Here is a 54,923-nt window from a genome sequence, read left to right as displayed (position 1 = left end):
CGCCGCGCCGAGAAAGCACGCGACCGGCGCAATAAGATCATCGCGATCACGGCCTCGACGGCGATCGTCGCCGGCCTCGTGGGCTTCGGCTCCTGGGTGCTGATCAACCAGAAGCAGGAGGAGAAGGACGCCGCCGCCGCCCGCAAGGCGCCGGTCAGCGGCGAGCAGAGCTGGGACGCCAAGACGCTGGGCCGCAACCACGTCGAGACGCCCGTGAAGTACGAGATGAACCCGCCGGTCGGCGGCGACCACCACCCCCGCTGGACGAACTGCAACGGCGACGTCTACCAGAACCCGCTGCCCGAGGTGAACGCCGTGCACTCGCTGGAGCACGGCGCGGTCTGGGTGACGTACAACGAGAAGGCCGCCAAGGCCGACGTGGACACGCTCGCCGCGAAGGTCTCCAAGACGCCGTACACGCTGATGAGCCCGGACAAGGAGCAGGCCGGCGCGATCATGCTGAGCGCGTGGGGCAAGCAGCTGACGGTGGAGAAGGCCGACGACCCGCGGGTGGCGCAGTTCTTCACCAAGTACGTGCAGGGCCCGCAGACCCCCGAGCCGGGCGCGGCCTGCACCAACGGGCTGGCCGACAAGTGACCCGTACGAACGGCGTGCACCGGACGTACTGGGCCGCGGGCGCGGCCGTCGTCCTGGCCGTGCTGTTCGCGGTGGGCGCCACGGTGGCCACCGCGAGCGGCGGCGGCAGCGGTTCCGGTACGTCGTCCCGCGCCCCGGCGCTGTACTCGCCGGACGCGGGCTTCGCCCGGGACATGGCGGTGCACCACCAGCAGGCGGTGGAGATGTCCTTCGTCGTCCGCGACCGCACCAAGGACGAGGCGGTGCGCAGTCTCGCGTACGACATCGCCAACACCCAGGCCAACCAGCGCGGCATGCTGCTGGGCTGGCTGGACCTGTGGGGGCTGCCGAAGGTGCTGGCGGACGAGCCGCCGATGTCCTGGATGGGCACGGGCGACGGGTCCACGGGCGACGGGCACGGCGGTGACGGGCACGGCGGCCACGAGGGCACGGCGGGCCACGACATGGGCGGCGCCACGGCCAAGCCCGGTGCGCTGATGGCGGGCATGGCCACCAAGGAGGAGCTCGCGCGGCTCGGCTCCCTGGAGGGCCGGGACGCGGAGGTGCTCTACCTCCAGCTGATGACCGACCACCACAAGGGCGGGGTCGCGATGGCCCGGGGCTGCGCCGACCGGTGCGGGACCGCGGCGGAGCGGAAGCTGGCCGAGGGCATGGTCGAGGCGCAGCAGTCGGAGCTCACCCTGATGGCGGACATGCTCAAGCAGCGCGGGGCCGCGCCGCGCGGCTGACGGGGCACGCCCGTACCGTGGTGGGAGGCGTCTTCTCACCCGTACGGGCGTGTGCTGCGCCGGGTGCGGTCGCGTACTCCGAACAGCCGAATGACGATGGGGACGAGGGCGTCGAAGCGGACGCATCCGCGCCCGCCGCAACGGCGCGCTCAGGAGGTTGACGCGATGACCACCGCCGGAGAGATCATGCACCCCGGGGCCCAGTGGATCCCCGCCACCGAGACCCTGGACCGGGCCGCACAGCTGATGGCACGGCTCAATGTGGGTGCGCTGCCCATCAGTGATGCCGAGCAACGGCTCTGCGGCATCCTGACCGACCGCGACATCGTGGTGGGCTGCGTGGCCAAGGGGCACGACCCCGCCCAGGTCACGGCGGGCGACATGGCGAAGGGGACTCCGCGCTGGATCGACGCGGGCGCGGACGTCTCCGAAGTACTCGACGAGATGCAGAGCCACCAGATCAAGCGGCTGCCGGTGATCAAGGACAAGAAGCTGGTCGGCATGATCAGCGAGGCCGACCTGGCCAAGCACCTCTCCGACGGGCAGATCGCCACCTGGGCCGAGCGGGTGTACGCGGGCCGCTAGACGAGGCTGACGGGCGAGCGCGGACCCTCGCGCTCGGCCGCCGCCAGGACCGCCCGCGCCACCTGGTGCGGGCGGTCCAGCATGACCAGGTGCCCGGACGGCTCCGCGACCTCGAAGCGCGCGCCGAGCCGGTCGGCCAGCGCCGCCTGCCGCCCGAGCCAGCGCAGCGCCCCGCGCCCGGTGGTGCCGTCGTGGCCGACGAGCACGGTGGCGGGCGCCGCCAGCGGACGCAGCGCGCGCAGGGCGAGCACCTCGGCGGCCGCGTCCGGGTAGCGGGAGTTCTCCAGCAGGGCCCCGCGCCAGACCCGGCTCGTGCGGTAGCAGCGGCGTACGAGGTCCCGCGCGGCCGGGTCGCCCCCGGCCGCCCGCGACGCCCGGACGGTGGCCCTGCGGGCCGCCGGGCCCAGTGCGGCCGGCAGCCCGGCGGCGGCCACCGCGCGGCCGAGCACGCGGGCGGCGCCGGTGCGCAGCGCGGCGGGCAGAGCCGTACGCGGGTCCTCCTCCACGCTGGAGTCGACCAGCACCACGGCGGCGGTCCGCTCCGGGTACAGGCGGGCGAAGGCCTCGGCGTGGAACCCGGCGATCGAGTGCCCGACGACGGTGACCGGGTCCGCGCCCAGGCCCAGCGCGTCCAGCAGTGCGGCGATCCGGCGGGCCTCCCCGGCTGCGGTCGGCGGCCGCACGGCGGGGGCGCTGAGCCCGTGCCCGGGGCGGTCGAAGCGGACGACGGTCCGGCCCCCGGCGGCGAGCAGCCGGGCGACGGGGTCCCAGTCGAACCAGGCCATGGCCAGCCCGGCGCTGAGCACGACGACGGGCCCGCCGCCCTCGACGACGGCGTGGAGGACGACGCCGTCGCCTCCGGCCGGGCGGACGAACCGCGCTTGTTCGGGGCTCACGTACGGCGCTCCTTGTGCACGGAGCAGGCCAGCAGCCCCAGCCAGAGCGCCACGAACAGCACCTGGAGCCGCTGCCCGGCGCCCAGGGCCCAGGTCCCGCGACCGGCGGTGAACAGGGCGATGGCGGACAGGGTCCAGACGGTGGCGAGCAGTTCCAGCGCGACCAGCGCGGGGCCGTAGCGGGCGAGCGGCGCGAACCAGCCATAGCGGCGGGCGGCGACGGTCAGGGCCACGATCCCGACGAGGGCGCCGGTCATGGCGAGGCTGCTGCTGACGGCGTGGGCCTGATGGGTGGCCGGGACGAGGCCGGCGGTCTCCCGGGAGGCGCATACGGGGTCCACCGTGGGCGCGCAGCTGAGCGGCAGCCAGGCGTCGGCGGCGGTCGCCGCGCCGAAGAGGGTGACGCCGGCCCAGCCGGTCACCGCCCAGGGGCGCCGCGAGCCGGGGTTCCCGGCCAGCCGGAACAGCGCGAGCAGGCCGCCGGCGAAGACGAGCAGGCCGGCGGTGAAGTCGGTGGCCCGGAAGAGGCCGCCGAGGGGCTGGTCCTGCGCGGCGAGTTCGCTGACGTAGGTCTCGATGGGGTTGAGACCGGTGGAGAGGACGACTTCGAGCACCCAGGCGGTGTAGGCGGCGGCGCCCAGCCCGACGAGGGCGGCGACCGGCCACGCGTTCCGTACGGGCGAGCCGTTCGTGTCCATGGTGCAACTGATCCTAAGCAGGTCCGGGGCCACGGGGCCCGCCGCTCGGCCGTCCGGGCGACTCCCGTGCCCGGGAAGACGCACCTGCGGCCGAGTCCGTTGCCCGCGCTCAGGAAATCCCGGCAGATCTGCTCAATTCGGCACCTGCCGCTCGGGGGGCGGGAATCGGCTTGGAGGGGGTCGGGGGGCGTGGCAGGGTGGGTGATCGCCGCCGCAGCCCGCCAGGACGCTTCGGGCGGACCACCCAGCCCGCTGCGGCAGACCGCCGCCACGCTCCAGAGGACACCCCAGGCATGAGTACGCCGCCCAACCCGCCCAGCAGCCCGACCGGTCCGCCGACGGAGCCGGCGGGCACGCCCGTACCCGGGGCGCCGATACCCGGGCCGGCCGAACCCGCGCGGGGCCCGTCGCTGAAGAAGACCCCGGCCCCCGCCGACACCCCGCCCGCCGCACCCGCCGAAGCCGGGCCCGCCGCACCCGCGGACACCCCGGCCCCGGCTCCGGCGCCCGCCGACGCCCCGCCCGCCCCGCCCGCCGACGCGTCGGCCCCGACCCTCGTCGACGCCCCGGCCGCCGCGCAGCCCCCGGCACCGGCACCGCAGCCCGCCCCCGCCGCGCCCGAGGTCCCGGCCGCGCCCGCCCCGTCCCCGTTCGCCCCGCTCACCCCGGGACCCGCGGCGCCCCCCGCTCCACCGGCCGGCCCCTTCGGCGCCCCGGGCGCCCCGGGCGCCCCCGCCAACCCCTGGGCCCAGCCCATGGGCGGCGGGTACGGCGGCGCGCAGCCCCCGGCCTACCCCGGCCACCCGGGACATCCCGGATTCGCGGGCTACCCCGGCTACCCGGGCTACCCCCAGGCCGCGCCCCCGTCCGCCAACGGCATGGCGGTGGGCTCCCTGGTCCTCGGCCTCATCGCCATCCCGACGGCCCTGATCCCGTTCGTGTTCTGGGGCGGCACCCTCCTCGGCCTGATCGGCCTCGGCGTCGGTATCGGCGCCATGGTCGCCGCCTCCCGGGGCGCGCCGCGCAAGACGATGGCGCTGGCCGGCACGATCCTCGGCGTGGTCAGCCTGCTCGCCTCGGTCGGCGGCTGGTTCATCAGCATGGAGGTCGCCCACGACCTCACCCAGCGCCTCGAAGACCGCATCGAGCGGGAGCAGGACGAGCTGGACGACCTGGACGCCGATCCCACCCCGTACCCGATGCCGTCCTACTCCTCGCCGTACGACCTGCCCGACATGGGCCCCACCTCCGGCCCGGGCATCAGCACCCCGATCGCGTTCGGCGAGACGTTCACGTACCCGAACGGCATCAAGGTGACCCTGTCGCAGCCGAAGAAGTACGTCACGAAGAGCAAGTACCTGGAGGTCGGCAACGCGGTGAGCGTCGACATCACGATCACCAACACCTCGGACAAGCCGCACAAGGTCATCTACGCCCAGCCCAGCGTGAAGGACGAGCAGGGCGAGCGGGGCAAGCTCGTCTTCGACGGCACCGTCCCGAAGTCGGTCTCCGGCACCATCGAGCCGGGCGCCTCGGCGAGCGGCACCTCGGCGTTCGAGGTCCCGGAGGGCACCAGGAACATCACCGCGGAGATCTCCCCGGGGACCCTGCTGAACCCGGTGAAGTTCAGCGGACCGGTCCGCTGATCCGTCTCCCGCCCGCGGAATCACGGCGAATTCGGGGCGGGCCCAGGACATTGCGTCAGAAAGACGATTAGACTGGGCCCGTGCCTCAACTACGCCTCGCTCTGAATCAGATCGACTCGCATGTCGGCAACATCGCCGCCAACGCCGACTCGGTCGTCCACTGGACCCGGCACTCCGCCGAGCAGGGCGCCCACCTGGTGGCGTTCCCGGAAATGGTGCTGACCGGGTACCCCGTCGAGGACCTGGCCCTGCGCGGCTCCTTCGTCGAAGCGTCGCGTGCGGCGCTGCGCGAACTCGCGGAGCGGCTGGCCGCCGAGGGCCTCGGAGGCCTCCCGGTCGTCGTCGGCTACCTCGACCGCACCGAGAGGGCCACGCCCCGGCTCGGCCGCCCGGCCGGCTCCCCGGAGAACGCGGCCGCCGTGCTGTACGGCGGGGAGGTCGTCCTCCGCTTCGCCAAGCACCACCTCCCCAACTACGGCGTGTTCGACGAGTTCCGGTACTTCGTGCCGGGCGACACCCAGCCGGTGATCCGGGTGCGGGGCGTGGACGTCGCCCTCGCGATCTGCGAGGACCTCTGGCAGGAGGGCGGCCGGGTCCCGGCCACCCGCTCCGCCGGTGCCGGGCTGCTGGTCTCCATCAACGCCTCCCCCTACGAGCGCAACAAGGACGACCTGCGCCTGGAGCTGGTCCGCAAGCGGGCCCAGGAGGCCGGCTGCACCCTCGCCTACCTGGCGATGATCGGCGGCCAGGACGAGCTGGTCTTCGACGGGGACTCGATCGTCGTCGGCGGCGACGGCGAGGTCATCGCCCGCGCGCCGCAGTTCTCCGAGGGCTGCGTACTGGTCGACCTCGAACTGCCGGCCGCCCGCGCCGACGCCCCCGAGGGCATCGTCGACGACGGTCTGCGCATCGACCGCGTGATCCTGTCCGAGGAGCCGGTGGAGGCGTACGAGCCGGTCGTGCCCGGCGGCTACGCCGAACGCCTCGACGACGACGAGGAGATCTACGACGCGCTGGTCGTGGGCCTGCGCGCGTACGTCAAGAAGAACGGGTTCCGCTCCGTCCTGATCGGGCTGTCCGGCGGCATCGACTCCGCGCTCGTCGCCGCCGTCGCCTGCGACGCGATCGGCGCGCAGAACGTGTACGGCGTCTCGATGCCCTCGAAGTACTCCTCGGAGCACTCCAAGGGCGACGCCGCGGACCTGGCCGGGCGGACCGGCCTGAACTTCCGGACCGTTTCGATCGAGCCGATGTTCGACGCGTACATGGCCTCGCTGGGCCTGACCGGCCTGGCGGAGGAGAACCTCCAGTCCCGGCTGCGCGGCACCCTGCTGATGGCGGTCTCCAACCAGGAGGGCCACCTCGTGCTGGCCCCGGGCAACAAGTCCGAGCTGGCCGTGGGCTACTCCACGCTCTACGGGGACTCGGTCGGGGCCTACGGCCCGATCAAGGACGTCTACAAGACGGACGTCTTCCGCCTCGCCCGGTACCGCAACCGGGCCGCCGCCGAACGCGGGGAGGCCCCGCCGATCCCGGAGAACTCGATCGTCAAGCCGCCGAGCGCCGAGCTGCGCCCGGGCCAGGTGGACACGGACTCGCTGCCCGACTACCCGGTGCTCGACGCGATCCTGGCGATGTACGTGGACGGCGACCAGGGCATCGACGCGATCGTCGGGGCCGGCTTCGACCGCGAGCTGGTCGCCCGGACCCTGCGGCTGGTGGACACGGCGGAGTACAAGCGCCGCCAGTACCCGCCGGGCACCAAGATCTCCGCGAAGGGCTTCGGCAAGGACCGCCGGCTGCCCATCACGAACGGCTGGCGCGAGCACGCGTAGCGCCGTACGCACGCAGACCGGGGCCCCGGCCGCTTCGGAAGCGGCCGGGGCCCCGGCGTGCGCGTACGGCGCTACTTCTTCACGGTCACCCGCGCCGCGACCGGGAGGTGGTCGCTGCCGGTGCGCGGGAGGGTCCAGGAGGCGTCCGGCTTGATCCCGCGGACCATGATCTGGTCGATGCGGGCCATCGGGAACTGGGCCGGCCAGCTGAATCCGAACCCGTCTCCCGCCGCGCCCTGGGTGGAGCGCATCTGGGACGTGACCTCGGACAGGGCCCGGTCGTTCATGGTGCCGTTGAGGTCGCCGAGCAGGATGACCTTCTTCAGCGGTTCGGAGGCCAGTGCGGCGCCGAGCGCGTTGGCGCTGTTGTCGCGCTGATTGGCGGTGAACCCGGCGTTGAGCTTCACCCGGACCGAGGGCAGGTGGGCGACGAAGACGGCGACCGGGCCGTTCGTGGTGGCCACGGTGGTGCGCATGGCCCGGGTCCAGCCCATCTTGATGTCGACGGGCGCGCTGGAGGTCAGCGGGAACTTGCTCCAGACGCCGACCGTGCCCTCGACCGAGTGGTACTTGTACGTCCCGGCGAGTGCCTTCTCGTAGACGGGGACGACGCCCGACTTCAGCTCGGTCAGGGCCAGCACGTCGGCCCCGGACCGGCCGACGGATTCGGCGGTGCCGCGCGGGTCGGCGTTGTCGGCGTCGACGTTGTGGGTGGCGACCATGAGGTTGCCGCCGGAGCCGGACTTGTCGGTGACCAGCCCGCCGAAGAGGTTCGCCCACACGGCGGCGGTCAGCAGTATCGCGATCAGTGCGGTCGCGGACTTCCGGACCACCGCGCCGACCAGCAGCACCGGCACGGCCAGGCCCAGCCAGGGCAGGAAGGTCTCGGTGAGGCTGGCGAGGTTGCCGACGTCGTTCGGCAGCACGGCGTGGAAGATCATCACCAGTGAGATCAGCACCGCGAACGCGGCGATGACGATCCCGCGCCGCCAGATCCCCCGGTCGTGGCGCAGGGCGGCCAGTCGGCGCCGGAGGCCGGATCCGGAGGGCTCGGGGTCCGAGCCGCCGTTCCCCGTCTCCGTCATGTACGCCTGTGCCATGCCACTGCCCTCGCTGCCGTGCTCGCGCTCCGTCCCCGCCCCTTGACCCTAGGCGATGTACGGAGCCATCGGTGCCGTCCGTTCCGGCCGTACCTCCGGGAGGACGAACGGCCGTACGGTCCGGGTTCCGCTTGTCACGAAACGCGCACATTGGGCGTGGCGCGGCCGGAGGGGGGCCGGGAGTGTGACGGAGCGGTCATCGTGGCACTTCCGTCCCGGGCCCGGCAGGTGCCACCATGGTGGGTGAGTCCGGGGACGCCGTGAGGGCGCCTCGAGATGACACAAGGAGCAGTTGCAATGACGCCTGCCGTTTCGCCTGCCCGCGAGACCTCCGGCCCCACCCTGTACGGGGGCACGGGAACGCGCCGCATCACCATCCGCGACCTGGCCCTGGCCAAGGAGCGCGGCGAGAAGTGGCCCATGCTCACCGCGTACGACGCGATGACCGCGTCCGTGTTCGACGAGGCGGGCATTCCGGTCATCCTCGTCGGCGACTCGATGGGCAACTGTCACCTCGGCTACGAGACCACCGTCCCGGTGACGATGGACGAGATGACCCTGCTGTCCGCCGCCGTCGTCCGCGGCACCGGCCGGGCCCTGGTCATCGGCGACCTGCCCTTCGGCTCCTACCAGGAGGGTCCCGTGCAGGCGCTGCGCAGCGCGACCCGGCTGGTCAAGGAGGCCGGTGTCGGGGCGGTGAAGCTGGAGGGCGGCGAGCGCTCGCTGGCCCAGACCGAGCTGATCGTGCAGTCCGGCATCCCCGTCATGTCCCACCTGGGCCTGACCCCGCAGTCCGTGAACGCCATGGGCTACCGGGTGCAGGGCCGCGGCGACGAGGCCGCGCACCAGCTGCTGCGCGACGCGAAGGCCGCGCAGGACGCGGGCGCCTTCGCGGTGGTCCTGGAGCTGGTCCCGGCCGAACTGGCCGCCGAGGTCACCCGGTCCCTGCACATCCCGACGGTCGGCATCGGTGCCGGGTCGGAGTGCGACGCGCAGGTGCTGGTGTGGACGGACATGATGGGCCTGACCGGCGGGAAGATGCCGAAGTTCGTCAAGCAGTACGCGAACCTGCGGCAGACCATGAACGACGCGGCGAAGGCCTTCGCCGAGGACGTGGTCGGCGGAACGTTCCCGCAGGCCGAGCACGCCTTCCACTGATCGCGGGAGGGGCACCGGGACTTCCCCGGGAGCTCCACGGACGGCCCGTCGGCTCCCTCGCCGACGGGCCGTCGCCGTCCGTCCCGCCGGCCGTCGTCTGCCCGTCCGGCGGCCGTCGTCTGCCCGTCGGTCGCGTGTCGGTGGGCTGTCGGTCGGCTGTCGGTGCTTTGTCAGTGGCGGATGGTCCCATGGTGGACATGACGCGAAACGACAACAATCCCCTGAACGGCTCGCACGCCGTAGAGGTACGGGGGCTGGTCAAGCACTACGGCGAGACCAAGGCCCTCGACGGCGTGGACCTCGATGTCCGCGAGGGAACCGTCCTGGGGGTCCTCGGGCCCAACGGCGCCGGCAAGACCACCCTGGTCCGCATCCTCTCCACCCTGATCACCCCGGACGCCGGGACCGCGACGGTCGCGGGCTTCGACGTGGTCCGCCAGCCGCGGCAGCTGCGCCGCACCATCGGCCTGACCGGTCAGTACGCCTCGGTCGACGAGAAGCTCTCCGGCTGGGAGAACCTCTACATGATCGGCCGGCTGCTGGACCTGTCCCGCAAGGACTCCCGGTCCCGCGCCGACGAGCTGCTGGAGCGGTTCTCGCTCACCGAGGCCGCCAAGAAGGCCGTGATGAACTACTCCGGCGGCATGCGCCGCCGGCTCGACCTGGCCGCCTCGATGATCGGCAGCCCGGCCGTGCTGTACCTGGACGAGCCGACCACCGGCCTCGACCCCCGTACCCGCAACGAGGTGTGGGACGAGGTGCAGCGGATGGTCGCCGAGGGGGCCACCGTCCTGCTGACCACCCAGTACATGGAGGAGGCCGAGCAGCTCGCCAACGAGCTGACGGTCATCGACAAGGGCAAGGTCATCGCCAACGGCAAGGTCGACGAGCTGAAGGCCCGTGTCGGCGGCCGCACCCTGAGGATCCGTCCCGTCGCCGGCGCCGATCTGCCGGGCATGGCCCGCGCGCTCTCGGAGGCCGGGCTCGACGGGGTGGCCGGCTCGCAGGCCGTCCCGGACGAGGGCGTGCTCCTCGTCCCGATCCTGAGCGACGAGCAGCTGACCGCGGTGGTCGGGCTGCTGGCCGCCCGCGGCTACCCCATCGCCGACCTCGGCACGTACCTGCCCAGCCTCGACGAGGTCTTCCTGTCCATCACCGGGCAGAAGCCCTCCGCCGAGGACTCCGTTCCCGCCCAGCAGACCGAGGAGGTCGCGGCATGAGCACCGTAACCACGTCCAAGCCCAGCAGCTCCGCGGCCGCCCCGGCGGCCGCGGCGCAGGCCCTGCCCGACGAGGGCCGGATCGGCCTGCGGGCCAACCTGCGGCACATCGGCGCGCTGGTGCGCCGCAACGCGCTCCAGATCAAGCAGGACCCCGAGTCGATGTTCGACGTCCTGTTCATGCCGATCATCTTCACGCTGCTGTTCGTGTTCGTCTTCGGCGGTGCGATCTCCGGCAAGGGCAACCAGGGCGAGTACGTCAACTACGTCGTCCCGGGTCTGATGGCCATGATGGGCATGAACATCGCCATGGGTGTCGGCACCGGCGTCAACGACGACTTCAAGAAGGGCGTGATGGACCGCTTCCGGTCCATGCCGATCGCCCGGTCCTCGGTCCTGATCGCCAAGATCGTCGTCGAGCTCGGCCGCATGATGGTCGCCATCGCGATCCTGCTGACGGTCGGCTTCATCCTCGGCCTGTCGATCAAGACCTCGGTGGTCGAACTGCTCCTGTCCATCGGCCTGTCGGCGGTCTTCGGCGCCTCGCTGATGTGGATCTTCATCCTGCTCGGCCTCACCATGAAGACCGCGCAGGCCGTCCAGGGCATGGCCATGCTGGTCCTGATGCCGCTCCAGTTCGGCAGCTCGATCTTCGCCCCGCCCTCCACGATGCCGGGCTGGCTCCAGACCTTCACCGACGTCAACCCGCTGTCCAACCTGGCCGACGCGGCGCGCGGTCTGATCAACGGCGGCCCGGTGGCCCATTCGGTGTGGATCACCCTCGCCTGGTCGGCGGGCATCACCCTGGTCACCATGCCGCTCGCGGTACGGAAGTTCCGCCAGAAGACCTGACCCGCGGACCGGTCCGTTCCGGATCGCGTCCCGGGACGGGCCCCGTTCGGGGGACCGGGTCAGAAGAGGGCGGTGGCCTCCTCCAGGGTGAGGCCGCCGCCTTCGGCGTACGCGTCCTCGTAGGCGGCGTCGCCCAGCGCCGCCCTCGCCAGTTTCTCGGCCAGGGCGGCGTCCGCGCGTTCGACGGCGACGGAGAAGTGGCCGGGCGGCAGCAGGGCCCGGTAGGCGCCCAGCAGGCGGGCGGCGTCCAGGGCGCAGGAGCGACCGCCCAGCCCGGCCAGCGCGACGGCCGCCGTCATCAGGTACACGGCCGGGAGCTGGGGGGCGACCATCAGGGCGAGCGGGTCCCGCGTGATGGCCATGGCCTCCCGGAGCAGGGCGAGGGCCGGCTCGTACTTGCCCTCCTGGTTGTCCAGCCACGCGAGCGTGCCCAGCAGGAACCCGTCGAAGATGGCGAACGCGCCGACAGCGAAGTCCTCGCGCAGCGCCAGGAGTTCGGCGCGCGCCAGCTCGACACGGCCGGTGCGCCCGTACCATCCGGCGAGGAAGATCCGGGCGGCCGGCATGGCCTCGCTGCCGTGGATCCGGGGGCTGGCGAGGATCTCGGTCAGGAGCGCCTCGCCCTCGTCGCCCTGTCCGTCCTCCATGAGGACCCCCGCCATCCGGACGCGCAGCGCCGTCACCTGGGACGGGGCGCCGAGCCGCTGGGCGTGCTCGATCGCGGACCGGTAGTCCTCGGCGGCCAGCGCGAACTCGCCCCGCTTCTCACGGGATTCGGCGCGGGCCGACAGGGCCTCCGCGCAGCCCCAGCGGTCACCCAGCGACAGGAAGACGGCCAGGCTCTCCTCGGCGTCGCGTGCCGCGTCCCCGGCCCAGTCGGCACGGTTGGCCAGGACGTTGGCGCGCATCTGGAGGGCGGCGGCCAGCTCCCAGCGGTAGTCGAGCTTGCGGGCCGTGTCGACCGTGACGTCGATGACGTGCTTGAGCAGGCCCGGGTCCCCGGCGATCATGACGGCGTAGATCCACAGTCCCGCGGGGGTCCGGCAGGTCTGGGGCAGGCCGGGACGGTAGGCGGCGACGACCCCCTCGACCTGGGCGCGGATCTCCGGGGAGTTCCAGCCCTCGTTGGTGTGGTCGCGGGTGGCGATCTCGATCAGCCGGATGCCGCGCCAGGCCTCGGTGAGCAGTTCCCCGCTGTACGGCGGGGGCGAGTCCACGAGCTGTTCGTGGACCGGCTCGGCGGGGGTCACGGGCGGCAGGAAGGGGTTCGGGCCGAGGGCGCCCGCGGCGGTCGCCCAGTGCCGGGACTCGGCGCGCAGGTCGTGCATCTGCCAGTACCAGGCCAGGGAGTGGACCAGGCACAGCACCTCGTCCGTCTCGCGGGCGGCGATCGCCCGGCGCAGCGCGGTGCGGAGGTTCTCGTACTCGGTGGCCAGCCGCTCGGCGGCCGCGCGCTGGCCGTGGCCGCGCAGCAGGGGACTGGTGGTGCGGGCGAGTTCGCGGTAGTGCGTGAGGTGGCGGCGTTCGGTGGCCGCGCGGTCGCCGGGAACCTCGTCGATGCGCTCGGCGGTGTACTCGACGACGGTCTCCAGGAGCCGGTAGCGCATGTCGCCGTCGGGGCCCGGGGCGGCGACGACGAGGGACTTGTCGACGAGGGAGCCGAGGAAGTCGAGGACGTCCACGGCGGCGACGTCCTGCGGGCCGGGACCGGCGCAGACGGCTTCGGCGGCGGCGAGGTCGCAGCCGCCCGCGAAGACGGAGAGCCTGCGCAGGACGGCCCGTTCGGGCTCGTCGAGGAGGTCCCAGGACCAGTCGACGACGGCGCGCAGGGTCTGCTGGCGGGGCAGCAGGGTGCGGGCGCCGCCGGTGAGCAGGCGGAACCGGTCGTCGAGGCGGTCGGCGATCTGACGGGGGGTCAGCAGCCGCAGCCGGGCGGCGGCCAGCTCGATGGCGAGCGGCAGCCCGTCGAGGCGGCGGCAGATCTCCGCGGCCGCGGCCGGGTCGTCGTCGACGCTGAACCCGGGCCGGGCGGCGGCCCCGCGGTCCGCGAGGAGCCGCAGCGCCACGGGGTCGGGCAGCGGCTCCACCGGGCGCAGGGACTCCCCCGGCACACCGAGGGGTTCACGGCTGGTGGCCAGGATCTGCACGCCGGGGCAGCGGGTGAGGAGTCGTTCCGCCAGCTCGGCGGCGGCGCCGATGACGTGCTCGCAGTTGTCGAGGAGCAGCAGGAGGCGCCGGCGCGAGCAGTGTTCCGCTAGGCGGTCGAGCGGATCGTCCCCGGCGCGGTCGGTCAGTGCCCGCAACTCCTCGGCGGCGGCGCCGCGCAGCTTGGTCTCGCGGGCGCCGAGCGCGGCCAGGGCCGCTTCGGCCACGTCCTCCGGGTCGTCCACGGGGGCCAGTTCGACGAACCACACCCCGTCGGGCCAGCCGCCTGCGGCGTGCGCCTCGGCGGCCTCCTGCGACAGCCGGGTCTTGCCGGCGCCGCCGGGGCCGAGCAGGGTGACGAGGCGGGCGCGGGCGAGGTCGGCGCCGATGACGCGGATGTCGTCCTCGCGGCCGACGAAGGTGGTGAGCCGCGCCCGCAGGTTCCCCCGGCCGGGGGGAACGGGGGCGTCGGTGCCGATGCCCTGGCCGGGCGGGACGGGGACGGCCGGGTCCCGGCGCGGGACCAGGGCGCTGGCGCCCTGGCCAGGCCGAACTGGCGCGTCCGGGCCGGCGCCCTGGTACGTCGGGAGCGAGCCGGCCGCGCCCTGGCCGGGCTGGGCGGTACCGACCTGCGGCGGCTCCGGCGGGGACTGCCCGTACCCGGCACGGCGGGGCGGGACGGTACCGGCCGCGCCCTGGCCGGGCGGGGCGGGGGCGAGCTGCGGCGGCTCCGGCGGGGACTGCCCGTACCCGGCACGGCGGGGCGGGACGGTACCGGCCGCGCCCTGGCCGGGCGGGACGGGGGCGGGGTACGGGTGGGCTTCGCGGCCCGGCGACGGGTGCGGGGCGAGCAGGGCCGCGTGGAGGGCGCGCAGCTCCGGGCCCGGGTCGGCGCCCAGGCGGTCCGCGAGGTCCCGCCGGACCTCGTCGTAGGCGGCCAGCGCCTCCGCGGGGCGCCCCGCCGCGCCGAGGGCGCGGATCCGCAGGACGTGCAACGGCTCGTCCAGCGGCTGCTCCGCGCACAGGACGGCCAGCTCGGGCAGCACCCGCTCCGCCTCGCCCAGCGCCAGGGCCGCGGCGATACGGCCCCGGCGCGCGTCCATCCGTACGGCATCCCAGCGCGCGGACTCCCCCGCCGGACCGGCCAGCGAGGCCAGCGCCGGCCCCCGCCACAGCGCGAGGGCCTCGTCGTACAGCGCCGCCGCCCGGGCCGGGTCCGGCTCGGCCGCGGCGGCGCGCGCCAGGCGTTCGAAGCGGTACAGGTCGATGTCCTCGCGGTCGGCGGCCAGCTGGTAGCCGCCCTCCGCGGAGCGCACGGCGGCGTGCCCGATCGTCCGGCGCAGCCGCGCCACCAGCGCCTGGAGCGCGGCCGGGGCGTCGGCCGGCTGGTCCCCGTCCCAAACCTCGGCGACCAGCAGCCCGGCCGGCACGGTGCGGCCCGGCCGCAGCGCGAGCGCCGTCAGCAGCGCCCGCAGGCGCGCTCCGCCGACGGCGACGGGGGTCCCGTCGTCGCTGAAGGCCTGGGCAGTGCCGAGAATCGCGTAGCGCACCGGCCCATTGTCGCTGCCCCCGGCCCCCGCACCGCGCCGCGCCCGGGATAGGTTTCGCCGCATGGGTCACCAGGGCAGCCGCGGCGAGCGGCAGATCAGTTCCGTCTTCCTCGGGATCGTCGCGGTCATGGCGGTGACCGGCTGGGCCGTGTGGACGGGGTTCTCGACGAACACCGGCCTCGCCGTCTTCCTGTTCGTCACGTCGGCGTGGATCGTCTCGCTCTGCCTGCACGAGTACGCGCACGCCCGCACCGCCCTGCACGGCGGCGACATCACGGTCGGCGCCAAGGGCTACCTCACGCTGAACCCGCTGAAGTACACGCACGCCCTGCTCAGCATCGTGCTGCCGGTGGTCTTCGTGATCCTGGGCGGCCTGGGCCTGCCGGGCGGCGCGGTGTACATCGAGCGGAGCCGGATCCGCGGCCGCTGGAAGCACAGCCTGATATCGGCCGCGGGCCCGCTGACCAACGTGGCCTTCGCCATCGTGTGCACGGCGCCGTTCTGGCTGGACGCCCTCGACGGGGTGCCGGGGCCGTTCCGCCTCGCGCTCGCGTTCCTGGCGCTGCTCCAGGTCTCGGCGGCGATCTTGAACTTCCTGCCGGTGCCGGGCCTGGACGGGTACGGGGTGATCGAGCCCTGGCTGTCGTACGGCGTCCGCCGGCAGGTGGAGCCGCTCGCGCCGTTCGGACTGATCGCCGTCTTCGCGCTGCTGTGGATCCCCGAGGTCAACCGGTTCTTCTTCGACGTGGTCTACGGCCTGCTGGGCTCCCTCGGCGTGACCGAGCCGGAGGCCTACTGCGGCCGCGAGCTGTACAGCTTCTGGCGCGGCACCGAGGGCGGCGGCTTCTTCTGCACGACCCTGGTGGGATGAGCCGGCAGCAGGGCCGGTAGCCGCAGCCCGGCGGCGGTTCAGCTGCCGGCGCGGGCCGTCTTGTCGGCCTTGGCCTTGCGTACGTAGTACCAGGCCATGTTGGACGTCAGCCCGGCCAGCAGCACCCACACGATCCCCAGGAAGCTGCCCTCCACGAAGGCGACCACGGCCGCGGCCACGGACAGGGCACAGACGACAACGGCGAACACGGCAAGGCGGGGCATGCGGCACGGCTCCTCGGCGACACGGAACGGGTTGAGCCCCTCCAGTGTCCCCCATCCCGCCCCGGCCGCGGTCGCCCGATGCCGCAACCGGGCATCCAGCTCATTTCCCACTTCAGCTGATCTTCCGCGCGGCTGCTGGATACGGTTCGCGGGGCTCTGTCCGCACGGACGAAGCCGGGCGAGTGGGGGGAAGGTATGCAGGAGATCTCAAAGGGTGCGAACGTCAGTCTGACCGCCCTCAGCGAGGACGCCGGTGCGGTGGTGGTGAGCCTCGGCTGGACCAGCGCTTCGGGAGCCGGAGACGCCGACGTCTCCGTTCTGCTGCTGAACGAAAACGGCAAGATCCGCAGTGAGAACGACTTCTACTTCTACAACAATCCGGCGGCCGCGGACGGCAGCGTGCAGCTGCTCGGCAAGACACCGACCGACAGCGGCGACGAGGACCGCATCAGTGTGGACCTCACGGCTGTCCCCAACGGCGTCGCACGGATCGTGGTGGCGGCCAGTCAGTACGGTGGGGCTCGTTTCGGGGACCTCGACGATCTGCGGATGACGGTCGCGGACCGGTCCGGTGAACCGCTGGTCGGGTTCTCCATCGACGACGCGAGCGTGGAGACGGCGTTCATCTTCGGTGAGCTGTACCGGCGCAACGAGGAGTGGAAGTTCCGCGCGGTGGGCCAGGGGTACGAGACCGGCCTGGCCGGCCTGGCGACGGATTTCGGCATCGTCGTGCTCGAAGAGACGGAAGAGGCCGCCGCAGCCGAAGAACCGCAGGAGTCCGGTGACACCGGAAGCGGTGTGGAACCCCAGAGCACCGAAAGCCTCGCGGTCGTACCCGAGGGCGCCCCTGCCGAGTCGGCCGGGTCCACCGACCCGTCCGTGCCCGTCGGGGACCAGACCGTACCGGCGCCCGCCGCCCCATCGCTCCCCGCCGTCCCCGCCCAGTCCCGCGGCCGGGGTCCCCGTACGACCAGGAAGAAGGTCACGCTCCCCAAGGTGGCCAAGAAGTCCCTCGCCGAGAACGACTCCTGGCAGGTGGCCCGCCTCTTCCCGGTGCCTTCCCTCAAGAGCGACCGGGAGCGGGAGGTGCGCGCGACCTCGGTGTTGCTGTCCGTCATGGCCCAGGTGCCCGAGCTGGGCCGACGTCTCACCGCCGCCTTCGGCGCCCCGGCCGGCAGGATGCAGACCTTCACGGAGGTGCCCCTCCCCCACGGTGACACCCCGCGGCGGCCTGACGGAGTCATCCGGGTCGAGCGCGCCGGCAAGCTGTGGACGGCCCTCGTCGAGACGAAAACCAATGGGAACCAGCTCAAGGCCGAGCAGGTACAGGCGTACATGGACATCGCCGCGCGCCGCGGCTACGAAGCCGTGATCACCCTCTCCAACGATGTGGCCCTCGAAGGCGCGCCCATGGTCGACGTCAAGATCGACGGGCGGCGCAAGCACAAGGTCAGCCTCTGGCACCTGTCGTGGGCGGAGGTGGCACACCAGGCCCAGATGCTGATCCGCCACGAGGGCGTGGTCAACCCCGCGCACGCGTGGCTGCTGCAAGAGCTACTGGAGTACCTCCAGCACGAGAACTCCGGGTGCCACGGGTTCCAGAACATGGGTCCGTCCTGGGTCCCCGTACGCAAGGGCATCGAAGACGAAACCCTCAACCTGGACGACAGTCGGGCCGTGGAGGTCGTGGAAAGCTGGGAGCGGCTGATCCGCCAGGTCTGCCTACGCCTCGGCGGTGAGCTGGGACAGAAAGCGCTCCCGGTGCAGAGGGCCCGACGCGGCAGCGATCCTCGGGAGCGGCGGATCACGGCGGCCGAGAAGCTGTGCACGGACGGCAGGCTCTGGGCGGAGCTGCGCGTCGACGGCACGAGCAGCGTCATCGCGGTGACCGCCGACCTGCGCACGGGCAGGGTCCGCACCTCGGTGGACGTCTCCGCGCCGGAGGGATCGTATCCACTGGCGACGGCGAAGAAGCTCGTGCGGCTGCTGGCGGAGGCACCTGCGGATCTTCACGTGGAGAGCCTGGTCGAGGGCGGGAGCGGACCGCGCGGCACGCTGGAACGGTTGCGCCCGGAGCCTGCTGATCTGCTGCCCAAGGACGGAGCGCCGCTCACCGGATTCCGGCTGTCCCTCATCAAGGGGATGGGCAACACCCGGGGCAACACGGAGTCGGGCTTCATCCGCAGCGTCGACGATGCCGTGGACCGCTTCTACCAGAGCGTGGTGGCGCAGCTGGGACCGGTGGAGGCACGGCCGGCACGGCGCGGCTGACCGTCGGGTCCTGGCCGCGCCCCCGGACGAGCGGGGGCGCGGCCGGGGCGGGGCCGGGAGGGGTCAGACGTCCGTGACGCGCAGGCCCGCGTGGGCCTTGTAGCGTCGGTTGGTGGAGATCAGGTTGGCGACCAGGGCTTCGACCTGGTGGGCGTTGCGCAGGCGGCCCGCGAAGACTCCGCGCATGCCCGGGATGCGGGCGGTGAGGGCCTGGACGAGGTCGGTGTCGGCGCGGGATTCGCCGAGGACCATCACGTCGGTGTCGATCTCCTCGACCGACTCGTCCTGGAGGAGGACCGCCGAGAGGTGGTGGAAGGCTGCCGTGACGCGGGAGTCCGGGAGCAGGGCGGCGGCCTGCTGGGCGGCGCTGCCCTCTTCGACCTGGAGGGCGTAGGCGCCCTGCTTGTCGAAGCCGAGCGGGTTGACGCAGTCGACGACGAGCTTGCCCGCGAGGTCCTCGCGCAGCGCTTCGAGGGTCTTGGCGTGGCCCTCCCACGGTACGGCGACGATCACGATGTCGCTGCGGCGCGCGCAGTCGGCGTTGTCCGCGCCTTCGATGCCCAGGCCCAGTTCCTCGGCGGCGGTGCGGGCGCGGTCGGCGGCCCGGGAGCCGATGATCACCTTCTGGCCGGCCCGGGCGAACCGGTAGGCCAGGCCGCGGCCCTGGTCGCCGGTGCCGCCGAGGACCCCGACCACGAGACCGGAGACGTCCGGGAGGTCCCAGGGATCCTTGGCCGGCGGCTTCTGCGTGCTGTCTGAGGAAGTCATGGGGGCGAGGGTACTGCCGAGTACCCGTCAGTCGAACGGCCAGGCACGCGGCAGTGGGCGGGCGAAAAGCGGAAGCGGTCCCCTCACGTCCCCCTCACGTCCCCCCTCACGTCCCCCCTCACGTCCCCCCTCACGCCCCTCCTCATGTCCTCCCCGTGTCCTGCCTCATGTCCTCCCCCCATGTCCTTTGCATGGTGCAGGATGCCGCTATGGATGCGGTGAGAGTGGCGCTGCTGCGCGAGGTGCTCGCCGGTACGCAGTGGCCGGGCGCCGCCCGTCGCTTCGCCGGTTCGCTGCGCCGCTCGGTGGTGTCCGCCGGCGGGAGCCTGCTGCTGGTGGGGACCGAGCGGTACGAGCCCTGGCATCTGGCGGCGCACCTGGTGGACGAGGCCGCGTGGTCGGGGCTGCCGGAGCTGGCCCCGACGCTCGTGCGTCACCGCGTGCCGCCGGGCGGGCCGCCGCACCTCTCGGTGGGGCTGGGCCGGCTGGAGGCGGTCCGGCGCGGGCACACGCTGCTGGTGGTCGCGCCGGAGCGGCCGGGTGCGGGGCTGCTGGAGCGGGTGCACGGGGCCCGGCGCGCGGGGGCGACCGTACTGTCCCTGGACGGCGGGGATCCGGATCTGGGGACGCTGGCGCACGAGGCGCTGTCGGTGCCGCGTGCGGCCGCTGGGCTGGACCTGGACACGGTGCAGCACCTGGTCAGCGCGGCGGCCGGGGAGAACGGCCTGCCGGCGCAGCGCGGGCGGCGCCGCTTCCGGGACCGGCTGGCGCGGCTGGCCGATCAGCTGACCGCGCCGCCGCCCAGCCGCTGGTAGCCCCGATCAGGGGGTGGCGCCCTCTTCGCCCTCGCCGGTCTTGTCGTTCCACTTGGGGTCGTTCTGCCATTCGAGGTTGCGCTCCTGCGCCGTCTCCATGGCGTGGTTGGCCTCCTCGGTCGTCTCGTAGGGGCCGAACCGGTCCTTGGCGGGGCACTCGGGGCCCTCTTCGACCTTCTTGTGGACCAGGCAGTAGTACCACTCGCCCGGCTTGCCCACCTGCCGCTTCTTGAACAGCGCCATCGTCGTCAGGCTCCTCTCGTACCGCTCTCTGTCGCCAGCTTGCCCCATCCCCGCTGGATACACTCGCTTGCATGTCCGGTCAGTCGCTGCTCGTACCAGGCGAGCTCTCTCCCGTCCGTTCCGTTCCCGGTAACATCCGCCGGCCCGAGTACGTGGGCAGGCCCGCGCCCGCTCCGTACACCGGACCGGAGGTGCAGACCGCCGAGATCATCGAGGCCATGCGCATCGCCGGCCGGATCGCCGCCCAGGCGATGGAGGAGGCCGCCAAGCTCATCGCCCCGGGGGTGACCACCGACGAGCTGGACCGGGTCGCGCACGAGTACATGTGCGACCACGGCGCCTACCCGTCGACGCTGGGCTACCGCGGTTTCCCCAAGTCCCTGTGCTCCTCGGTCAACGAGGTCATCTGCCACGGGATCCCCGACTCGACCGTCCTGCGCGACGGCGACATCGTGAACCTCGACGTCACCGCGTACATCGGCGGGGTGCACGGCGACAACAACGCCACCTACCTGTGCGGTGAGGTGGACGAGGAGTCGCGGCTGCTGGTGGAGCGCACCCGTGAGGCGCTGAACCGGGCCATCAAGGCCGTGAAGCCGGGCCGGCAGATCAACATCATCGGCCGGGTCATCGAGTCGTACGCGAAGCGCTTCGGCTACGGCGTGGTCCGGGACTTCACCGGGCACGGCATCAGCACGTCCTTCCACTCCGGCCTGATCGTCCCGCACTACGACAGCCCGCACGCCACGACCGTCATCGAGCCCGGGATGACCTTCACGATCGAACCGATGCTGACGCTGGGCACGCATGAGTACGACATGTGGGAGGACGGCTGGACGGTCGTCACCAAGGACCGCAAGCGGACCGCGCAGTTCGAGCACACGCTGGTCGTGACCGACGCGGGGGCGGAGATCCTGACCCTGCCGTGACCCCGTCTGCGTGACCCCGCCGTAGCGATTTTCCCGCTACGGGTTTTTACCGACAGGGCGTCGGGAACACATTGACTTAGGTAAGCCTAAGTAGGAGGATCGGTGTGGCGGCACTGCCGCCATGCCTGCTCCTCACCCCCCGATTCCTCGGAGGTCCCCCTTGGACGCCTTCTCCACGGTCATCCGTGTCGCCTCGCACGAGCAGCACACCGAGGCCGAGACCTCGACGTTCATGAGCGACCTGCTCGGCGGCCGGCTCGGTGTGGACGCCTTCACCCGCTACACCGAGCAGCTGTGGTTCGTCTACCGGGCCCTGGAGGACGCGGCCGAGTCCCTCAAGGACGACCCGGTGGCCGGACCGTTCATCCGGCCGGAGCTGATGCGCCTCGCCGAGATCGAGCGGGACCTCGCCCACCTGCGCGGGCCCGAGTGGCGCGCGACGCTGGTGGCGCTGCCCGCGACCGAGGCGTACGCGGCCCGGGTGGCCGAGTGCGCGGCAGGCTGGCCCGGCGGGTACGTGGCCCACCACTACACCCGCTACCTGGGCGACCTGTCCGGCGGGCAGATCATCCGGGACAAGGCCGAGCGCACCTGGGGCTTCGAGCGCAAGGGCGACGGCGTCCGCTTCTACGTCTTCGCGGACATCTCCAACCCGGCCGCCTTCAAGCGGACCTACCGCGAGCTGCTCGACGCGATCGCCGCGGACGACCTGGAGAAGCAGCGCATCATCGACGAGTGCAAGCGCGCCTTCGACTTCAACGGCGCGGTCTTCCGCGAGCTGGGCGAACAGTTCCCGCTGAGCGCGTAACCGGAGCGGACGTCGCGGCCGTGGGAGCGGGGGCGGGCCTTCGGGCCCGCCCCCGCTCCCGCGTCGTCCCGGGCCGGCCGTGGCGCGGCGCCGGGGGCGGGCTCAGTTCGCGGCGGGCGCGAAGCGGACGCGGCCGCCGATCTCGACGGTCCCGTCCGGGTTGGGCGCGGTGAGGAGCTGGGAGCCGGCGCCCTGGGTGATGTTCAGGGCGCGGTTCAGCTGGGCCGTCAGCAGGATCGCCGCCGAGCCGGTGGCCTCGTCCTCGACGACGGCGCCGTCGGGGCGGCGCGGGAAGCCGCGGGCCCGGATCCGGCCCGCGGTCTCCTCCTCCCAGGCCCACACGTACAGCCAGCCCTCGCCGGGCGGCGGGGCGGGCAGCGCCTCGACCTCCGCGGCGGACGCGTACTGCTCGGTGCGCTTGTCCTCGACCCACTCGGGGCGGGCCGTGATCCAGGTGAACTCCCCGTCGTCGCGCGCCCAGACGGAGCCGGCCGGCGGCTGGAGCTCCTCGATGTCCAGCAGCCAGGCGACCCCGACCAGCGGGTGCCCGGCGAAGGACAGGCGGGTGCCGGGGGTGCGGATGTCGACGACCCCGCGCTCGGGGTCGTCGACGAACACCGTCTCGCTGTAGCCGAGTTCGGCGGCCAGCGCCTGCCGGGACGCGTCGTCCGGGCAGGTGCGGCCGTCGCGTACGACTCCCAGGAGGTTGCCGTACCGGCCGTCGCCCGCGCAGAAGACCCTGAGCACGTCGAGATCGTTCACGCGGGCATTCAAACACGGGTCAGCTGTGGGCCGTGCGCCGCCTGCGCGCGAGGAAGACCGCGCCGGCGCCGGCCGCGATCACCGCGCCCGAGGTGCCGAGCAGGGCGCCGGCCGGGATCTCGGCGCCGGTCGAGGCGAGGTTGCCGCCCACGCTCCCGCCGCCGCCCGCGCCCCCGCCACCGCCCACGCTCCCGCCGCCGCCCGTACCGCCCGACCCGCCGGTGGTGCTGCCGCCGGCGGCGGGGGCGGTGACGTCCTTGTCCACGGACACGGTGAGGTTGACGTCGTCGACCCGGTCGCCCGCCTTGTACAGGGAGCCGCCGGTGGCATCGCTGGCGAAGGCGGCGGCGCCGTCCGCGGTGAGGGCGGTGCGGACGCCGTTCAGGGCGAGCAGGCCGCCCTTGGTCCTGTACTCGGCCTTCGACAGGTCGAGGGTGGCGAAGGCGACGTTCGGCTTGCTGCCGGTGGCGGTCTTCACGTCCAGGACCAGGGTGCCCTTGGCGCCCTCCGCGTCGATGCGGACGTTGCCGAAGGTCATGTCGATGCCGTGGGCCGCGTACTGGAAGCGCAGGTTGCCCTCGAAGGAGGCGTTGAGCTTCGCCTTCCCGGTGTCGAGGGTGCCCTTGCCGCCCGCGAAGGAGAAGGTGTCGCCGGCGGCCGCGGCGCCGCCCGCCGGGGTCACGGTGCCGCCGGCGCCCTGGACGTACTTGCGGAAGGACTCCTTGACGCCCCAGCGGAGCGTGCCGCTCTGGATCTGCTGCGGGCCGTCCCCGGCCGGGGCGCCGGTGGAAGCGGAGGCGGTCGGCTTCGGGCCGGTCGACGCCGAGGTGGAGGGCTTGGGGCCGGTGGAGGCCGAGGTCGAGGGCTTCGGGTCGGTGGAGGCCGAGGTGGACGGCTTCGGGCCGGTGGACGCCGAGGTCGAGGGCTTCGGGTCGACGGGCGGCTTCCCGAACTCCAGGGCGGCCGTCAGCGGGTCGCCGGTCTTGCCCTCGTAGGAGGGGGAACCGAGCTGCCCCGCCGCCTCCTTGGTGAGGGTGGTGGCCAGCTTGTCCATCGCCTGGCCGGCGAAGGCGACGTTCGCGAGCGGGACGGCTCGGGTGAGGACGCCGTTCTTGGTGACGTCGGCGACGAGCTTCTTGGTGCCGGTGTCGAAGCGCGGGTTGGCCAGGGTCACCTCGAAGCCGTGGGCGACCGACTTGAAGGTGACGCTGCCCTTGAAGGCGGCGGTGACGACGTTGCCGCCCGCGTGGTCGTACTGGCCGGTGGCCGAGCCGAAGCGGAAGGTGCCGTCCGCGTTCTTCGAGGCGCCGTCGGCCACGGTGATCTCGCCCTGCGCGGCGGTGGTGACGTACGTGCGGTAGCTGGCCAGGACACCCCAGTCGAGGGTGCCGTTCACGATCGGCGTGGGCGCGGTGGGGCCGGCCGCGACGGCGGCCGGGGCGGCGCCCGCCAGCGTGGCGGGCAGGACGAAGGCGGTGGCGCCGAGCGCGGCGGCGGTGACGAGGGCGGCCGCTATGGCGACCGGGCGGGGGTGGGACGACATGGCTGAGTACTCCTGGAGCCTGAAAGGGCAAAAGGGGAAGGAGGAAGGGCGAAGGGCGAACGGGGAACGGGGAAAGCGGGCGGGGCCTTACGGCTGGGCGTCGGCGGGGTCCGAGGCAGCGGAACCGGCCGCGGCCGTGCGGCGCCCGCGCTGGACCAGGAAGGCGGCGCCGCCGGCCAGGACCAGCAGGGCCAGGCCGAGCGCGACGTACAGCCCGGCGGGCGTGCCCTGTTCGGCGCTCACCGCCCGGGCGGGCAGCGGAGCGGGGGAAGCGGGCGCCTGGGCGGGCGGGGAGGGCGCGGCGGTGGAGCCCAGGTCGGGCAGGGCGGGCAGCTTCGCGTTCGCGTCCAGGGCGACGGCCAGCGAGACGGGGTCCATCTCGGTGCCGGCCTTGTACATGGAGTTGAAGGCCTGGGAGCCGCCCTCGGTGAGGGTGGCCGGGGCTTCGGTGAGGGTGGCGAGCCCGCCTTCGGTCTTGAGGCCCTTGGCGTCGAACTCGACGAGCGCGACGGCGTTCCTGGTCTCGGTGGGGGTGGTGACGTCGGCGGTCAGGACGCCCTTGCCGTTCTCCACCGTGACGCCGACCTTGCCGAGTTTGAGGTCGAGGTGGGCGCCGGTGAACTGGACCGTGCCGGCGAAGGCGGCGGCCAGGGCGCCCTTCTGCGCGTCGTACGTGCCCTTGCCCTGCGGGAAGCGGAACAGCGCGCCGCCGTCCTGCGCGCCTTCGGCGAGGGTCCACTTGCCCTGGCCGATGGAGCCGGTGACGTACTCGCGGAAGGTGCGCCGCACGCCCCAGTCGACGGCGGCGTCGGTGAAGGCGCCCTGCCCCTGCGGGACGTGTGCGCCCTCGGCCGGTGCTCCCGGCTGCGTCGCGGCGGGCGGCTGCGCGGGCTCGCCTTCGGCCGGGGCGGCCTTGACGTCGGCGGACAGCGAGACGGGGTCGAGCTGCGTGCCGGCCCCGTAGTAGCCGGCGAAGGCCTTGGCGCCCTCGGCGGTGAGGGTGGCCGGGACGTTGGTGAGGGCGAGCGGGGTGCCGCCGCCCTTCATGTTGATGCCGCCGAGGCCGAGGGTGGCGAAGGGCACCTGGGACTGGGTGCTGACCGCGCCGGTGTCCTTGGCCTTGCTCGACACGTCGGCGTAGAGGGTGCCGCGACCGCCGGAGATCTTGACGGTGGGCCGGCTGACGGTGAGGTCGAGTTCGTACGCACCGTCGGGCTTCTGGTGGCCCTGGAAGGTGACTCCACCGGTGAACGCGGCGTCGAAGGCACCGCTGTCGGGGTCGTAGGAGCCGGTCGCGGAGTGGAAGCGGAACAGGCTGCCGCCGGCCGTGGCCGCTCCGTTCTTCAGCTTGAAACTGCCTTTCGCGACCGGGCCGGTGACATAACTCTGGAAAGACGATTTGATGCCCCAATCGAGCCGGCCCCCCTGCACGGTGCGCTGCGCCGCCTGGGCGGCGGTGGCCGGGAGCAGGGCTCCCAGCAGGGCCGTCAGCAGGGCGACGGCGAACGCACGGGCAGGTCTTGCGGACATGAATGTCCCCTTCGGGGTCTGGCCAATAAGGTTAGGCTAACCTAAGCTAACCCCGGCCGAGAGAGGAACCCCTCGGTCCACGGAACCTTCGACAACTCCAGTCGGACGATCAGGACGGTGCCTTCGTGCCTACGCCCGCCGCGTCAACCCGCTTCCCCCGGCTAGCGATCGCCGTGGCCGCGACGGCCCTGGCACTCACCGCCGTGACGGGCTGCGCAGGTACGGCCACCCCGGCGGGCACGCCCGCCCGCTCCGGCACGGCCGCCGCCCCCGACCGGGTGGAACCCCTCGCCCCGGCGCCGGGGCCCGCGCTCCCCGTGACCGTGCCCTCGGCCGACGGCACCCAGGTGACCATCACCTCGGCGGACCGGGTCATCCCGCTGACCGGCAGCCTGAACGAGATCGTCCACACCCTGGGCCTCGGCGACCGGGTCGTCGCCCGGGACATCACCGCCACCTTCGAACAGGCCGCCCCGCTACCGGTGGTGACACGAGCCCATGACGTGTCGGCGGAGAGCGTGCTGTCGCTGCGCCCGACACTGGTGCTGGCCGAGACCACCACCGGCCCCGCCGAGGCGGTCCGGCAGATCCGCGACGCGGGCATCCCGCTCCTGGTGGTCGCCCCCGCGAAGGCGCTGGAGGACGTACCGGCGCGGATCACGACGGTCGCCGCCGCGCTCGGCGTCAAGGAGGCCGGTGCGCAGCTGAACCAGCGCACCGCCGACCGGATCGCCGCCGCCCGCAAGGGCATTCCGGCGTCCGCGGCCGGCAAGAAGCCCCGGGTGGCCTTCCTCTACCTGCGCGGCACCGCCTCCGTGTACCTGCTCGGGGGCTCCGACTCCGGCGCGGCCTCGCTGCTGGAGGCCGCGGGCGCCGTGGACACCGGCAAGGAGTCGGGGCTCGGCAAGGACTTCACCCCGATCACCAGCGAGGCCCTGGCGGCCGCCGCGCCCGACGCGATCCTGGTGATGTCCAAGGGCCTGGAATCCGTCGGCGGGCCGGACGGCCTGGTGAAGATCCCGGGGGTCGCGCAGACCCCCGCGGGCATGGACCGGCGCGTGGTCAGCATCGACGACGGGGTACTGCTGGGCTACGGCCCCCGCACCGACCAGGTCCTCACCTCCCTGATCTCCCAGCTCTACGGCAAGGCCTGACGTGACCCTCTCCTACGAGTCCCCGCGCACGGGCGGGTCCACGCCGCGGCCCGCGCCGCCCGAGCGGCCCCCCGCCCGCGGCCGGTCGACGGCCCTGCTCCTCAGCGTCGGCCTCGTCACGGTGCTGCTCGTCCTCGCGCTGGTCTCCGCCGGGGTCGGCGCGTACCGGATCCCGACCGCGGACGTACTCGCCTCCGTGCAGCACCGCCTCGGCCTCGGCGGGGCCGCCCTCGACCGGGTCGGGGAGAGCGTGCTGTGGAACGTACGGCTGCCCCGCGTCGTGCTCGCCCTGCTGGTCGGCGCCTCCCTCGGCTGCGCGGGCGCGCTGATGCAGGGGGTGTTCGGCAACCCGCTCGCCGAACCGGGCGTCATCGGCATCTCGGCGGGCGCCGCCGTGGGCGCGGTCGCCGCGATCGCCCTGGGCCTCGGCTTCCTCGGCAACTGGACCATCACCGCCTGCGCCTTCGTGGCGGGCCTGGTCACGGTCGGCTCCGTCTACCTGCTGTCCCGCAGCGGCGGCAGGACGGAGGTCGTCACGCTGATCCTCACCGGAATCGCCGTCAACGCCTTCGCGGGCGCCCTGATCGGCCTGTTCGTCTTCTTCGCGGACAGCGGCCAGGTCAACCAGATCACCTTCTGGCAGCTCGGCTCCCTCGCCCAGGCCACCTGGCCCAAGGTGCTCGCCGTGCTGCCCTGCGCCCTCGCCGGACTGCTCGTCGCCCCCTTCTACTCCCGCAAGCTGGACCTGCTCTCCCTCGGCGAACGCCCGGCCCGCCACCTCGGCGTGGACGTGGAGCGGCTGCGGCTCGCCCTGATCCTGGTCGTGGCGCTGCTGACGGCGGCCGCCGTCGCCGTGGCCGGGATCATCACCTTCGTCGGTCTGCTGGTCCCGCACCTGCTGCGGATGGCGAACGGCCCCGGGCACCGCTTCCTGGTGCCGGGCAGCGCGCTGGCCGGAGCCGTGGTCCTGGTCGCGGGCGACCTGGCCGCGCGGACGCTGGCCCAGCCCGCCGAACTGCCGCTGGGCGTGCTGACCGCGCTGATCGGCAGTCCCTTCTTCTTCTGGCTGCTGCGCCGGACCCGCCGCAAGCAGGGAGGCTGGGCATGATCGCGTCCTTCGGCCGGCACAGGCGGAGCATCCCGGCCCGTCCCGAGCCCGGCACGCCCTGCGCGGAGGCCGTGGACCTCCACGTACGGCTGGGCCGGCGCGAGGTGCTCGCCGGGATCGGGCTGACCGTGCGGGCGGGCGAGGTGCTGGCCCTGGTCGGGCCGAACGGAGCGGGCAAGTCCACACTGCTGGCCGCCCTCGCCGCGGACCTGCCGGCCTCCTCGGGGACCGTACGGATCGACGGGCGCCCGGTGGGCGACTGGTCGGCCCCCGATCTGGCCCTGCGCCGCGCGGTGCTCCCCCAGTCGGCCGCACTGTCCTTCCCCTTCGCGGTGGAGGACGTCGTACGGATGGGCCGCGCGCCCTGGGCCGGCACCCCGCTGGCCGATTCCGACGAGGAGGCGGTGGCGCGGGCCATGGCGGCCACCGAGGTGGAGGGCTTCGCCGCCCGCCCCTTCGACGCGCTCTCCGGCGGCGAGCGGGCCCGGGTCGCGCTGGCCCGCGTACTGGCCCAGGCGGCCCCGCTGCTGCTGCTCGACGAGCCCACCGCGGCCCTGGACCTGCGCCACCAGGAGCTCGTGCTGCGGATCTGCCGGGAGCGGGCGGCGGCGGGGGACGCGGTGGTGGTGGTCCTGCACGACCTGGGCCTGGCGGCGGCGTACGCCGACCGGGCGGCCGTGCTGCACGACGGGCGGACAGCGGTGGAGGGGCCGCCGTCCGAGGTGTTCGAGGACGCCCTGCTGAGCCGGGTCTACCGGCAGCCGGTGGAGGTGCTGCCGCACCCGCGCGGCGGTGCCCCGCTGGTGGTTCCGGTACGGGGCGGCGGCTGACCGGGAGCGGCTCGCGGTCGTTCCGCCGTACGGAACGGTCACTCCTCGCTTGACCGCGGCTTGACCCTGTCATGGGGTCTTCATGAGGGGCCCGTAACGGCCCCGTGTCCGGAGGCCGCCGGTGTGCGCTGTATCACTGGACGTGCGGGGATGGGTCAGGTAAGCCTCGGTTAAGTTAGGTCCGCCTCACCAGCCCTCCCCCTCGCCAGGAGCCCCGTATGCGTCCCGCCCGCCTCAGCGTCATCACCGCGGCAGCAGTCGCCGCCGCGCTCACCGCCGTGACCGGCTGCGCCGACAAGAGCGACGCGGGTGACGACGCGATCCGCGTAGCGGCCTCCGACAGCGCGTGCGAGGTCTCCACGAAGGAGTTCCCGGCGGGCAAGGCGACCATCGAGGTCGAGAACAAGGGCTCGAAGGTCACCGAGGTCTACGTCCTCTTCCCGGACGGCCGCATCGTCACCGAGCGCGAGAACATCGGCCCCGGCACCAAGGCCACCATCACCGCCGAGATCAAGGCGGGCGACTACGAGATCGCCTGCAAGCCCGGTATGACGGGCGACGGCATCAAGCAGCAGGTCAAGGCCACCGGCAAGGGCACGGCCGAGAAGCGCAGCCCCGAGATGGACGCCGCGGTCGCCGCCTACCGCCAGTACGTGGAGGCGCAGGCCGTGGAGACCCTCCCCAAGGCCCAGGCCTTCGCGGACGCGGTCAAGGCGGGCGACGTCGAGGCGGCCAAGAAGGCGTACGCCGCGTCCCGCATCGGCTGGGAGCGCACCGAGCCGGTCGCCGAGTCCTTCGGTGACATCGACCCGAAGGTCGACGTCCGCGAGGACGGCCTGGAGGCCGGCCAGGACCCGGCGAAGGACTGGACCGGCTGGCACCGCCTGGAGAAGGCCCTGTGGGCCGACAACAAGATCGGCGACGACGAGAAGAAGCTCGCCGACACGCTGATGGCCGACCTCGCCGACTGGCAGAAGAAGGTCGGCCAGGCGGAGATCACCCCCACCTCGATGGCCAACGGCGCCAAGGAGCTCCTCGACGAGGTGGCCCAGGGCAAGGTCACCGGTGAGGAAGAGCGCTACAGCCACACCGACCTGGTCGACTTCAAGGCCAACGTCGAGGGCGCGCAGAAGGCCTACGAGCTGCTCAAGCCGGTCGCCGCGAAGAACGACCCGGCCCTGGCCACCGAGCTGGACAAGCAGTTCGCCGCGATGAACACGCTGCTCGACAAGTACCGCGCCGACAAGAACGGCTACGAGTTCCAGTCGTACGAGACCGTGAACCCGGAGCAGCGCAAGGAGCTCTCGGACGCGGTCAGCGCCCTGGGAGAGCCGCTCTCCAAGCTCGCCGCCGCAGTCGCCAAGTAACGCGTCCCGAGGGTGTCCGCCATGTCTGAAGATCACAGCACCACTGCCGAAGGCAGCGCGCCGTCCCGTCGGTCCGTGCTCGGCTGGGGCGGTGCCGGGCTCGCGCTCGGCGCCGCCGCGGCGGGCGGCACGGTGGCCGCGCTCACCAGCGGTTCGGACACCGTTCCCGCCGGGATGACCGGCGAGGCGGTGCCGTTCCACGGCAAGCACCAGGCGGGCATCGCCTCCGCGGTCCAGGACCGCCTGCACTTCGCCGCGTTCGACGTGAAGACGAAGGACCGCGCCGAGCTGGTGCAGCTCCTCAAGGACTGGACCCGGGCCGCCGAGCGGATGGCCGCCGGTCTCCCGGTCGGCGAGGGCGCCGTCGGCGGCCTGCCCGAGGCCCCGCCGGACGACACCGGCGAGGCCCTCGGCCTCAAGCCGAACCGGCTCACGCTGACCATCGGCTTCGGACCCTCGCTCTTCGCCAAGGGCCGCTTCGGCCTGGAGGACAAGCGGCCCGAGGCACTCGTGGACCTGGAGCTGTTCCCGGGCGACAACCTCGACCCGGCCCGCAGCGGCGGCGACCTGTGCGTCCAGGCCTGCGCGGACGACCCGCAGGTCGCGGTGCACGCGATCCGCCAGCTCGCCCGCATCGGCTTCGGCAAGACGGCGGTGCGCTGGTCGCAGCTCGGCTTCGGCAAGACCTCGTCGACCACGCCCGAGCAGCAGACCCCGCGCAACATGATGGGTTTCAAGGACGGCACCCGGAACATCGCGGGCACCGACACCGCGGCCCTCGACAAGCACGTGTGGGTGTCCGCGGCCGACGCCAAGGGCCCCTCGGCGTGGATGGCCGACGGTTCGTACCTCGTCGCCCGCCGCATCCGGATGAACATCGAGATCTGGGACCGCACTCCGCTCCAGGAGCAGGAGGACATCTTCGGCCGCGACAAGGCCGAGGGCGCGCCGGTCGGCAAGTCCAAGGAGCGCGACGAGCCGTTCCTGAAGGCGATGAAGCCCGAGGCGCACGTGCGCCTCGCGCACCCGGACAGCAACAACGGCGCGACCATCCTGCGCCGCGGTTACTCGTTCACGGACGGCACGGACGGACTGGGCCGCCTCGACGCGGGCCTGTTCTTCCTCGCCTACCAGCGGGACGTCCGCACGGGCTTCGTGCCGATCCAGCGCAACCTGGCCAAGTCCGACGTCCTCAACGAATACATCCAGCACGTGGGTTCGGCCGTCTTCGCCGTCCCGCCGGGCGTCCGCGACAAGGACGACTGGTGGGGCCGGGCGCTGTTCTCGTAGTTCCGTAGACGCGTAGGAGAACCACGTGTTCAGCAATTATCTGATCGGTCTGCGCGAGGGGCTGGAAGCCAGCCTGATCGTCTGCATCCTGGTCGCCTACCTGGTGAAGACCGGGCACAAGGACCGGCTCGGACCGCTGTGGCTCGGCGTCGGCCTGGCCGCGGCGGTCAGCCTCGGCTTCGGCGCGGCGCTGGAGTTCGGCACCCAGGAGCTGACCTTCAAGGCGCAGGAGGCGATCGGCGGCTCCCTGTCCGTCATCGCCGTGGGCCTGGTGACCTGGATGGTCTTCTGGATGAAGCGCACCGCGCGGCACCTGAAGTCCGAACTGCACGGCAAGCTGGACGCGGCCCTCGCGATGGGCACCGGCGCACTGGTGACCACCGCCTTCCTGGCCGTCGGCCGGGAGGGGCTGGAGACCTCCCTGTTCGTGTGGCGCTCGGTCAAGGCCGCCGGTGACGGCGCCGGCCCGCTGACGGGCGTGCTGCTCGGCATCGCCACCGCGATCCTGCTGGGCTGGCTGTTCTACCGGGGCGCCCTGCGCATCAACCTGGCCAAGTTCTTCACCTGGACCGGCGGCATGCTGGTCGTGGTCGCGGCCGGCGTGCTGGCGTACGGGATCCACGACCTCCAGGAGGCCGACTTCCTGCCCGGCCTGCAGAACAAGGCCTTCGACATCAGCGGGGCGATCCCGCCGGACAGCTGGTACGGAACCCTGCTGAAGGGGACCTTCAACTTCCAGCCCGATCCGACGGTGTTCCAGCTCGTGGTGTGGGCGCTGTACCTGCTGGTCGTCCTGACGGTCTTCCTGGTCCCGGTAGGGTTCGGTCGGTCGGCGGGGGCGAAGGGGCGGAACAGCGGCGATGGGCAGCAGCAGAAGGACGGCGGCCGCACTGGCTCTGGCACTGGCGGCGGCCCTGCCGGTGACGGCGACGGCCGGGTGCGCGGCGGGGTCGACTCCTAGGCCGGCAGCGGCGGGCCCGCAGGCGGTCCGGGCCAGGACCGACGCCGAACGGGAGGCCGCGCGGGCCCTCACGGAGTTCCTCGACGCCTACAACCGGGCCGAAGCGGCCTCGGACGAGGCGCTCCTGGACCCGGTGGTCACCGGCCCCTACGGCGAGATCAAGAAGGCGGGCCTGCGCGCGAACCGGGCGGCCGGCACCCACGCCCGCGGCGGCTTCGAGGAGCTGCGCCTGACCGGCGCCCGGTACGCGATCCCCGGCCCCGGCAGCGGCCGGGGCGGGCCCCGCTTCTTCCTCGCGGACACCGACAGCAACCGCGACGCCGGCACCGACAAGGCCGACAGCCGCGTCCTGCTGCTCTTCACCCGCCAGGCACCCGAGGAGCCCTGGCGGGTCGCGCACGTCGCGGTGCTGTCCCCGGACTCGGTGCCGGAGTTCCGGCGGGACGCGGCCGGCTGGGCCGAGGCCGCCGACCCGGACGCGGCGGACCTGGCGATGGCGCCCGGGGAACTGAGCCGGAGCTACGCCCGGTACCTCACGGACGGCATGCCGAATGGTTTCGCCTCCGGGCCCGAGACCACCGGCCGGCGCGCGGTCCGCTCCGAGGACGCGAAGCTGCCCGGCGTGACGGCCGCCTACGAGGACCGGCCCGCCGACACGGGCGGCTACGCCCCGACCGGCCTGCGCACGTCCGACGGCGGCGCGCTGGTCTTCTTCGCGTCCCGGCACGTGGAGCGGCTGAGGATGACCCCGGCGGCCGCGTCGGGCCCGGCGTCCCCGCTGTCCCAGGGCGTACGGGCCCTGCTGCGCGGGGTGTTCACGGACACCCTGGTCACGGAGCAGCTCTCGGCCCAGGCGGTGACCGTTCCCCCGGCCTCCGCACCGGACGCCCGCGTGGACTTCGTGGCCCGCAGCCAGGGGCTGGTCTCGGCGACGGCGGACTAGGCCCTCTCTTTCGGATCTTGCGGGTCAGAGCCGGTGCGGACATGGGCGCGGCCGCATCACGGCAACGACCGCGTGAGCCATGCCACTTCACCGCTGTCCTCCGTGGAGACGCGGTCCCGCTCGAATCCGAGCTTCTCGAGGACGCGGAGCGACGGCGTGTTCCACGTGCCGACGGTCGACCAGAGCCGCTTCCGCCCGGTCGCGACAGCGGCATCGAGCACCGCGCCGGCCGCCTCGGTGGCGTAGCCGCGCCCGTGCGCGTGCTGGAACAGCTCGTACGCGATTTCCGGCTCCTCCAGGGTGGCGCGGCCGATGATCAACCCGCAGTAGCCGATGAAGTCGCCTTCGGCACGGCGCTGGATGGGCAGCAGGGCGATCCCCGTCGTCTCCGTTGCGGTGAGCAGCTCCGCGATGGCCGTCCGGATGCGCTCGACCGTGGGCGTCCCCTTGCCGCGTTCGCAGAGGAGGGCGCGGAACTCGGCGGCGTCCGACTCGGCCCACGGCCGCAGTATCAGCCGCTCGGTCTCCAGGTGGAACGACATCGTCTCGTATGTGGACATGCCCGTACTCTGCCCCACGGGTCACCACCGGCTACAGGGTGGGTGCCAGGCGGGCCGTGATCGGGACCGGGACCGGGCTCACCAGAGCCGGTCCACCGTCCCCGGGTACAGCGGGACCCGGATGCCGGTGAAGGCGGCCCGGGCCGCCGCCGGGTCGGGGGTGAAGAAGGCCGCCAGGACGGTCTTGTCGAAGCCGGGGGCGTCGGTGGCCAGGGGTTCGGCCGGGGTGCCGCCGACCAGGACCGTGCCCGGGAGGCGTTCGAAGCCGGCCGCCTCGTAGAACGGGCCCAGCGGCCGGTCGCAGCTGAACAGCGCCAGGTCCACGCCCGGGTCGGCGGCCAGGACGGCCCGGGCGGCCGCGACCAGGCGCCCGCCGAGCCCCTGCCCCCGCAGCTCCGGACGGGTCACCACCGCGCTCAGCCCGGCGGCCCGCCAGGCCCGCCCGGGCAGCCTGATCTCCTTGTGCAGCAGCGCCAGCGAGGCGGCCACCGCCCCTTCCCCGTCCCGCAGCACCACGGCCCGGGGTGCGAGCGCCGGGTCGTGCCCCGCCCCCGCCCCGGGCCAGGCCCGCTCCTCCAGGGCCCGCACCTGGGCGGCGAGCCCGGCGGGCAGCACCTCGTACGTCTCGGCGCCTGCGGCGGCCCGCCCCCGGCCCGGCGTCATGCGATCCGCACTCCGGCCCCGCCCACCCGCACCCGGGGGTCGCCGGCGCGCAGCTCCACCGTCAGCACCCCCGGGCGGCCCATGTCCTCGCCCTGATGCAGGGTCAGCAGCGCCTCCGCCGGGACCAGGCCGAGCTCCCGGGCGTACGCCCCGAAGGCGGCCGCGGCGGCTCCGGTGGCGGGGTCCTCGACGACGCCCCCGACGGGGAAGGGGTCCCGTACGTGGAACACGGCGGGGCCCTCGCGGTGCACCAGCTGGACCGTGGTGAGGTTCAGGCGCCGCATCAGGGCCTCCAGCCGGGCGAAGTCGTACGCCAGGTCGGCGAGCCGGGCGCGGGTGGCGGCGCCGAGCACCAGGTGGCGGGCTCCGGCGTAGGCGATCCGCGGCGGGATCGCCGGGTCCAGGTCGGCCGCGGGCCAGTCCAGTGCGGCCAGCGCCTCGGCCAGGTCGGCGCCGGCGATGTCCTCGACGTGCGGTTCGACGCTGGTCAGGGTGGCCCGCAGTCCTTCGCCCGGCTCCGCGGAAACCGTGACCGGGACCGGTCCGGCCGGGGTGGCGAACAGCAGCTCGCCCGGGCCGATCCGCTCGGCCAGCGCCACGGCGGTGGCCACGGTGGCGTGCCCGCAGAACGGCACCTCCGCCTTCGGGCTGAAGTACCGCACGGTGAAGGACCGCCCGGGCTCCCCGCCCAGGCCTTCCGGCGGGGAGGTGAGGAAGGCGGTCTCGCTGTAACCCAGTCCGGCGGCGATCTCCAGCATCGCGGCCTCGTCCAGCCCGGACGCGTCGAGCACGACCCCGGCGGGGTTGCCGCCCGCCGGGTCCGCGGAGAAAGCCGTGTAGCGCAGCACTTCTGTCGTCATGATCGGCTCAACCCCGGCCCCCGGGCCCGCATTCCCGGTCCGCCGCCGCGTCCGCCGTCCGCCGCCGCGGTCCGCCGCCGCGTCCGCCGCCCGCATTCCCGGTCCGCCGCCGCGTCCGCCGCCCGCCGTCCCGGTACGGGTCAGCCCCGGCCGCCGCCCCGGCTCGGATCAGCCCCGGCCGATGTACGGCATCGCGCTCGCCATGACCGTCGCGAACTGGACGTTCGCCGCGAGCGGCAGTTCCGCCATGTGGAGCACCGTCCGCGCCACGTCGGCCGCGTCCATCACCGGTTCCACGGCCAGCTGCCCGTTGGCCTGGAGGATGCCGGTCTGCATCCGCTCGGTCATCTCGGTCGCCGCGTTGCCGATGTCGATCTGCCCGCACGCGATCCCGTACGCCCGCCCGTCCAGCGACAGCGACTTCGTCAGGCCGGTCATCGCGTGCTTGGTCGCCGTGTAGGCGATCGAGTTCGGGCGCGGCACGTGCGCCGAGATGGAACCGTTGTTGATGATCCGGCCCCCCTGCGGGCTCTGGGCCTTCATCACCCGGAAGGCGGCCTGCGCGCAGAGGAACGATCCGGTGAGGTTGACGTCCACGACCGAGCGCCAGGCCTCGTACGTGATGTCCTCCAGCGGGACCCCGGCCGGTCCGAAGGTGCCCGCGTTGTTGAAGAGCAGGTCGACCCGTCCGTACCGGTCGCGTACCGTCTCGAACAGCGCGGCGACGTCGTCCGGATCGCTCACGTCCGCCCGTACGCACAGCACGTCCGCGTCCGCTCCGGCCGCCTCGGCGGTCTCCCGCAGCGGCTCGGGGCGGCGGCCGGCCACGGCCACCGACCAGCCGGCGCCGGCCAGGGCGAGGGCCACGGAACGGCCGATCCCGGAACCCGCCCCGGTCACCACAGCGATCTTGTTTCCACGTGCGTTCATGGGGCCGCAGGGTACGTCACACCGGACATCCGCCCACGGACGTTCCGATAGCTGAGAGCATGGACCGCTCAGGGGTGCGAAAAGAAGACAAAAAGACTGGAGTTCCGCATGTCGGAGAGAGGCCCCTCGCCGGCCCCCTCGCAGGAGTCGTCGCACGAACCGGTCCCTGTCCAGAACGGCGTCCCAGCCGCCGGCGCCGCACCTCTGAAGGCCGCGCGCCGCACCGGACTGCTCGTCACCTTCATCCTGGGCGGGCTCACCGCGCTCCCCCCGCTGTCCATGGACATGTACCTGCCGGCGCTGCCGGAGGTCACCGACGCCCTGCACAGCCCGGCCGCCACCGTCCAGCTCACCCTGACCTCCTGCCTCGCCGGCATGGCGCTGGGCCAGCTGGTCATCGGCCCGATGAGCGACAAGTGGGGCCGCCGCAGGCCGCTGCTGATCGGCATGATCGTCTACGTGCTCGCCACCGCGATCTGCGCCCTCGCCCCGACCGCCGAGCTGCTGATCGGCTTCCGGCTGCTCCAGGGCCTGGCCGGCGCGGCCGCGATCGTGATCGCGCGGGCCGTCGTACGCGACCTCTACGACGGGGTCGAGATGGCCCGGTTCTTCTCCACCCTCATGCTCATATCCGGGACCGCCCCGATCATCGCCCCGCTCATCGGCGGCCAGGTGCTCCGCTTCGCCGACTGGCGCGGGGTGTTCGTCGTCCTGACCGCCGTCGGCACCGCGCTCACCCTGGTGGTCTGGCGCCGGCTCGACGAGACCCTGCCGCCCGAGCGCCGCCAGACCGGCGGCGTGGGCGCGGCGCTGCGGACCATGCGCGGGCTGCTCGGCGACCGGGTCTTCGCCGGGTACACCCTGGCCGGCGGTTTCGCCTTCGCGGTGCTCTTCTCCTACATATCCGCCTCGCCCTTCGTGGTGCAGGAGATCTACGGCGCTTCGCCGCAGGCCTTCAGCCTGCTGTTCGGCCTCAACTCCGTCGGCCTGATCGTCGTCGGCCAGATCAACGGCAAGCTGCTGGTCGGCCGGGTCAGCCTGGACAAGGCCCTGGCCGCCGGGCTCGCGGTCATCACCACCGCCTCGGTGGCGCTGCTGCTGATGTCGACCGGGGTCTTCGGGGAGGTCGGGCTGGTCCCGATCGCCGCCGCGCTGTTCGTCCTGATGTCGGCGATGGGCCTGCTGCTGCCGAACACCAACGCGCAGGCGCTGATGCGCACGCCGCACGCCGCCGGATCGGCCTCGGCGCTGCTGGGCACCTCCTCCTTCCTGGTCGGAGCCGTCGCCTCGCCGCTGGTGGGCATCGCGGGCGAGCGGACGGCGGTGCCGATGGCTCTGGTGCAGCTGGTCTGCTCGCTGCTGTCGGTCGGCTGCTTCCTCGGGCTGTGCCGGCCGTGGCAGAGCCGGGAGCCGATGGCTGCCGCCGGGGCCTAAGGGCCGGGCGGCTGCCCGCCGGTCGGGCCCGGGCCGGACGGCTGCCTTGCCAGCCGGGCCGGGCGGCAGCCCTGCCGGTCGGGCCCGGGCCGGAGCCGGCTGCGGCGCGCCCCGGCCCGCGGTGTCCGGCGCCGTGGGCCCGGGCGGCGCTTCCGGCGCGTCACCCGGGCCCGCGGCGGCGCCGTAAACTTCGCAGGTGAACGCCTCCGTCCCCACCACCGCCGAAACCCTCCGGTCCGCGCTGGGCGGGCTGCTCGACGGGCTCCCCCCGAAGCAGGCCACGGCCGCCGTCGAGCGGCTCATCGCCAACTACCGGGGCACCACCCCGACCGACGCGCCCGTCCTGCGCGACCGCTCCGACGTGGCGGCGTACGCGGCGTACCGGATGCCGGCCACCTTCGAGGCCGTACGGTCCGCCCTGGACGGCCTGGCCGCGGCCGCCCCGCGGTGGCAGCCGGCCTCGCACGTGGACGTGGGCGGCGGCACCGGGGCCGCGACCTGGGCGGTCGACGCCACCTGGGGCGGCCCGCGCGAGACGACCGTGCTCGACTGGGCGGAGCCGGCGCTGGTCCTGGGCAGGGAACTGGCCGCGGCCTCCACCTCGCAGGTGCTCCGCACGGCCGAGTGGCGGCGGGCCGTGATCGGCTCCGGGATCTCCCTGCCCGAGGCGGACCTGGTGACCGTGTCGTACGTGCTCGGCGAACTGACTCCGCAGGCCCGCCGGGCGGTCGTCGCCGAGGCCGCGCGCGCGGGCCGGGCCGTGGTGATCGTCGAGCCGGGCACGCCCGAGGGGTACCTGCGCGTCCGCGAGGCCCGCGAGCAGCTGATCGAGGCCGGGCTGAAGGTGGCCGCGCCCTGCCCGCACGACGGTGCCTGCCCGATCGAGGTCGGCAAGGACTGGTGCCATTTCTCGGCCCGGGTCAGCCGGTCCTCCCTGCACCGGCAGATCAAGGGCGGCTCCCTCCCGTACGAGGACGAGAAGTTCAGCTACGTGGCCGCGACCCGCTTCCCCGCGGAGCCGGCCGCCTCCCGGATCACGCGCAGGCCGCAGATCCGGAAGGGGCTCGTACTGCTGGACCTGTGCGGTCCGCCGGACGGTGACGCGCCGGGCCTGACCCGGGCCACCGTGACCAAGCGCCACGGTGACCTCTACAAGGCGGCGCGGGACGCCGACTGGGGCCAGGAGTGGCCGCCCACGGAGCCCTAGGGCTCCTGCTCCGGCATCCTCAGCTCCTGGGTGCAGCACTTCACGCTGCCGCCGCCCTTGAGCAGCTCGCCCAGGTCCATCGGGACCGGCTCGAACCCCCGGTCCCGCAGGGGCGCCAGCAGACCCGTCGCGGCCTGCGGGAGCAGCACGTGCAGTCCGTCGGAGACGGAGTTCAGCCCGAAGGCCGCCGCGTCCTCGTCGTCCACGACGAGGGCGTCCGGGAAGAGGCGTCGCAGAACCGCCCGGCTGCCCGGCGAGAAGGCCTGCGGGTGGTACATGATCTCGTCGCCGTCGAGGACCGACAGCGCCGTGTCCAGGTGGTAGTAGCGCGGGTCCACCAGGTCGAGACCGATGACGGGGCGGCCGAAGAACTCCTGCGCCTCGTCGTGCGAGAGCGGGCTGGACCGGAAGCCCCGGCCGGCCAGGATGTAGGTGGCGGTGACGGCGAAGTCGCCCTCGCCCTCGTTGATGTGGGACGGCTCGTGGACCTCGGTGAAGCCGTGGTCCCGGAACCAGTCGAGGTGGATCTCCGCCTCGGCCGAGCGTTCCGGATGGGCGAACCGGGCTCCGAGCACCCGGCCGTCGACGACCAGCGCGCCGTTCGCCGCGAAGACCATGTCGGGCAGGGCGGGGTCCGGTACGAGGGTCTCGACGGTGTGTCCGAGGGCGCGGTAGCGGTCCCTCAGGTCTTCCCACTGGGCGAGTGCGAGGGGCAGGTCCACCGGTTTCGTGGGATCCATCCACGGGTTGATGGAGTACGTGACCCTGAAGTGCGTGGGAGGGCACATCAGGTACCGCCGGGGTGTGGCGTCTCTGCGCAATGAAGGCTCCTCACGGTGATGAGAAGAGAATCGTCTCTCCTGAACGCAGACAGCGCAGTGAACTGATTGGGTGGTTTATCGCAACGGACGGGACACAAGACGCCGCGTCTCGCATTGGTACGTTGGCCGTATGACGAAGACTCCCGACGCGCGGTCCCGCAACACGAAGTCGCCGGAGGCGAAGGCTCCCGACGCCGCCCGCCGCAGCGACCGTTCCCGGCGGGCCATCCTCGACGCCGCCCTCGCGCTGCTCGGGGAGGCCGGCTACAACAAGCTGACCATCGAGGCCATCGCCGCCCGCGCCGGAGTCGGCAAGCAGACCATCTACCGCTGGTGGCCCTCGAAGGCGGCGGTCCTGCTGGACGCCTCGCTCGCCCGTTTCGGGGAGGCCGAGGCCGACATCGAATGGACCGGCTTCCCCGACACCGGGGACCTGGCCGCCGACCTGAAGTGCGTACTGCGCGCGACGGTGGACCAGTTCAACGACGAGAAGTACGAGGTCCCCGCGCGCGCCCTGACCGCCGCCGGGGCGACCGACCCCGAGCTGGGCGCGCGGTTCACCGAGCAGCTGCTGGAACCCCAGCTCGCCCTGTACGAGGAGCGGTTGCGCACGGCCCGGGAGGCGGGGCAGCTCGCGCCGGACGCGGACCTGCGGCTGACGGTGGAGATGCTGGTGGGGCCGCTGACGTACCGGTGGCTGCAGCGGACGGCGCCGCTGACGCACGCCTACGCGGACGCGCTGGTGGACGCGGTGCTGCGCGGGGTCGGCGGGGTGGGGAAAGTCACCGGCTCCTAGCCCCCGGGCCCAGGCCGCCAGGCCCCGGCCGCCGGGCGGCCGAGAAGATACGGCCGGATTCTGTGGTTATGTGGGGACCCCGGGTTCGGGGGTGCGGTCACCCGGAGCGCAGGATGGTGGGACCATGTGAGGGTCTGCCGGGGCAACGGTGAGGTGAGGGGATAGATGGGGTCTGAGTCCGGCCGCGTCAAACGCGGCGAGCAGAGCAGGATTTCCCAGTGGCTGCGCCGCCGGCCGAAACCCGCTCCCGAGGACCCCGGTCAGGAACGCGAGGCCCTGCTGCTGGCCGTCGCCGCCGCAGGCCTCCCGATCGCCCCCGCCGCGCATCCCGCCGGCTACCGATGTTCGTGCGACCGCATCGGCTGCCCCACCCCCGCGCGACATCCGGTCTCCTTCGCCTGGCAGACCCAGTCGACGACCGACCGCGCGCAGATCGAGCGCTGGGCGCGCAACCAGCCCCAGGCCAACTTCATCACCGCGACCGGCATGGTCCACGACGTACTGGACGTGCCGCTCGAAGCCGGCCGCGACGCGCTGACCCGCCTGCTGGCAGCCGGTGTGGAGGTGGGCCCGGTCGCCGAGTCCGGCGGTACGGGCGACCAGGCGCGGATGCTGTTCTTCACGGCGACGCGGGGTACGCCGGAGGACGAGGACGAGTGGTGGCCGTGCGAGCTGGACTGCCACCCCGAGACGATGGACGAACACCCGGGCCTGCGCTGGCACTGCCGGGGCAGCTACGTCCTGGTACCGCCCGCGGCCCTGCCGGGTGACCTCGCGGTGACCTGGCTGCGGGGCATGGAGCACGCGCTCCCGGACCCCCTGACCCTGCTGGAAACCCTCACGGACGCCTGCGCCCTCTACGCGGGCGCCTCCGCCCAGACCCCCTCCGCCGTAGCCTGGCCGCTGGGCCGCTGACCCCGGCCCGCCGGGTGCCCGCGCGGCCCGGCGGCCGGCTCCGGCCGCGCGTCGGCGCGGGAGCCGGGCGGCAGCCGCCTCGCACGCCGGCGCGGGAGCCCGGCGGCAGCCGCCTTCAGTGGATCTGCGTCACGACCACGTCCAGGGACCAGGCCTTCGCCGGCTTCGCGGGAGCTTCGGCCTCCACGGTGTAGCCGAGGTCGCGCAGGGCCGTCACCAGTTCGGCCGGGGACGCCGGGGACGTCCCCGCGAGCAGCAGGTCCCGGATCAGCCGGCCCTTCGTGGCCTTGTTGAAGTGGCTCACCACGGACCGCTTCTCCACCCCGTCCACCATCTGCGCGTGCAGCACCCGCACGGTGGCGGTCCGCCCCGCCGTCTCCCCCTTCGGCTTCCACGCGGACGCGTACGCGGAGGAGCGCAGGTCCAGCACCAGCCCGTCCCCGGCCGCCTCCGGCATCACCGACGCCATCGGCTCGCGCCAGTACGCGCCCAGCGCCCCCAGCCCCGGCAGCTTGACCCCCATCGAGCACCGGTACGACGGGATCCGGTCGGTCACCCGTACCGCGCCCCACAGCCCGGAGAAGACCAGCAGCGACCGCTCGGCCAGCGCCAGGGCCGGCGCGGGCAGCGAGGACAGGCCGAGCGCGTCGTACAGGACGCCCGTGTAGATCTCCCCCGCCGGACGCGCGACGGCCGTGCGCAGCTCTGCGTTCTTCGCTACCTCGCCCCGCAGCCCCTCGCTCAGCCCCAGGACCTCGCGCGCCTTCAGCTCGTCACCGGCGCACAGCTCGACCAGTTCCTCCAGCACGGCCGCCCGCGCACCGGCCAGCCCCGGCAGCGACAGCGACTCGGGCTTCAGCGGTGCGCCGGAGCCGCCGGCGGCCTTTCCCTCGGAGGGCGGCAGCAGCACGAGCACGGTGGTTCTCCTTCAGTACGACACGGCGCAGGGGGTGCGGCCCCCGAGCCAGGGTAGACGGCTCGACGAGCCACCGAGGCCCGGCGGCCATAGGCTCGGTCCATGCCACGCCGTCACATGCACATGACCGGCGCAGACGGGGCTGCTCTGCGGACCGCGCTGCGTGAACTGCGGACGAAGCTGGGCGTGCCGCAGGAGTTCCCGCCCGCGGTGCTCGCCGAGGCCGAGCGGGCCGTGCGCGAGCCGCGGCTGCCCGCGTACGACGCGACGGACATCCCCCTCTTCACCATCGACCCGCCCACCTCCGTCGACCTCGACCAGGCCATGCACCTGGCGAAGCGGCCCGGCGGATTCCGCGTCCACTACGCCATCGCGGACGTGGCCGCCTTCGTCGCCCCCGGCGGCGCCCTCGACACCGAGGCCCACCACCGGGTCACCACCTTGTACTTCCCCGACGCGAAGGTCCCCCTGCACCCGGCCGTGCTCTCGGAGGGCGCCGCCAGCCTGCTGCCCGGCCAGACCGCCCCCGCCCTGCTGTGGCGGTTCGACCTGGACGCCGACGGCCGGGTGGAGGGCGCCGAGGTGCGCCGCGCCCTCGTCCGCAGCCGCGCCAAGCTCGACTACGCGGGAGTCCAGAAGGCCATCGACTCCGGTACGGCGGAGGAGGCCGTGGCCCTGCTCAAGGACGTCGGCGTCCGCCGCGAGGCCCTGGAGACCGAGCGCGGCGGCGTCTCGCTGGACGTGCCCGAGCAGGAGATCGTCGAGCGCGGGGGCTCGTACTCCCTGGCCTACCGGGCCCCGCTCCCGGCGGACGGCTGGAACGCCCAGATCTCCCTGATGGCCGGCATGGCCGCGGCGGACCTGATGCTCACGGCCGGCACCGGGATCCTGCGCACCCTGCCCACCGCCCCCGACGGCGCGGTCGGCCGGCTGCGGCGGGTGGCGAAGGCCCTGCGGATCGACTGGCCGCACCACGTCCCGTACGCGGAGCTCGTCCGCTCCCTCGACCCGCACGTCCCGGCGCACGCCGCGTTCCTCCAGGAGTGCACGACCCTGCTGCGCGGCGCCGGGTACACGGTCTTCACCGGCGGGCAGACCCCGGACCCGCTCCTGCACGCGGCGGTGGCGGCCCCGTACGCGCACTGCACCGCGCCGCTGCGGCGGCTCGTCGACCGGTACACCGGCGAGCTGTGCGTCGCGGCGGTGGCCGGGACCGAGCCGCCGGAGTGGGCCGTCGCCGCGCTGGCCCGGCTCCCGCAGGAGATGGCGGAGGGCAGCCGGCTGGCCAACTCGGTCGAACGGGAGTGCCTGGACCTGGTCGAGGCCGCCCTGCTCAAGGGCCACGTCGGCGAGACCTTCGAGGCGACGGTCATCGACGTCAAGGAGCGGGAGCCGCTGGTGGGCACGGTCCAGCTGGAGGAGCCGGCGGTGGTGGGCCGTGTGGAGTCCCCGTCCGGGCAGCTGCCGCTGGGCGAACGGATCCGGGTCCGGCTGACGCGGGCGGACCCGGGCACGACGAAGATCCTGTTCGCCCCGGCGTAGCCGGTTCGGCCGTCCTCTCTGGCCGCGGGCCCCGGCTCCTGTCATCATCTGCGCACCGCGCGGCGACCGAGGCCGCGCAACGCCTTGGGGAGGGGCCGGAGATGGGGTCCGTCGACGTTCCCGCACGGCCGCCCGCGGACCGGCCCGGACACCCGCCCGCGGACCGGCCCGGGCCGTCGCCCGCGCGCCCGCTGACCCGGCCGCCGGCCCCCGCACTGCGCCCGTACATCGTCAACTACACCGGTTTCCGTACGGAGTTCACCGCGCCCCGGCACCGGCTGGAACTGCCCACCGGCCTCGTGACGCTCGTCTTCACCTTCAGCGAGGGCCTGTGGGTGACCCGCACCGGAGCCGAGCCCGGCACGGCACGCCTGGTGCCCGCCTCCCGGGCGCTGATCAGCGGCCCCCGCACGGCTCCCGCGCTCGGGGTGCACGCGGGCACGGTGCACGGGCTGGAGGTGAACATGAGCCCGCTGGGCGCCTACCGGCTCTTCGGCATCCCGATGGTGCACTTCGGGCAGACCCGGGTGGACCTGACCGAGGTGCTCGGCCGGGACGGGCGGCACCTGGCGGAGCGGCTCCGGTCGCTGGGCGGCTGGCGGGAGCGGTTCGAGCTGCTCGACGCCCTGTTCACCGCCCGCCTGGACCGGGGGCCGGCCGTCGCGCCCGAGGTGCGCGGGGCGCTGGCCCTGCTGTGGGCCGACGGCGGGTCCCTGGCCCGGGCGACGGCGGGGACCGGGTGGGGCGCCCGCCATCTGCGCGCCCGCTTCCGGGAGCAGGTCGGGCTGTCGCCCAAGGCTGTATCCCGGGTGTTCCGGCTCCAGCACGCCCTGCGGCAGCTGGCGGCCGGGGTGGCGCCGGCCCGGGTGGCGGCCGCCTGCGGCTACCACGACCAGGCCCATCTCAGCCGGGACGTGAAGGCGCTGACCGGGCTGCCGCCCTCCCGGTTCGCCCTGCTGCGCGGCGGCCTGCCGCCGGGTTCGGCCCTGGACCGGGTGCCGGGCCGGATCACGAGCGTGCTGCTGTGAACAGCCGCCGAGCGGCGCCGCGGGCCCGCTTTCCGTCCCCAGCCATCACTTGCCGTCGTGTGCCGTTTTTGACAAGACAGGGCCGGTCCGGCTTGCCACGCTCGGCGCAGGACCCCGCACTGCGCCGGCTCGTCACGGGGGTGCGAGCCGTCGCAGTGCGGTGACCAGCGCGCGCGGGTCGTCGGCGTGGAAGCGGATCACCGCGGCCAGGCCGCGCCCACCGAGCGGCCGGACGAACGGCACCGGGCGGGTCAGCTCCAGCGTCACGGACGTCTGGCTCCCGACGATCAGGTCGAGCACCCCGTCCTCGTCCAGCGTGACCAGCCGGCCCTCGGGGTAGCGGCGGTCGACCCGGACCGAGGCCACCGCGTCCGGCGGGACGGTGAGGTCGAAGAGCGCGCCGTAGCGGATCCGCAGGGAGCCGTCGGCGCGGACCACGTGCGGCCGCTTCACGCAGGCCGCGTGCAGGGCCAGCATCAGCAGCACCCCGTACACGTCGAGCACGAGCACCACCCGGTGCACGGCGGGCCAGGGGATGAGGTAGGCCAGCGCGACGGTCTCGACCACCGACACGAAGAGCAGCCCGTACATCATGGCCGTCTGCGGGCCGGTGTACCCGGCGGCGAGGTCGCCCGCGCCGACTCCGTGCGGCGGCCGGCGCAGCGTCCACCGCCCCAGCGAGGCGGCGGCGCGCAGTTCGTGCAGCACCATCCGCAGGACCGGCGTGGGTACGACGGCACGTACGGCCCCGCGCCAGGCCGCCCCGGGGCCGGCGCCGCGGGCGCGCTGCTCGGCGTACAGCCGGCTCAGCACCCAGCCCTCCAGCAGCAGCACCCCGAGCACCAGGACTTCGGCCGCGGCCAGGACCCAGCCGGGCAGCCGCACCCCGGCCACCACGCACACCACCAGCACCAGCTCTCCCGGTATGACCGCGGTGGCGGCCAGCCGGGCCGCCCGGATGCCCCTCATCCCCTGCCCCTCTCCATGAACGCCTCCATGACCCGGCGTACGACCTCGGCCTGCGCGGGGGCGTACTCCGCCAGCAGCGCCTCCTTGAACCCCGGCGCGAGCGGCTGCCCGTCGGCCGGGATCGCCTCGAACACCTCGTCGGGCACGGCCGCCACCAGCTCGGCCGCGAGGCCCGGGATCCGCGGATCGTCGGCCGGCGCCCCGGCCAGCTCGTCGAGCCGCTCGTACAGCGCGAGTACGGCCGGATCGGCGGCCAGCGGCCCGAGCACGGCGTAGAGCTGCTCCCCGCCCACGCCCGTCGCGTCGAGCAGCGTCAGGTGCTCGCGGTCCATCGCGGCGCTCGGTGACGCCGTCCGCGGCGCCTTGGCCAGCAGCGCCGCCAGCCCGGGCGACAGCGGCTCGACCTCGCCGGGCGGCGCTGCCAGCAGCAGGGCGAGGCGCCGCCTGCGCTCGGCCAGTTCGGCCTGCTGGCGGGCCAGGTCGGCGTCCAGCTCCGCCAGTACCTCGGCCAGCTCCCGCCCCGCGTCGTCCGCGAGCACGTCGCGCACCTCGTCGAGGCTCAGCCCGAGTTCGGTGAGCCTGCGCACGCGGGCCAGCAGGACGGCATCGCGCACGGTGTAGGCCCGGTAGCCGTTGGGGCGCCGCTCCGCTTGCGGGAGCAGCCCGACGTGGTGGTAGTGCCGGATCGCCCGGGTGGTGAGCCCGACGAGCGCGGCGATCTCTCCGATCCGCATGGAGCCAGTAGAAACCCTGCCGCTGCGTCAAGGTCAAGCGGTCGCGGACAGCCGGTAGCATGGTCGGCACGACAGACGAGTCGGCCGGGCGGCCGCGTCGGGATCTCCGGATCCCGCCGAGGAACGTCCGGGCTCCACAGGGCAGGGTGGTGGCTAACGGCCACCCGGGGTGACCCGCGGGACAGTGCCACAGAAAACAGACCGCCCGGGACTTCGGTCCTGGGTAAGGGTGAAACGGTGGTGTAAGAGACCACCAGCGCCTGAGGTGACTCAGGCGGCTAGGTAAACCCCACCCGGAGCAAGGTCAAGAGGAGCCGTCTCCGGACGGCTCTGCGCGGACGATCGAGGGCTGCCCGCCCGAGTCCGCGGGTAGACCGCACGAGGCCGGCGGCAACGCCGGTCCTAGATGGATGGCCGTCTCCCCGGCGACCGCGAGGTCTCCGGGCGACAGAACCCGGCGTACAGGCCGGCTCGTCTGCCGTTCCCCTTGTGGCCGCGGCCACAAGGGGTGCCTTCGGGCCACCTCCCCGGCCGCAGCCCCGGCTTCCCCCTCGGCTTCGACAAAATGTCAAAATGTGCCGTGCGATGGGTCGCCGTCTCCCGAAGGCCCCCACCCGACGGGCAGGGGCCTTACCCGTACGGGGTGTGGTGCTACCGCAGGTGCGAGGTGTCGTTCAGCAGCCGCACCGAGGCGTTGCCGTCCGCGTAGTAGGCCACCGCCGAGAGGGACGCGGCGGACAGCTCCATCTTGAACAGCGACTCCGGCGGGGCGCCCAGGGCGAGCCGGACCAGCGTCTTGACCGGGGTCACATGGGTCACCACGAGCAGCGTCCGTCCCGCGTACCCGGCCAGCAGCCGGTCGCGGGTGGCCGAAACCCGGCGGGTGACGGCGGTGAAGCTCTCGCCGCCGCCCGTGGGGGCCGCCTTCGGGGAGTCCAGCCACGCCTGGAGGTCGTCCGGGAAGCGCTCCCGCACCTCCGCGAAGGTCAGGCCCTCCCATGCGCCGAAGTCCGTCTCACGCAGGCCCTCTTCGACCACCACGGCCAGACCGAGCCGGTCGGCCACCGCCTGGGCGGTCTCCCGGCAGCGGCGCAGCGGAGAGCTGACGACGGCCTCCACGGTGCCCCGCGCGGCCAGCGCCTCGGCCACCGCGGCGGCCTGGCGGCGGCCGGCCGGGGAGAGTTCGGGGTCGGTGCCGCCGCTGCCGGAGAAGCGCTTCTGCGGGGTCAGGGCCGTCTCGCCGTGGCGCAGCAGCACGAAGGTGGCGGGGGTGCCGAGGTCCGGGCCCCAGCCCGCGCTCGGGGCCGCGGTGGCTGCGGGCGCGGTACCGGCGGCTGCGGGCGCGGTACCAGCGGCTGCGGGTGCGGTGGCGGCGGGCTCCGCGAACAGGGTGTCGGCCACCGCCGCGGTGGCCGGCGTACCGGAAGAGGCGGCGAGCGCCGCACGCACCGCCGCGGCACCGGCCGCCGCGTCCCCGGGCGGGCCGGAGGGCGGCGGGGTCGCCAGGGCGCGGGCCGCCGAGGAGTCCAGGGCCGCCGTGGAGGCCGAGGGCTCCCACTGCCGGCCGCGCTTGCCCGCGTCCATGGCCTCGTTGGCGAGCCGGTCCGCGTGCTTGTTCTTCTCGCGCGGGATCCACTCGTACGTCACCTGGGAGCGCGGAAGGACCTTCGCCGCCTCCGCCGCGAGCGGCTTCATGTCCGGGTGCTTGATCTTCCAGCGGCCCGACATCTGCTCGACGACGAGCTTGGAGTCCATCCGGACCAGGACCGTCGCGTCGGCCGCCAGTTCGCGCGCGGCGGCCAGCCCGGCGATCAGGCCCTTGTACTCCGCCACGTTGTTCGTCGCTACGCCGATGTACTCGGCGCGCTCGGCCAGCGTCTCCCCCGTCGCCGGGTCGAGGACGACCGCGCCGTAGCCGGCGGGCCCCGGGTTGCCCCGGGAACCGCCGTCCGCCTCCACGACAAAGCGGGGCATCAGATGCCCGAGTCGGCCGTACGGACCAGGATGCGGCCGCAGTTCTCGTGACGTACGACCTGGTCGCGGGCGGCGGCCTTGATCTCGTTGACCTCGGCCATGTCGAGCTCCAGGCGGCAGCCCTCGCAGCGGCGCTGGTACAGGCGCGCGGCGCCGACCCCGCCCTGCTTGACGCGGATCTTCTCGTACAGCGCCATCAGCGCGTCCGGCATGGAACCGACGATGACCTCGCGGTCCTTCGCGATCCTGGCCGCCTCGGCGTCGAGCTCGGCGGTCGCCGCGTCACGGCGCTCGGTGGCGTCGGCCAGCTTGCCCTCCAGCGCGGAGACCCGCTCGGTCAGCTCGGTGACGCGCTCCTGCGCGGCCTCCAGGCGCTCCATGACCTCCAGGACCACGTCCTCCAGGTCACCCTGGCGCTTGGCGAGCAGGACGACCTCGCGCTGGAGGTTCTCCAGGTCGCGGGCCGAGACGCCGACGCCCGAGTCGAGCCGCTGCTGGTCGCGGGCCGCGCGCTGGCGCACCTGGTCGACGTCCTGCTCGGCCTTGGTCTGCTCGCGGGCGGCGTCGCTCGCCTGGGTCTGGGCGGCGACGAGCAGGTCGCGCTGCTGGGTGAGGTCCTTGGTCAGGGAGTCGACCTCGGCGTGCTCGGGCAGCGACTTGCGCTTGTGGGCGAGCTGAGACAGCCGGACGTCCAGGGCCTGGATGTCGAGAAGTCGGATCTGGTCGGCGGGCTCGGCGTTCAGTTGGGGGCTCCAGAGATAGAAGGGGAGGTCACGGACGGAGCGTGCACCGTCCACGGGTCGGTGACCGTGCGCGAGACGTGGGTCCGCAGACCCCAGCCGTGGCGCTCGGAGATCGCGTCGAGCTGCGCGGCCGCCTGCTCGCACCAGGGCCACTCGGTGGCCCAGTGCGCGGCGTCGACGAGGGCCAGCGGGCTCTGCCCGCGCGCCTCGGACACCGGGTGGTGGCGCAGGTCGGAAGTGAGGAAGACGTCCACGCCCGCGGCGCGGACCTGCTCGAACAGGCTGTCTCCGGAGCCGCCGCTGACGGCGACGCGGCGGATCAGCGCGTCCGGGTCGCCGGCCACGCGGATGCCCTGAGCGGTGTCCGGCAGCCAGGCGGCGGCGCGGGCGGCGAACTCGCGCAGGGTCTCGGGGTGGTCCAGTTCGCAGATCCGGCCCAGGCCGCGACGGCCCTCGGGGTCGGTGGGGTCCGCGACCAGGGGGCCGGTGATGCGCAGGTCGAGGGCGCCGGCCAGGGCGTCGGAGACCCCCGGATCGGCGGTGTCGGCGTTGGTGTGGGCGACGTGCAGGGCGATGTCGTTCTTGATCAGCGTGTGCACGACGCGGCCCTTGAAGGTGCCCGCCTCGACGGTGGTGGTGCCCCGCAGATAGAGGGGATGGTGGGTGACGATCAGGTCGGCACCCGTCTTCACGGCCTCGTCGACGATCTCCTGGACGGGATCCACGGCGAACAGGACGCGGGAGATCTCGGCGTCGGGATCGCCGCAGACGGTTCCGACCGCGTCCCATTGCTCGGCCCGCGAGGGGGGCCAGAGAGCGTCCAGCGCGGCGATGACTTCAGAGAGACGGGGCACGGGCCAAGGCTACCGTCCATTTCTTCGGGGGCTCCCTCGCCTCCGGGGCGCTCGCAGCCGGGCTCACAGGGGCGTACGTCCTCGAAAACCGCTCGTTCCTCGCGGTTTTCTCCGGGCGCTCGCCCCTGTTCCCCCGGCGCGCCCCTTCGGTTCAGGAGCCCCGTGCGAGCTGCGGCCGCCTGTCCTGGCGGGGTCTTCCCCAGGGGGCGGGGGGGATTACTTGACGAGGAAGCCGCGCAGGTCGTCCAGGACCTTGTCGGCGGCCGTCACTCCGAGCCCGAGGTACCAGGTCTCGTCCGGTACGTCCTCGGCCCGGCCGTTCCTGACCGCGTCGAGGTCCTTCCACAGCGGGTTGGCCTCGGCGGAGTCCCGCTTGGTCTTGTCCTTCGCGCCGTAGACCCCGGTGAAGACCCAGTCCGCGGCGGCCTCGTCCATGCGCTCCGGGCTGACCTCGACGGCGAGGTCCTCGACCTGCTGGTTCTGCGGGCGCGGGATCCCGGAGTCCTTGAGGATGGTGCCGATGAAGGAGGCGCCCGCGTACAGGCGGGTCTTGCCCGGCATGTAACGCAGCATCGTCACCGTCGGCTTCTTCTCGCCGAGGTCGTCGCCGAGCTTCTTCGCCTTGGCCCGGTAGGCGTCCAGCTTGGTCTTCGCGTCGGCGGTCTTGTCGAGGGCGGCCGCGTTGAGGAGGTAGTTCTCCTTCCAGGGGAAGCCCGGGCGGATGGAGAAGACGGTCGGGGCGATCTTCGAGAGCGCGTCGTACTTGTCGGCGGAGCGCAGCTGGCTGCCGAGGATCAGGTCGGGCTTGAGCGCGTTGATCGCTTCGAGGTTGAGGTTGTTGATGGTGCCGACCGGCTTGGGGGTTCCCGCGTCGTTCTTCAGGTACCGGGGATGCCCTCGTCGCCCTCGGTGGGGGCGTAGCCGACGGGTTCGAGGCCGAGGGAGACGACGTTGTCGAGCTCGCCGACGTCCAGGACGACGACCCGCTTCGGTGCGGCCTTGATCTCGGTGCTGCCCATCGCGTGGGTGACGGTGCGCGGGAACTCGCCGGGCTTGGCGGTGGTGCCGAAGGCCGCGGTCTTCGTCGCCGCGTCGGAGAACTCCTTGCCGCCCTGGGCGACGGCCTTCTTGTCGCCGCCTCCGGCCGGGGCGTCCTTGCCCGCACCGGCGCCCCTGCCTTCCTGGCCGCCGCAGGCGGTGAGGGTGAGCGCGGCGGCAGCGGCGAGGGCGACGGCGGCGGTTCCGCGGCGTCGGAGGGACATGGCACGACTCCAGGGGTGGGGGGCGTAGCGCTGGTTAGGTGACCCTAACCGGCACCTCACCCTAAACGCCCCGATATCGCACAGCACAATCCCCGTTCCGGACACGGGTGAATCGCCGGGCGGCCACCCGTATGTGTGAAGCGTGGTTGCTCGTGTTGTTCGGCAGGAAGTGCGAAAACTAGCTTCCTCACCGGAGGTGACGCACGGATGACTGTCTGTGCCATCGAGATGACGATGACGGCCCGGTTCACGATCGCCGCCGACGGGTCGTACGCGGCCCGGCTGGCCGGGGACGGCGAGGCGCGCTACCCGGAGCGCTGGACCCTGTCGGGACCCGAGCCGTACGCGGTGCCGCTGCCGCTCGCGCAGCCGGAGGAGGCGGACAGCGAGGTGCTGCCGCTGGCCGACGGGCGGGTGCTGATCCGCCGGCGGGTCGCGGACCTGCACGCCTTCGCCCTGCTCTACCCGACGGGCCCGATGGGCGCGGGTACGGCGGGCGCCGCGGACACGCAGGCCGCCGGCCCGGACACCGGCGGCCCCCACACCGGGGAACGGCCGCTCGGCGCCCTCCAGCCGGAGGAGAGCGACGCGGACGTACGGGTCTTCCTGCTGCCGCCGTCCCCCGACGGCAGCAGCGCCTTCGCCCTGGCCGTGGGGGCCGACGAGACCTCCGTCTGGCAGGTGGCGGGCTGCGCCTTCGGGCCGGAGCGCGTGGCCCGCGTACCCGGCCGGTGCTCGGGCGGAGTCTGGCTGGACCGTACGGGCCGGCTGCTGGCGCTGGACCGCGAACTGGACGGCCGGACCAAGGCCGTGGCCGTGGACCTGGGCCGGGGCGGGGAGGTCACTCCGCTGCTCCAGATCGCCGAGGACAGCGACGACCGGCTGCTGCTGGCCGCCCCGGACAGCGGGCTGCTGCTGATCCGCTCGGACGCCCCGGGCGAACCCCGGCTCGGCTGGGGCGTCCTGGGCAGCGCCCGCCCGGTCCGCTTCCCGGAGTGCCTGCGGCTGGAGGACGCGACGCCGTTCGCGGTGCAGCCCGGCCAGGCCCTGATGCCGGAGACCTGCGGGGTCGCGCTGCGCGTGCCGGAGGGGATCGCCCTGTGGCGCCCCGCCGACCGGCACGTCTTCCGCCTCGGCGCCCCGGCGGGCTGGCTCGGGACCGGCCTGTGGACCCCGGAGGGCCGGCTGCGCCTCCCGTACGCCACCGCGGACAACCCGTGCGGCATCGTCACCCTGAGCCAGCCGGTCGCCCCGCCGCCGCCGGTCCGGCTGGCCCCGGAGCCGCCTCCGGCCCCTCGGCCGGTCCCGCTCCAGCAGGCTCCGCTGCGCTGAGACCCGAAGGCGCCGCCGGTGGGGTGCTGTGACATCACCCACCCCCTCTTGCCCCACGAGGGAAGGGTTACCTAACTTCGAGGTATGTCCCCACAGCACCCCACGCCCCCCGCCGGCCCGGACACCCCCGGGCTCGTCGACTTCTCCGTCGACCTCAACGCCCACGAGACGCTCCGGCGGATCCACGTCCTGGACGCCCTCGGCTCCGACTGGGACCCGGTCGCGGTGCTGCGCGGCGAGGAGGCCGCGTACGACCTGCTGTACTCCGGGCTCGACGCGGAGCAGCAGCGACTGCACGACGATCTGGTCGCGGCCGGTGTGCTGCCCGCGCGCGGGGGCGGCCATGCTGCCGCTTGACCCGCAGGCGGATCCAGGGCGCCGCGCCTGGGTGGCCTGCCCGGAGTGCGCCGACAGCCGCGGGTGCGACCCGTGCGAGCAGCGGCGCACCTGCTCCGCGCACTGGCGCTACCTGCTCTCCAACAGCGGCAGCCTGCTCCACCTCCAGTGCCCGTCCTGCACCCACGTGTGGGCGCACGAGACCGGCTTCGGCGCCACCCGCTCCCTGTGGAGCCGGGTCACCAGCGGCAGGCCCCGGCACTGATCACCGGGGCCCGCTGGGTTCGGACAGGCCCTAGTCGTGCTTGAGGCCGAGGACCTCCGTCGCCGCGAAGGTCTCGTTCGCCGGGCGGGCGTCGTAGTGCGCGGTGAGCAGCTCGTCGAGCTCCTCGTACGAGAAGGCCTCCTTGCCGGTGTCGAACTTCGCGGCCACCTTGGGCCGTTCCATCACGACCACGATCCCGCCGTGCACCACGAACAGCTGCCCGTTGGCCTTCGCCGAGGCCGGTGAGGCCAGGTAGCCGACCAGCGGGGAGACGTGCTCGGGGGCGAGGGCGTCCAGCTTGCCCTCCTCCGGGACCTGGAAGCCGGCGAACACGTCCTCCGTCATCCGGGTACGGGCGCGCGGGCAGATGGCGTTGGCGGTGACCCCGTACTTGGCCAGGGCCAGGGCGGTCGAGGTGGTGAGCCCCACGATGCCGCCCTTGGCCGCCGCGTAGTTCGGCTGGCCCGCCGAGCCGCCCAGGAAGGCCTCCGAGGAGGTGTTGACGATCCGGCCGTAGACCGGGCCGCCCGCCGCCTTGGACCGCTCCCGCCAGTGCACCGACGCGAAGTGCGTGGTGTTGAAGTGGCCCTTGAGGTGGACCCGGATCACCGAGTCCCACTCGGCCTCCGACATCGAGAAGATCATCCGGTCCCGCAGGATGCCCGCGTTGTTGACCAGGATGTCGAGCTTGCCGAAGCGGGCCACGGCCAGCTCCACCAGTTCCCGCGCCTGCTCGAAGTCGGCCACGTCACCGAGGTGCGCCACCGCCTGCCCGCCCGCCGCACGGATCTCCGCGGCCACCTCCTCAGCCGGGGCGGCCGAGGCCTCCCCCGAGCCGTCGCGGCCGGGCTGGCCGAAGTCGTTGACGACCACGCTCGCGCCGAGCCGGGCGAGTTCGATCGCCTCGGCCCGGCCGAGCCCGCGGCCCGCGCCCGTGACGATGGCGGAGAGTCCCTCAAGTGGCAGTGACATCCGTACGGTTCCTCTCAGAGCGGGTCGCAGCGGGTCGGAACGGTTTTGTGCCGGGAGTCCGGTCAGAGCTCTATGCAGGTGCGCAGGGCGACGCCCGTGCGCATCTGGTCGAGGGCGTCGTTGATCTCGGCGAGCTGCACCCGGTGCGTGATCAGGCCCGCCAGGTCCACCCGGCCGGCCCGCCACAGCGCGATGGTCCGCTCGTACGAACGCAGGACGTCACCGCCGCCGTACATCGACGGCAGGATCTTCTTCTCGTCGAAGAACAGCGAGAACATGTTGATCGAGTAGTTGTCGTCGAGGGCGCCCGCGCCGACCACGACCACCGATCCGCCGCGCCGCGTCATCTCGTACGCGGTCTGCGTGGTCGCGGACTTGCCGACC

The 54,923-nt window shown here is 73.5% G+C and carries 51 protein-coding genes, 1 other RNA gene and 2 pseudogenes (2 of these 54 running past the window's edge); 30 read left to right on the top strand and 24 right to left on the bottom strand.

Annotation, left to right across the window (positions count from 1 at the left end):
• The 3 genes from ACZ4TG_RS23000 to ACZ4TG_RS22990 form a co-directional block, all read left to right on the top strand.
• A protein-coding gene (locus ACZ4TG_RS23000; RefSeq protein ID WP_468165704.1) for a DUF3105 domain-containing protein crosses the window boundary here: on the top strand, positions 1 to 597 show its 3' portion. 57 nt of this gene lie to the left of the window's left edge; 597 of the gene's 654 nt are visible here — the last part of the coding sequence; its start codon lies off the left edge, out of view; the stop codon is at positions 595 to 597.
• 14 nt (positions 598 to 611) lie between these two features.
• On the top strand, positions 612 to 1,325 hold the full coding sequence (locus ACZ4TG_RS22995) for a DUF305 domain-containing protein (protein WP_468166163.1): 714 nt from the start codon (positions 612 to 614) through the stop codon (positions 1,323 to 1,325).
• Between the two features lie 165 nt (positions 1,326 to 1,490).
• Complete coding sequence (locus ACZ4TG_RS22990) at positions 1,491 to 1,910, top strand: CBS domain-containing protein (RefSeq protein ID WP_468165702.1); 420 nt, start codon at positions 1,491 to 1,493, stop codon at positions 1,908 to 1,910.
• Here ACZ4TG_RS22990 and ACZ4TG_RS22985 read toward each other — a convergent pair.
• Both ACZ4TG_RS22985 and ACZ4TG_RS22980 read right to left on the bottom strand, forming a co-directional pair.
• A complete protein-coding gene (locus ACZ4TG_RS22985; protein ID WP_468165700.1) occupies positions 1,907 to 2,806 on the bottom strand; it encodes an alpha/beta fold hydrolase in 900 nt (299 codons plus the stop codon). The two genes, ACZ4TG_RS22990 and ACZ4TG_RS22985, sit on opposite strands and share 4 nt — an antisense overlap.
• Positions 2,803 to 3,504: a DUF998 domain-containing protein gene (locus ACZ4TG_RS22980; RefSeq protein WP_468165698.1), complete on the bottom strand. Its 702-nt coding sequence runs from the start codon at positions 3,502 to 3,504 to the stop codon at positions 2,803 to 2,805. Before ACZ4TG_RS22980 ends, ACZ4TG_RS22985 begins: the two co-directional genes overlap by 4 nt.
• 293 nt (positions 3,505 to 3,797) lie before the next feature.
• Here ACZ4TG_RS22980 and ACZ4TG_RS22975 point away from each other — a divergent pair, with 293 nt between their 5' ends.
• Both ACZ4TG_RS22975 and ACZ4TG_RS22970 read left to right on the top strand, forming a co-directional pair.
• A complete protein-coding gene (locus ACZ4TG_RS22975) occupies positions 3,798 to 5,150 on the top strand; it encodes a DUF4352 domain-containing protein (protein WP_468165696.1) in 1,353 nt (450 codons plus the stop codon).
• 80 nt (positions 5,151 to 5,230) lie between these two features.
• On the top strand, positions 5,231 to 6,985 hold the full coding sequence (locus ACZ4TG_RS22970) for an NAD+ synthase (protein WP_468165694.1): 1,755 nt from the start codon (positions 5,231 to 5,233) through the stop codon (positions 6,983 to 6,985).
• A 71-nt stretch (positions 6,986 to 7,056) separates the two neighbouring features.
• Here the strand turns inward: ACZ4TG_RS22970 and ACZ4TG_RS22965 are convergent, their stop codons facing one another.
• Positions 7,057 to 8,085 carry an endonuclease/exonuclease/phosphatase family protein gene (locus tag ACZ4TG_RS22965; protein WP_468165692.1) on the bottom strand — a complete coding sequence of 343 codons (1,029 nt, stop codon included), beginning with the start codon at positions 8,083 to 8,085 and terminating at the stop codon, positions 7,057 to 7,059.
• Positions 8,086 to 8,382: 297 nt separating this feature from the next.
• On the opposite strand from ACZ4TG_RS22965, the gene panB reads away from it, so the two are divergent.
• The 3 genes from panB to ACZ4TG_RS22950 all read left to right on the top strand — a co-directional run bounded on the left by panB (position 8,383) and on the right by ACZ4TG_RS22950 (position 11,314).
• Complete coding sequence (gene panB / locus ACZ4TG_RS22960; RefSeq protein WP_468165690.1) at positions 8,383 to 9,243, top strand: 3-methyl-2-oxobutanoate hydroxymethyltransferase; 861 nt, start codon at positions 8,383 to 8,385, stop codon at positions 9,241 to 9,243.
• Between the two features lie 188 nt (positions 9,244 to 9,431).
• On the top strand, positions 9,432 to 10,463 hold the full coding sequence (locus ACZ4TG_RS22955) for an ATP-binding cassette domain-containing protein (protein WP_468165688.1): 1,032 nt from the start codon (positions 9,432 to 9,434) through the stop codon (positions 10,461 to 10,463).
• The gene (locus ACZ4TG_RS22950; RefSeq protein WP_468165686.1) at positions 10,460 to 11,314 is read left to right on the top strand and encodes an ABC transporter permease; all 855 of its coding nucleotides are present in this window, start codon (positions 10,460 to 10,462) and stop codon (positions 11,312 to 11,314) included. Before ACZ4TG_RS22955 ends, ACZ4TG_RS22950 begins: the two co-directional genes overlap by 4 nt.
• A 59-nt stretch (positions 11,315 to 11,373) precedes the next feature.
• Here the strand turns inward: ACZ4TG_RS22950 and ACZ4TG_RS22945 are convergent, their stop codons facing one another.
• Entirely contained in the window at positions 11,374 to 15,009 is a 3,636-nt protein-coding gene (locus ACZ4TG_RS22945; protein ID WP_468165684.1) for an AfsR/SARP family transcriptional regulator, read from the bottom strand.
• Positions 15,010 to 15,070: 61 nt separating this feature from the next.
• On the opposite strand from ACZ4TG_RS22945, the gene ACZ4TG_RS22940 reads away from it, so the two are divergent.
• Positions 15,071 to 15,880 (top strand): site-2 protease family protein, encoded by an 810-nt coding sequence (locus ACZ4TG_RS22940; RefSeq protein WP_468165681.1) that lies wholly within the window; start codon positions 15,071 to 15,073, stop codon positions 15,878 to 15,880.
• 38 nt (positions 15,881 to 15,918) lie between these two features.
• Here ACZ4TG_RS22940 and ACZ4TG_RS22935 read toward each other — a convergent pair whose 3' ends face one another.
• Positions 15,919 to 16,104, bottom strand: a complete 186-nt coding sequence (locus ACZ4TG_RS22935) for a hypothetical protein (RefSeq protein WP_468165679.1) — start codon at positions 16,102 to 16,104, stop codon at positions 15,919 to 15,921.
• A gap of 195 nt (positions 16,105 to 16,299) precedes the next feature.
• On the opposite strand from ACZ4TG_RS22935, the gene ACZ4TG_RS22930 reads away from it, so the two are divergent.
• Complete coding sequence (locus ACZ4TG_RS22930; protein WP_468165677.1) at positions 16,300 to 18,375, top strand: TerD family protein; 2,076 nt, start codon at positions 16,300 to 16,302, stop codon at positions 18,373 to 18,375.
• 63 nt (positions 18,376 to 18,438) lie between these two features.
• Here ACZ4TG_RS22930 and npdG read toward each other — a convergent pair whose 3' ends face one another.
• Positions 18,439 to 19,143, bottom strand: coding sequence for an NADPH-dependent F420 reductase (npdG, locus tag ACZ4TG_RS22925; protein ID WP_468165675.1), 705 nt, complete (start codon positions 19,141 to 19,143; stop codon positions 18,439 to 18,441).
• A 209-nt stretch (positions 19,144 to 19,352) separates the two neighbouring features.
• Between npdG and ACZ4TG_RS22920 the strand changes: the two genes are divergently transcribed.
• On the top strand, positions 19,353 to 19,958 hold the full coding sequence (locus ACZ4TG_RS22920) for a hypothetical protein (protein ID WP_468165673.1): 606 nt from the start codon (positions 19,353 to 19,355) through the stop codon (positions 19,956 to 19,958).
• Positions 19,959 to 19,964: 6 nt separating this feature from the next.
• Here the strand turns inward: ACZ4TG_RS22920 and ACZ4TG_RS22915 are convergent, their stop codons facing one another.
• Positions 19,965 to 20,201 (bottom strand): hypothetical protein, encoded by a 237-nt coding sequence (locus ACZ4TG_RS22915; protein WP_468165671.1) that lies wholly within the window; start codon positions 20,199 to 20,201, stop codon positions 19,965 to 19,967.
• Between the two features lie 71 nt (positions 20,202 to 20,272).
• Between ACZ4TG_RS22915 and map the strand changes: the two genes are divergently transcribed.
• Together map and ACZ4TG_RS22905 are read left to right on the top strand one after the other, a co-directional pair.
• Positions 20,273 to 21,130 (top strand): type I methionyl aminopeptidase, encoded by an 858-nt coding sequence (map, locus tag ACZ4TG_RS22910; RefSeq protein ID WP_468165669.1) that lies wholly within the window; start codon positions 20,273 to 20,275, stop codon positions 21,128 to 21,130.
• Positions 21,131 to 21,290: 160 nt separating this feature from the next.
• The gene (locus tag ACZ4TG_RS22905; protein WP_468165666.1) at positions 21,291 to 21,938 is read left to right on the top strand and encodes a biliverdin-producing heme oxygenase; all 648 of its coding nucleotides are present in this window, start codon (positions 21,291 to 21,293) and stop codon (positions 21,936 to 21,938) included.
• Between the two features lie 102 nt (positions 21,939 to 22,040).
• On the opposite strand, the gene ACZ4TG_RS22900 is transcribed toward ACZ4TG_RS22905, so the two are convergent.
• The 3 genes from ACZ4TG_RS22900 to ACZ4TG_RS22890 form a co-directional block, all read right to left on the bottom strand.
• Complete coding sequence (locus ACZ4TG_RS22900; RefSeq protein WP_468165664.1) at positions 22,041 to 22,700, bottom strand: PhzF family phenazine biosynthesis protein; 660 nt, start codon at positions 22,698 to 22,700, stop codon at positions 22,041 to 22,043.
• Positions 22,701 to 22,719: 19 nt separating this feature from the next.
• Entirely contained in the window at positions 22,720 to 24,243 is a 1,524-nt protein-coding gene (locus tag ACZ4TG_RS22895; RefSeq protein WP_468165662.1) for an HtaA domain-containing protein, read from the bottom strand.
• A gap of 87 nt (positions 24,244 to 24,330) precedes the next feature.
• Complete coding sequence (locus tag ACZ4TG_RS22890; protein WP_468165660.1) at positions 24,331 to 25,773, bottom strand: HtaA domain-containing protein; 1,443 nt, start codon at positions 25,771 to 25,773, stop codon at positions 24,331 to 24,333.
• 125 nt (positions 25,774 to 25,898) lie between these two features.
• Here ACZ4TG_RS22890 and ACZ4TG_RS22885 point away from each other — a divergent pair, with 125 nt between their 5' ends.
• The 7 genes from ACZ4TG_RS22885 (at position 25,899) to ACZ4TG_RS22855 (ending at position 33,426) form a co-directional block, all read left to right on the top strand.
• Positions 25,899 to 26,927, top strand: a complete 1,029-nt coding sequence (locus ACZ4TG_RS22885; protein WP_468165658.1) for a heme/hemin ABC transporter substrate-binding protein — start codon at positions 25,899 to 25,901, stop codon at positions 26,925 to 26,927.
• A 1-nt stretch (position 26,928) separates the two neighbouring features.
• Entirely contained in the window at positions 26,929 to 28,035 is a 1,107-nt protein-coding gene (locus ACZ4TG_RS22880; RefSeq protein WP_468165656.1) for a FecCD family ABC transporter permease, read from the top strand.
• Positions 28,032 to 28,865, top strand: coding sequence for a heme ABC transporter ATP-binding protein (locus tag ACZ4TG_RS22875; RefSeq protein ID WP_468165653.1), 834 nt, complete (start codon positions 28,032 to 28,034; stop codon positions 28,863 to 28,865). The genes ACZ4TG_RS22880 and ACZ4TG_RS22875 overlap by 4 nt, the downstream gene beginning before the upstream one ends.
• 218 nt (positions 28,866 to 29,083) lie before the next feature.
• Positions 29,084 to 30,232 carry an iron uptake system protein EfeO gene (gene efeO / locus ACZ4TG_RS22870; RefSeq protein ID WP_468165651.1) on the top strand — a complete coding sequence of 383 codons (1,149 nt, stop codon included), beginning with the start codon at positions 29,084 to 29,086 and terminating at the stop codon, positions 30,230 to 30,232.
• Between the two features lie 21 nt (positions 30,233 to 30,253).
• On the top strand, positions 30,254 to 31,522 hold the full coding sequence (efeB, locus tag ACZ4TG_RS22865; RefSeq protein ID WP_468165649.1) for an iron uptake transporter deferrochelatase/peroxidase subunit: 1,269 nt from the start codon (positions 30,254 to 30,256) through the stop codon (positions 31,520 to 31,522).
• A gap of 25 nt (positions 31,523 to 31,547) precedes the next feature.
• A complete protein-coding gene (gene efeU / locus ACZ4TG_RS22860) occupies positions 31,548 to 32,483 on the top strand; it encodes an iron uptake transporter permease EfeU (RefSeq protein WP_468165647.1) in 936 nt (311 codons plus the stop codon).
• The gene (locus tag ACZ4TG_RS22855; protein ID WP_468165645.1) at positions 32,383 to 33,426 is read left to right on the top strand and encodes an SCO2278 family lipoprotein; all 1,044 of its coding nucleotides are present in this window, start codon (positions 32,383 to 32,385) and stop codon (positions 33,424 to 33,426) included. Before efeU ends, ACZ4TG_RS22855 begins: the two co-directional genes overlap by 101 nt.
• Positions 33,427 to 33,482: 56 nt before the next feature.
• On the opposite strand, the gene ACZ4TG_RS22850 is transcribed toward ACZ4TG_RS22855, so the two are convergent.
• The 4 genes from ACZ4TG_RS22850 to ACZ4TG_RS22835 form a co-directional block, all read right to left on the bottom strand.
• Positions 33,483 to 33,986, bottom strand: coding sequence for a GNAT family N-acetyltransferase (locus ACZ4TG_RS22850; RefSeq protein WP_468165643.1), 504 nt, complete (start codon positions 33,984 to 33,986; stop codon positions 33,483 to 33,485).
• A gap of 78 nt (positions 33,987 to 34,064) precedes the next feature.
• The gene (locus tag ACZ4TG_RS22845; RefSeq protein WP_468165641.1) at positions 34,065 to 34,649 is read right to left on the bottom strand and encodes a GNAT family N-acetyltransferase; all 585 of its coding nucleotides are present in this window, start codon (positions 34,647 to 34,649) and stop codon (positions 34,065 to 34,067) included.
• Positions 34,646 to 35,509, bottom strand: a complete 864-nt coding sequence (locus ACZ4TG_RS22840) for a PhzF family phenazine biosynthesis protein (RefSeq protein ID WP_468165639.1) — start codon at positions 35,507 to 35,509, stop codon at positions 34,646 to 34,648. The genes ACZ4TG_RS22845 and ACZ4TG_RS22840 overlap by 4 nt, the downstream gene beginning before the upstream one ends.
• Positions 35,510 to 35,677: 168 nt before the next feature.
• Positions 35,678 to 36,439 carry an SDR family oxidoreductase gene (locus tag ACZ4TG_RS22835; RefSeq protein WP_468165637.1) on the bottom strand — a complete coding sequence of 254 codons (762 nt, stop codon included), beginning with the start codon at positions 36,437 to 36,439 and terminating at the stop codon, positions 35,678 to 35,680.
• Between the two features lie 108 nt (positions 36,440 to 36,547).
• Here ACZ4TG_RS22835 and ACZ4TG_RS22830 point away from each other — a divergent pair, with 108 nt between their 5' ends.
• Entirely contained in the window at positions 36,548 to 37,873 is a 1,326-nt protein-coding gene (locus ACZ4TG_RS22830; RefSeq protein ID WP_468165635.1) for a Bcr/CflA family multidrug efflux MFS transporter, read from the top strand.
• Positions 37,874 to 38,069: 196 nt separating this feature from the next.
• The gene (locus tag ACZ4TG_RS22825; RefSeq protein ID WP_468165633.1) at positions 38,070 to 39,080 is read left to right on the top strand and encodes a small ribosomal subunit Rsm22 family protein; all 1,011 of its coding nucleotides are present in this window, start codon (positions 38,070 to 38,072) and stop codon (positions 39,078 to 39,080) included.
• On the opposite strand, the pseudogene ddaH reads toward ACZ4TG_RS22825, so the two are convergent.
• Positions 39,077 to 39,928 (bottom strand): annotated as a pseudogene (gene ddaH, locus ACZ4TG_RS22820) (dimethylargininase); the annotation flags it as partial. The gene ACZ4TG_RS22825 and the pseudogene ddaH sit on opposite strands and share 4 nt — an antisense overlap.
• Before the next feature lie 103 nt (positions 39,929 to 40,031).
• Here ddaH and ACZ4TG_RS22815 point away from each other — a divergent pair.
• Both ACZ4TG_RS22815 and ACZ4TG_RS22810 read left to right on the top strand, forming a co-directional pair.
• Positions 40,032 to 40,697: a TetR/AcrR family transcriptional regulator gene (locus ACZ4TG_RS22815; protein WP_468165631.1), complete on the top strand. Its 666-nt coding sequence runs from the start codon at positions 40,032 to 40,034 to the stop codon at positions 40,695 to 40,697.
• A 165-nt stretch (positions 40,698 to 40,862) separates the two neighbouring features.
• Positions 40,863 to 41,612 (top strand): bifunctional DNA primase/polymerase, encoded by a 750-nt coding sequence (locus ACZ4TG_RS22810; protein ID WP_468165629.1) that lies wholly within the window; start codon positions 40,863 to 40,865, stop codon positions 41,610 to 41,612.
• A 115-nt stretch (positions 41,613 to 41,727) separates the two neighbouring features.
• Here ACZ4TG_RS22810 and yaaA read toward each other — a convergent pair whose 3' ends face one another.
• A complete protein-coding gene (yaaA, locus tag ACZ4TG_RS22805) occupies positions 41,728 to 42,528 on the bottom strand; it encodes a peroxide stress protein YaaA (RefSeq protein ID WP_468165627.1) in 801 nt (266 codons plus the stop codon).
• 102 nt (positions 42,529 to 42,630) lie between these two features.
• Between yaaA and ACZ4TG_RS22800 the strand changes: the two genes are divergently transcribed.
• Complete coding sequence (locus ACZ4TG_RS22800) at positions 42,631 to 44,070, top strand: RNB domain-containing ribonuclease (RefSeq protein WP_468165625.1); 1,440 nt, start codon at positions 42,631 to 42,633, stop codon at positions 44,068 to 44,070.
• Positions 44,071 to 44,171: 101 nt separating this feature from the next.
• Positions 44,172 to 45,098 (top strand): helix-turn-helix domain-containing protein, encoded by a 927-nt coding sequence (locus ACZ4TG_RS22795; protein ID WP_468165623.1) that lies wholly within the window; start codon positions 44,172 to 44,174, stop codon positions 45,096 to 45,098.
• A 132-nt stretch (positions 45,099 to 45,230) separates the two neighbouring features.
• Here ACZ4TG_RS22795 and ACZ4TG_RS22790 read toward each other — a convergent pair whose 3' ends face one another.
• Together ACZ4TG_RS22790 and ACZ4TG_RS22785 are read right to left on the bottom strand one after the other, a co-directional pair.
• Positions 45,231 to 46,067 carry a hypothetical protein gene (locus ACZ4TG_RS22790; protein ID WP_468165621.1) on the bottom strand — a complete coding sequence of 279 codons (837 nt, stop codon included), beginning with the start codon at positions 46,065 to 46,067 and terminating at the stop codon, positions 45,231 to 45,233.
• Complete coding sequence (locus ACZ4TG_RS22785) at positions 46,064 to 46,801, bottom strand: MerR family transcriptional regulator (protein WP_468165619.1); 738 nt, start codon at positions 46,799 to 46,801, stop codon at positions 46,064 to 46,066. The genes ACZ4TG_RS22790 and ACZ4TG_RS22785 overlap by 4 nt, the downstream gene beginning before the upstream one ends.
• A 76-nt stretch (positions 46,802 to 46,877) precedes the next feature.
• Between ACZ4TG_RS22785 and rnpB the strand changes: the two genes are divergently transcribed.
• Positions 46,878 to 47,279: RNase P RNA component class A (gene rnpB / locus ACZ4TG_RS22780), an RNA gene on the top strand.
• 173 nt (positions 47,280 to 47,452) lie between these two features.
• Here rnpB and ACZ4TG_RS22775 read toward each other — a convergent pair.
• From ACZ4TG_RS22775 to ACZ4TG_RS22760, 4 genes and pseudogenes are all read right to left on the bottom strand, one after another.
• Positions 47,453 to 48,775, bottom strand: a complete 1,323-nt coding sequence (locus ACZ4TG_RS22775) for a bifunctional RNase H/acid phosphatase (protein WP_468165617.1) — start codon at positions 48,773 to 48,775, stop codon at positions 47,453 to 47,455.
• Positions 48,775 to 49,518 carry a zinc ribbon domain-containing protein gene (locus ACZ4TG_RS22770; protein WP_468166161.1) on the bottom strand — a complete coding sequence of 248 codons (744 nt, stop codon included), beginning with the start codon at positions 49,516 to 49,518 and terminating at the stop codon, positions 48,775 to 48,777. Before ACZ4TG_RS22770 ends, ACZ4TG_RS22775 begins: the two co-directional genes overlap by 1 nt.
• Positions 49,515 to 50,372, bottom strand: coding sequence for a Nif3-like dinuclear metal center hexameric protein (locus ACZ4TG_RS22765; protein ID WP_468165615.1), 858 nt, complete (start codon positions 50,370 to 50,372; stop codon positions 49,515 to 49,517). Before ACZ4TG_RS22765 ends, ACZ4TG_RS22770 begins: the two co-directional genes overlap by 4 nt.
• 216 nt (positions 50,373 to 50,588) lie before the next feature.
• Positions 50,589 to 51,634, bottom strand: a pseudogene (locus ACZ4TG_RS22760) (ABC transporter substrate-binding protein).
• 207 nt (positions 51,635 to 51,841) lie between these two features.
• Here ACZ4TG_RS22760 and ACZ4TG_RS22755 point away from each other — a divergent pair.
• From ACZ4TG_RS22755 to ACZ4TG_RS22745, 3 genes are all read left to right on the top strand, one after another.
• Positions 51,842 to 52,966 carry a hypothetical protein gene (locus tag ACZ4TG_RS22755; protein ID WP_468165613.1) on the top strand — a complete coding sequence of 375 codons (1,125 nt, stop codon included), beginning with the start codon at positions 51,842 to 51,844 and terminating at the stop codon, positions 52,964 to 52,966.
• 84 nt (positions 52,967 to 53,050) lie between these two features.
• Positions 53,051 to 53,323 carry a DUF6400 family protein gene (locus ACZ4TG_RS22750; protein WP_468165611.1) on the top strand — a complete coding sequence of 91 codons (273 nt, stop codon included), beginning with the start codon at positions 53,051 to 53,053 and terminating at the stop codon, positions 53,321 to 53,323.
• Positions 53,310 to 53,567 (top strand): hypothetical protein, encoded by a 258-nt coding sequence (locus tag ACZ4TG_RS22745; protein WP_468165609.1) that lies wholly within the window; start codon positions 53,310 to 53,312, stop codon positions 53,565 to 53,567. The genes ACZ4TG_RS22750 and ACZ4TG_RS22745 overlap by 14 nt, the downstream gene beginning before the upstream one ends.
• A 30-nt stretch (positions 53,568 to 53,597) precedes the next feature.
• On the opposite strand, the gene ACZ4TG_RS22740 is transcribed toward ACZ4TG_RS22745, so the two are convergent.
• Positions 53,598 to 54,539, bottom strand: coding sequence for a 3-oxoacyl-ACP reductase (locus ACZ4TG_RS22740; protein ID WP_468165607.1), 942 nt, complete (start codon positions 54,537 to 54,539; stop codon positions 53,598 to 53,600).
• A 62-nt stretch (positions 54,540 to 54,601) separates the two neighbouring features.
• Positions 54,602 to 54,923, bottom strand: the 3' portion of a protein-coding gene (locus ACZ4TG_RS22735) for a Zn-dependent alcohol dehydrogenase (protein WP_468165605.1). The gene runs 755 nt beyond the window's last position; the window shows 322 of its 1,077 coding nt (coding positions 756–1,077); the start codon falls outside the window, past its right edge — the gene reads right to left on this strand; it ends in the stop codon at positions 54,602 to 54,604.

Source organism: Streptomyces sp. NPDC028314, from assembly GCF_055565795.1.
Note: the sequence above shows the minus strand (reverse complement) of the source record. Positions and strands in the feature narration are given on the sequence as shown.

Coding starts and splice junctions, on each gene's coding strand:
- ACZ4TG_RS22965 (WP_468165692.1), bottom strand. CDS start 8,085: ATGGCACAGGCGTACATGACGGAGACGGGGAACGGCGGCTCGGACCCC.
- ACZ4TG_RS22940 (WP_468165681.1), top strand. CDS start 15,071: ATGGGTCACCAGGGCAGCCGCGGCGAGCGGCAGATCAGTTCCGTCTTC.
- ACZ4TG_RS22740 (WP_468165607.1), bottom strand. CDS start 54,539: ATGTCACTGCCACTTGAGGGACTCTCCGCCATCGTCACGGGCGCGGGC.
- ACZ4TG_RS22840 (WP_468165639.1), bottom strand. CDS start 35,509: ATGACGACAGAAGTGCTGCGCTACACGGCTTTCTCCGCGGACCCGGCG.
- ACZ4TG_RS22795 (WP_468165623.1), top strand. CDS start 44,172: ATGGGGTCCGTCGACGTTCCCGCACGGCCGCCCGCGGACCGGCCCGGA.
- ACZ4TG_RS22930 (WP_468165677.1), top strand. CDS start 16,300: ATGCAGGAGATCTCAAAGGGTGCGAACGTCAGTCTGACCGCCCTCAGC.
- npdG (WP_468165675.1), bottom strand. CDS start 19,143: ATGACTTCCTCAGACAGCACGCAGAAGCCGCCGGCCAAGGATCCCTGG.
- ACZ4TG_RS22935 (WP_468165679.1), bottom strand. CDS start 16,104: ATGCCCCGCCTTGCCGTGTTCGCCGTTGTCGTCTGTGCCCTGTCCGTG.
- ACZ4TG_RS22830 (WP_468165635.1), top strand. CDS start 36,548: ATGTCGGAGAGAGGCCCCTCGCCGGCCCCCTCGCAGGAGTCGTCGCAC.
- ACZ4TG_RS22850 (WP_468165643.1), bottom strand. CDS start 33,986: ATGTCCACATACGAGACGATGTCGTTCCACCTGGAGACCGAGCGGCTG.
- ACZ4TG_RS22755 (WP_468165613.1), top strand. CDS start 51,842: ATGACTGTCTGTGCCATCGAGATGACGATGACGGCCCGGTTCACGATC.
- ACZ4TG_RS22875 (WP_468165653.1), top strand. CDS start 28,032: ATGATCGCGTCCTTCGGCCGGCACAGGCGGAGCATCCCGGCCCGTCCC.
- ACZ4TG_RS22990 (WP_468165702.1), top strand. CDS start 1,491: ATGACCACCGCCGGAGAGATCATGCACCCCGGGGCCCAGTGGATCCCC.
- ACZ4TG_RS22815 (WP_468165631.1), top strand. CDS start 40,032: ATGACGAAGACTCCCGACGCGCGGTCCCGCAACACGAAGTCGCCGGAG.
- ACZ4TG_RS22920 (WP_468165673.1), top strand. CDS start 19,353: ATGGATGCGGTGAGAGTGGCGCTGCTGCGCGAGGTGCTCGCCGGTACG.
- ACZ4TG_RS22745 (WP_468165609.1), top strand. CDS start 53,310: ATGCTGCCGCTTGACCCGCAGGCGGATCCAGGGCGCCGCGCCTGGGTG.
- ACZ4TG_RS22895 (WP_468165662.1), bottom strand. CDS start 24,243: ATGTCGTCCCACCCCCGCCCGGTCGCCATAGCGGCCGCCCTCGTCACC.
- ACZ4TG_RS22835 (WP_468165637.1), bottom strand. CDS start 36,439: ATGAACGCACGTGGAAACAAGATCGCTGTGGTGACCGGGGCGGGTTCC.
- ACZ4TG_RS22785 (WP_468165619.1), bottom strand. CDS start 46,801: ATGCGGATCGGAGAGATCGCCGCGCTCGTCGGGCTCACCACCCGGGCG.
- ACZ4TG_RS22975 (WP_468165696.1), top strand. CDS start 3,798: ATGAGTACGCCGCCCAACCCGCCCAGCAGCCCGACCGGTCCGCCGACG.
- ACZ4TG_RS22810 (WP_468165629.1), top strand. CDS start 40,863: ATGGGGTCTGAGTCCGGCCGCGTCAAACGCGGCGAGCAGAGCAGGATT.
- ACZ4TG_RS22800 (WP_468165625.1), top strand. CDS start 42,631: ATGCCACGCCGTCACATGCACATGACCGGCGCAGACGGGGCTGCTCTG.
- efeO (WP_468165651.1), top strand. CDS start 29,084: ATGCGTCCCGCCCGCCTCAGCGTCATCACCGCGGCAGCAGTCGCCGCC.
- panB (WP_468165690.1), top strand. CDS start 8,383: ATGACGCCTGCCGTTTCGCCTGCCCGCGAGACCTCCGGCCCCACCCTG.
- efeB (WP_468165649.1), top strand. CDS start 30,254: ATGTCTGAAGATCACAGCACCACTGCCGAAGGCAGCGCGCCGTCCCGT.
- ACZ4TG_RS22775 (WP_468165617.1), bottom strand. CDS start 48,775: ATGCCCCGCTTTGTCGTGGAGGCGGACGGCGGTTCCCGGGGCAACCCG.
- ACZ4TG_RS22855 (WP_468165645.1), top strand. CDS start 32,383: ATGGGCAGCAGCAGAAGGACGGCGGCCGCACTGGCTCTGGCACTGGCG.
- ACZ4TG_RS22955 (WP_468165688.1), top strand. CDS start 9,432: ATGGTGGACATGACGCGAAACGACAACAATCCCCTGAACGGCTCGCAC.
- ACZ4TG_RS22750 (WP_468165611.1), top strand. CDS start 53,051: ATGTCCCCACAGCACCCCACGCCCCCCGCCGGCCCGGACACCCCCGGG.
- ACZ4TG_RS22950 (WP_468165686.1), top strand. CDS start 10,460: ATGAGCACCGTAACCACGTCCAAGCCCAGCAGCTCCGCGGCCGCCCCG.
- ACZ4TG_RS22845 (WP_468165641.1), bottom strand. CDS start 34,649: ATGACGCCGGGCCGGGGGCGGGCCGCCGCAGGCGCCGAGACGTACGAG.
- ACZ4TG_RS22890 (WP_468165660.1), bottom strand. CDS start 25,773: ATGTCCGCAAGACCTGCCCGTGCGTTCGCCGTCGCCCTGCTGACGGCC.
- ACZ4TG_RS22790 (WP_468165621.1), bottom strand. CDS start 46,067: ATGAGGGGCATCCGGGCGGCCCGGCTGGCCGCCACCGCGGTCATACCG.
- ACZ4TG_RS22980 (WP_468165698.1), bottom strand. CDS start 3,504: ATGGACACGAACGGCTCGCCCGTACGGAACGCGTGGCCGGTCGCCGCC.
- map (WP_468165669.1), top strand. CDS start 20,273: ATGTCCGGTCAGTCGCTGCTCGTACCAGGCGAGCTCTCTCCCGTCCGT.
- ACZ4TG_RS22915 (WP_468165671.1), bottom strand. CDS start 20,201: ATGGCGCTGTTCAAGAAGCGGCAGGTGGGCAAGCCGGGCGAGTGGTAC.